This window comes from Variovorax sp. GW821-FHT09A10 (genome assembly GCF_059418385.1).
The window spans coordinates 442,233-495,833 of record NZ_JBWKPT010000004.1 but is presented as its reverse complement, the minus strand read 5'-3'; the positions used below and the strand labels follow the sequence as shown (position 1 = coordinate 495,833).

The 53,601-nt window shown below is 69.7% G+C and carries 56 protein-coding genes (2 of these 56 running past the window's edge); 22 read left to right on the top strand and 34 right to left on the bottom strand.

The features are described 5' to 3' along the window. Together AC07Q9_RS19015 and AC07Q9_RS19010 are read left to right on the top strand one after the other, a co-directional pair. Positions 1–425, top strand: the 3' portion of a protein-coding gene (locus tag AC07Q9_RS19015) for a GntR family transcriptional regulator (RefSeq protein ID WP_260685246.1). It extends 271 nt beyond the left edge of the window; the window shows 425 of its 696 coding nt (coding positions 272–696); its start codon lies beyond the left edge, outside the window; it ends in the stop codon at positions 423–425. Positions 426–512: 87 nt separating this feature from the next. After that, positions 513–1,142 carry a LysE family translocator gene (locus AC07Q9_RS19010; protein WP_495311280.1) on the top strand — a complete coding sequence of 210 codons (630 nt, stop codon included), beginning with the start codon at positions 513–515 and terminating at the stop codon, positions 1,140–1,142. A gap of 18 nt (positions 1,143–1,160) precedes the next feature. Here the strand turns inward: AC07Q9_RS19010 and AC07Q9_RS19005 are convergent, their stop codons facing one another. The 4 genes from AC07Q9_RS19005 to AC07Q9_RS18990 are packed head-to-tail and all read right to left on the bottom strand — an operon-like array spanning position 1,161 to position 6,321. Continuing rightward, positions 1,161–2,603, bottom strand: coding sequence for an L-serine ammonia-lyase (locus AC07Q9_RS19005; protein WP_495311279.1), 1,443 nt, complete (start codon positions 2,601–2,603; stop codon positions 1,161–1,163). Beyond that, a complete protein-coding gene (locus tag AC07Q9_RS19000) occupies positions 2,576–3,556 on the bottom strand; it encodes an ABC transporter substrate-binding protein (RefSeq protein ID WP_495311277.1) in 981 nt (326 codons plus the stop codon). Before AC07Q9_RS19000 ends, AC07Q9_RS19005 begins: the two co-directional genes overlap by 28 nt. A gap of 32 nt (positions 3,557–3,588) precedes the next feature. Then, complete coding sequence (locus tag AC07Q9_RS18995; protein WP_062477436.1) at positions 3,589–5,235, bottom strand: ABC transporter permease; 1,647 nt, start codon at positions 5,233–5,235, stop codon at positions 3,589–3,591. A gap of 15 nt (positions 5,236–5,250) precedes the next feature. Continuing rightward, positions 5,251–6,321: an ABC transporter ATP-binding protein gene (locus AC07Q9_RS18990; RefSeq protein WP_493195097.1), complete on the bottom strand. Its 1,071-nt coding sequence runs from the start codon at positions 6,319–6,321 to the stop codon at positions 5,251–5,253. A gap of 198 nt (positions 6,322–6,519) precedes the next feature. Between AC07Q9_RS18990 and AC07Q9_RS18985 the strand changes: the two genes are divergently transcribed. Continuing rightward, the gene (locus AC07Q9_RS18985) at positions 6,520–7,428 is read left to right on the top strand and encodes a LysR substrate-binding domain-containing protein (protein ID WP_354348088.1); all 909 of its coding nucleotides are present in this window, start codon (positions 6,520–6,522) and stop codon (positions 7,426–7,428) included. Continuing rightward, positions 7,425–8,111, top strand: a complete 687-nt coding sequence (gene serB / locus AC07Q9_RS18980) for a phosphoserine phosphatase SerB (protein WP_495311273.1) — start codon at positions 7,425–7,427, stop codon at positions 8,109–8,111. The genes AC07Q9_RS18985 and serB overlap by 4 nt, the downstream gene beginning before the upstream one ends. Here serB and recG read toward each other — a convergent pair. The 3 genes from recG to AC07Q9_RS18965 are packed head-to-tail and all read right to left on the bottom strand — an operon-like array spanning position 8,101 to position 12,385. Further along, positions 8,101–10,209: an ATP-dependent DNA helicase RecG gene (recG, locus tag AC07Q9_RS18975; RefSeq protein ID WP_495311268.1), complete on the bottom strand. Its 2,109-nt coding sequence runs from the start codon at positions 10,207–10,209 to the stop codon at positions 8,101–8,103. The two genes, serB and recG, sit on opposite strands and share 11 nt — an antisense overlap. Before the next feature lie 11 nt (positions 10,210–10,220). Then, entirely contained in the window at positions 10,221–11,711 is a 1,491-nt protein-coding gene (locus AC07Q9_RS18970) for a TIGR01777 family oxidoreductase (protein WP_495311266.1), read from the bottom strand. After that, positions 11,708–12,385, bottom strand: a complete 678-nt coding sequence (locus AC07Q9_RS18965) for a DUF4166 domain-containing protein (RefSeq protein WP_492698328.1) — start codon at positions 12,383–12,385, stop codon at positions 11,708–11,710. The genes AC07Q9_RS18970 and AC07Q9_RS18965 overlap by 4 nt, the downstream gene beginning before the upstream one ends. A 126-nt stretch (positions 12,386–12,511) precedes the next feature. Here AC07Q9_RS18965 and queA point away from each other — a divergent pair, with 126 nt between their 5' ends. Then, on the top strand, positions 12,512–13,555 hold the full coding sequence (gene queA / locus AC07Q9_RS18960) for a tRNA preQ1(34) S-adenosylmethionine ribosyltransferase-isomerase QueA (RefSeq protein WP_495311263.1): 1,044 nt from the start codon (positions 12,512–12,514) through the stop codon (positions 13,553–13,555). Positions 13,556–13,563: 8 nt separating this feature from the next. After that, positions 13,564–14,736 carry a tRNA guanosine(34) transglycosylase Tgt gene (tgt, locus tag AC07Q9_RS18955; protein ID WP_495272730.1) on the top strand — a complete coding sequence of 391 codons (1,173 nt, stop codon included), beginning with the start codon at positions 13,564–13,566 and terminating at the stop codon, positions 14,734–14,736. On the opposite strand, the gene AC07Q9_RS18950 is transcribed toward tgt, so the two are convergent. Continuing rightward, a complete protein-coding gene (locus AC07Q9_RS18950) occupies positions 14,733–15,113 on the bottom strand; it encodes a hypothetical protein (protein WP_495311261.1) in 381 nt (126 codons plus the stop codon). The genes tgt and AC07Q9_RS18950 overlap by 4 nt on opposite strands. A gap of 135 nt (positions 15,114–15,248) precedes the next feature. On the opposite strand from AC07Q9_RS18950, the gene AC07Q9_RS18945 reads away from it, so the two are divergent. Then, on the top strand, positions 15,249–16,031 hold the full coding sequence (locus tag AC07Q9_RS18945) for an SDR family NAD(P)-dependent oxidoreductase (RefSeq protein ID WP_495311259.1): 783 nt from the start codon (positions 15,249–15,251) through the stop codon (positions 16,029–16,031). A 71-nt stretch (positions 16,032–16,102) separates the two neighbouring features. Here the strand turns inward: AC07Q9_RS18945 and AC07Q9_RS18940 are convergent, their stop codons facing one another. The 6 genes from AC07Q9_RS18940 to AC07Q9_RS18915 all read right to left on the bottom strand — a co-directional run bounded on the left by AC07Q9_RS18940 (position 16,103) and on the right by AC07Q9_RS18915 (position 22,047). Continuing rightward, entirely contained in the window at positions 16,103–16,480 is a 378-nt protein-coding gene (locus tag AC07Q9_RS18940) for a DUF3597 domain-containing protein (RefSeq protein ID WP_070063202.1), read from the bottom strand. Between the two features lie 91 nt (positions 16,481–16,571). Next, the gene (locus AC07Q9_RS18935; RefSeq protein WP_369645583.1) at positions 16,572–17,681 is read right to left on the bottom strand and encodes a serine endopeptidase; all 1,110 of its coding nucleotides are present in this window, start codon (positions 17,679–17,681) and stop codon (positions 16,572–16,574) included. Positions 17,682–17,716: 35 nt separating this feature from the next. Next, a complete protein-coding gene (locus AC07Q9_RS18930; RefSeq protein ID WP_495311257.1) occupies positions 17,717–18,517 on the bottom strand; it encodes a DUF2145 domain-containing protein in 801 nt (266 codons plus the stop codon). Continuing rightward, the gene (locus tag AC07Q9_RS18925) at positions 18,514–18,960 is read right to left on the bottom strand and encodes a hypothetical protein (protein ID WP_495269922.1); all 447 of its coding nucleotides are present in this window, start codon (positions 18,958–18,960) and stop codon (positions 18,514–18,516) included. Before AC07Q9_RS18925 ends, AC07Q9_RS18930 begins: the two co-directional genes overlap by 4 nt. Before the next feature lie 210 nt (positions 18,961–19,170). Then, positions 19,171–21,126, bottom strand: coding sequence for an MFS transporter (locus tag AC07Q9_RS18920; protein WP_495311255.1), 1,956 nt, complete (start codon positions 21,124–21,126; stop codon positions 19,171–19,173). A 63-nt stretch (positions 21,127–21,189) separates the two neighbouring features. Next, positions 21,190–22,047 carry a hypothetical protein gene (locus tag AC07Q9_RS18915; RefSeq protein WP_492682271.1) on the bottom strand — a complete coding sequence of 286 codons (858 nt, stop codon included), beginning with the start codon at positions 22,045–22,047 and terminating at the stop codon, positions 21,190–21,192. Between the two features lie 140 nt (positions 22,048–22,187). Between AC07Q9_RS18915 and AC07Q9_RS18910 the strand changes: the two genes are divergently transcribed. Then, entirely contained in the window at positions 22,188–22,922 is a 735-nt protein-coding gene (locus AC07Q9_RS18910; RefSeq protein ID WP_099793925.1) for a helix-turn-helix domain-containing protein, read from the top strand. Here AC07Q9_RS18910 and pyrF read toward each other — a convergent pair. From pyrF to AC07Q9_RS18880, 6 genes are read right to left on the bottom strand one after another with little or no spacing between them, the layout of a single operon-like run. Continuing rightward, on the bottom strand, positions 22,919–23,743 hold the full coding sequence (gene pyrF / locus AC07Q9_RS18905) for an orotidine-5'-phosphate decarboxylase (protein WP_062477481.1): 825 nt from the start codon (positions 23,741–23,743) through the stop codon (positions 22,919–22,921). The two genes, AC07Q9_RS18910 and pyrF, sit on opposite strands and share 4 nt — an antisense overlap. Before the next feature lie 33 nt (positions 23,744–23,776). Then, positions 23,777–24,613 (bottom strand): uracil-DNA glycosylase family protein, encoded by an 837-nt coding sequence (locus AC07Q9_RS18900; protein ID WP_495311253.1) that lies wholly within the window; start codon positions 24,611–24,613, stop codon positions 23,777–23,779. Further along, the gene (rimI, locus tag AC07Q9_RS18895; protein WP_062483095.1) at positions 24,610–25,152 is read right to left on the bottom strand and encodes a ribosomal protein S18-alanine N-acetyltransferase; all 543 of its coding nucleotides are present in this window, start codon (positions 25,150–25,152) and stop codon (positions 24,610–24,612) included. The genes AC07Q9_RS18900 and rimI overlap by 4 nt, the downstream gene beginning before the upstream one ends. Further along, positions 25,149–25,862: a tRNA (adenosine(37)-N6)-threonylcarbamoyltransferase complex dimerization subunit type 1 TsaB gene (tsaB, locus tag AC07Q9_RS18890; RefSeq protein WP_495311251.1), complete on the bottom strand. Its 714-nt coding sequence runs from the start codon at positions 25,860–25,862 to the stop codon at positions 25,149–25,151. Before tsaB ends, rimI begins: the two co-directional genes overlap by 4 nt. Beyond that, the gene (locus AC07Q9_RS18885) at positions 25,855–26,877 is read right to left on the bottom strand and encodes a DMT family transporter (RefSeq protein WP_495311250.1); all 1,023 of its coding nucleotides are present in this window, start codon (positions 26,875–26,877) and stop codon (positions 25,855–25,857) included. The genes tsaB and AC07Q9_RS18885 overlap by 8 nt, the downstream gene beginning before the upstream one ends. Positions 26,878–26,924: 47 nt before the next feature. Further along, a complete protein-coding gene (locus AC07Q9_RS18880; protein WP_495311249.1) occupies positions 26,925–27,692 on the bottom strand; it encodes a DeoR/GlpR family DNA-binding transcription regulator in 768 nt (255 codons plus the stop codon). A gap of 78 nt (positions 27,693–27,770) precedes the next feature. Here AC07Q9_RS18880 and AC07Q9_RS18875 point away from each other — a divergent pair, with 78 nt between their 5' ends. From AC07Q9_RS18875 to AC07Q9_RS18865, 3 genes are all read left to right on the top strand, one after another. Then, positions 27,771–28,358 carry a GDP-mannose pyrophosphatase gene (locus AC07Q9_RS18875; protein WP_495311248.1) on the top strand — a complete coding sequence of 196 codons (588 nt, stop codon included), beginning with the start codon at positions 27,771–27,773 and terminating at the stop codon, positions 28,356–28,358. Between the two features lie 7 nt (positions 28,359–28,365). After that, positions 28,366–29,790, top strand: a complete 1,425-nt coding sequence (gene dacB, locus AC07Q9_RS18870; RefSeq protein ID WP_492682259.1) for a D-alanyl-D-alanine carboxypeptidase/D-alanyl-D-alanine endopeptidase — start codon at positions 28,366–28,368, stop codon at positions 29,788–29,790. A gap of 133 nt (positions 29,791–29,923) precedes the next feature. Continuing rightward, the gene (locus tag AC07Q9_RS18865; RefSeq protein WP_495311423.1) at positions 29,924–31,522 is read left to right on the top strand and encodes an alpha/beta hydrolase family protein; all 1,599 of its coding nucleotides are present in this window, start codon (positions 29,924–29,926) and stop codon (positions 31,520–31,522) included. A gap of 25 nt (positions 31,523–31,547) precedes the next feature. On the opposite strand, the gene AC07Q9_RS18860 is transcribed toward AC07Q9_RS18865, so the two are convergent. The 3 genes from AC07Q9_RS18860 to purE are packed head-to-tail and all read right to left on the bottom strand — an operon-like array spanning position 31,548 to position 34,278. Continuing rightward, positions 31,548–32,549 (bottom strand): L-threonylcarbamoyladenylate synthase, encoded by a 1,002-nt coding sequence (locus tag AC07Q9_RS18860; protein WP_495311247.1) that lies wholly within the window; start codon positions 32,547–32,549, stop codon positions 31,548–31,550. Next, positions 32,546–33,736: a 5-(carboxyamino)imidazole ribonucleotide synthase gene (locus tag AC07Q9_RS18855; RefSeq protein ID WP_495311246.1), complete on the bottom strand. Its 1,191-nt coding sequence runs from the start codon at positions 33,734–33,736 to the stop codon at positions 32,546–32,548. Before AC07Q9_RS18855 ends, AC07Q9_RS18860 begins: the two co-directional genes overlap by 4 nt. Next, positions 33,733–34,278: a 5-(carboxyamino)imidazole ribonucleotide mutase gene (gene purE, locus AC07Q9_RS18850; RefSeq protein WP_493195069.1), complete on the bottom strand. Its 546-nt coding sequence runs from the start codon at positions 34,276–34,278 to the stop codon at positions 33,733–33,735. The genes AC07Q9_RS18855 and purE overlap by 4 nt, the downstream gene beginning before the upstream one ends. Positions 34,279–34,314: 36 nt before the next feature. On the opposite strand from purE, the gene AC07Q9_RS18845 reads away from it, so the two are divergent. The 4 genes from AC07Q9_RS18845 to AC07Q9_RS18830 all read left to right on the top strand — a co-directional run bounded on the left by AC07Q9_RS18845 (position 34,315) and on the right by AC07Q9_RS18830 (position 37,564). Next, a complete protein-coding gene (locus AC07Q9_RS18845; RefSeq protein ID WP_489062810.1) occupies positions 34,315–35,235 on the top strand; it encodes a tetratricopeptide repeat protein in 921 nt (306 codons plus the stop codon). A gap of 132 nt (positions 35,236–35,367) precedes the next feature. Further along, positions 35,368–35,676, top strand: coding sequence for a helix-turn-helix domain-containing protein (locus AC07Q9_RS18840; RefSeq protein WP_495272719.1), 309 nt, complete (start codon positions 35,368–35,370; stop codon positions 35,674–35,676). A 49-nt stretch (positions 35,677–35,725) separates the two neighbouring features. After that, positions 35,726–37,015, top strand: a complete 1,290-nt coding sequence (locus AC07Q9_RS18835) for a type II toxin-antitoxin system HipA family toxin (RefSeq protein ID WP_495311421.1) — start codon at positions 35,726–35,728, stop codon at positions 37,013–37,015. Positions 37,016–37,117: 102 nt separating this feature from the next. Beyond that, a complete protein-coding gene (locus AC07Q9_RS18830; protein WP_495311245.1) occupies positions 37,118–37,564 on the top strand; it encodes an META domain-containing protein in 447 nt (148 codons plus the stop codon). A gap of 15 nt (positions 37,565–37,579) precedes the next feature. Here AC07Q9_RS18830 and AC07Q9_RS18825 read toward each other — a convergent pair whose 3' ends face one another. From AC07Q9_RS18825 to AC07Q9_RS18815, 3 genes are all read right to left on the bottom strand, one after another. Further along, positions 37,580–38,488 (bottom strand): phosphoribosylaminoimidazolesuccinocarboxamide synthase, encoded by a 909-nt coding sequence (locus tag AC07Q9_RS18825; RefSeq protein WP_495311244.1) that lies wholly within the window; start codon positions 38,486–38,488, stop codon positions 37,580–37,582. 100 nt (positions 38,489–38,588) lie between these two features. After that, positions 38,589–39,653, bottom strand: coding sequence for a class II fructose-bisphosphate aldolase (fba, locus tag AC07Q9_RS18820; protein ID WP_099793953.1), 1,065 nt, complete (start codon positions 39,651–39,653; stop codon positions 38,589–38,591). A gap of 154 nt (positions 39,654–39,807) precedes the next feature. Continuing rightward, a complete protein-coding gene (locus AC07Q9_RS18815) occupies positions 39,808–40,293 on the bottom strand; it encodes an Lrp/AsnC family transcriptional regulator (RefSeq protein ID WP_099793957.1) in 486 nt (161 codons plus the stop codon). A gap of 145 nt (positions 40,294–40,438) precedes the next feature. On the opposite strand from AC07Q9_RS18815, the gene AC07Q9_RS18810 reads away from it, so the two are divergent. Next, the gene (locus tag AC07Q9_RS18810) at positions 40,439–41,455 is read left to right on the top strand and encodes a 1-aminocyclopropane-1-carboxylate deaminase (RefSeq protein ID WP_495311243.1); all 1,017 of its coding nucleotides are present in this window, start codon (positions 40,439–40,441) and stop codon (positions 41,453–41,455) included. 64 nt (positions 41,456–41,519) lie between these two features. On the opposite strand, the gene pyk is transcribed toward AC07Q9_RS18810, so the two are convergent. The 3 genes from pyk to AC07Q9_RS18795 all read right to left on the bottom strand — a co-directional run bounded on the left by pyk (position 41,520) and on the right by AC07Q9_RS18795 (position 45,268). Continuing rightward, entirely contained in the window at positions 41,520–42,968 is a 1,449-nt protein-coding gene (gene pyk / locus AC07Q9_RS18805) for a pyruvate kinase (protein WP_487847605.1), read from the bottom strand. Between the two features lie 105 nt (positions 42,969–43,073). After that, positions 43,074–44,267: a phosphoglycerate kinase gene (locus tag AC07Q9_RS18800; RefSeq protein ID WP_369645594.1), complete on the bottom strand. Its 1,194-nt coding sequence runs from the start codon at positions 44,265–44,267 to the stop codon at positions 43,074–43,076. Positions 44,268–44,359: 92 nt separating this feature from the next. After that, positions 44,360–45,268: a LysR family transcriptional regulator gene (locus AC07Q9_RS18795; RefSeq protein ID WP_495311242.1), complete on the bottom strand. Its 909-nt coding sequence runs from the start codon at positions 45,266–45,268 to the stop codon at positions 44,360–44,362. 90 nt (positions 45,269–45,358) lie between these two features. Here AC07Q9_RS18795 and AC07Q9_RS18790 point away from each other — a divergent pair, with 90 nt between their 5' ends. From AC07Q9_RS18790 to AC07Q9_RS18765, 6 genes are read left to right on the top strand one after another with little or no spacing between them, the layout of a single operon-like run. Next, a complete protein-coding gene (locus AC07Q9_RS18790) occupies positions 45,359–45,913 on the top strand; it encodes a VOC family protein (RefSeq protein ID WP_139700734.1) in 555 nt (184 codons plus the stop codon). Next, a complete protein-coding gene (locus AC07Q9_RS18785; protein ID WP_495311241.1) occupies positions 45,906–47,027 on the top strand; it encodes an alpha/beta hydrolase in 1,122 nt (373 codons plus the stop codon). Before AC07Q9_RS18790 ends, AC07Q9_RS18785 begins: the two co-directional genes overlap by 8 nt. Before the next feature lie 7 nt (positions 47,028–47,034). After that, positions 47,035–48,690, top strand: coding sequence for an FAD-dependent oxidoreductase (locus AC07Q9_RS18780; RefSeq protein ID WP_495311240.1), 1,656 nt, complete (start codon positions 47,035–47,037; stop codon positions 48,688–48,690). Further along, on the top strand, positions 48,687–48,905 hold the full coding sequence (locus AC07Q9_RS18775; RefSeq protein ID WP_307582163.1) for a DUF2783 domain-containing protein: 219 nt from the start codon (positions 48,687–48,689) through the stop codon (positions 48,903–48,905). The genes AC07Q9_RS18780 and AC07Q9_RS18775 overlap by 4 nt, the downstream gene beginning before the upstream one ends. Further along, on the top strand, positions 48,902–49,867 hold the full coding sequence (locus tag AC07Q9_RS18770; RefSeq protein WP_495311238.1) for an MBL fold metallo-hydrolase: 966 nt from the start codon (positions 48,902–48,904) through the stop codon (positions 49,865–49,867). Before AC07Q9_RS18775 ends, AC07Q9_RS18770 begins: the two co-directional genes overlap by 4 nt. A 39-nt stretch (positions 49,868–49,906) precedes the next feature. After that, the gene (locus AC07Q9_RS18765) at positions 49,907–50,881 is read left to right on the top strand and encodes a Bug family tripartite tricarboxylate transporter substrate binding protein (protein WP_495272712.1); all 975 of its coding nucleotides are present in this window, start codon (positions 49,907–49,909) and stop codon (positions 50,879–50,881) included. A gap of 10 nt (positions 50,882–50,891) precedes the next feature. On the opposite strand, the gene AC07Q9_RS18760 is transcribed toward AC07Q9_RS18765, so the two are convergent. The 5 genes in view from AC07Q9_RS18760 to def are tightly spaced (each overlapping or abutting the next) and all read right to left on the bottom strand, a layout consistent with a single transcriptional unit that may run on beyond the window. Then, entirely contained in the window at positions 50,892–51,233 is a 342-nt protein-coding gene (locus AC07Q9_RS18760; RefSeq protein WP_495311237.1) for an AzlD domain-containing protein, read from the bottom strand. Beyond that, positions 51,230–51,970, bottom strand: coding sequence for an AzlC family ABC transporter permease (locus AC07Q9_RS18755; RefSeq protein WP_062478259.1), 741 nt, complete (start codon positions 51,968–51,970; stop codon positions 51,230–51,232). Before AC07Q9_RS18755 ends, AC07Q9_RS18760 begins: the two co-directional genes overlap by 4 nt. After that, on the bottom strand, positions 51,970–52,926 hold the full coding sequence (fmt, locus tag AC07Q9_RS18750; RefSeq protein WP_495311232.1) for a methionyl-tRNA formyltransferase: 957 nt from the start codon (positions 52,924–52,926) through the stop codon (positions 51,970–51,972). Before fmt ends, AC07Q9_RS18755 begins: the two co-directional genes overlap by 1 nt. After that, on the bottom strand, positions 52,923–53,423 hold the full coding sequence (locus AC07Q9_RS18745) for a hypothetical protein (RefSeq protein WP_489060736.1): 501 nt from the start codon (positions 53,421–53,423) through the stop codon (positions 52,923–52,925). Before AC07Q9_RS18745 ends, fmt begins: the two co-directional genes overlap by 4 nt. Beyond that, a protein-coding gene (gene def, locus AC07Q9_RS18740; RefSeq protein ID WP_495311229.1) for a peptide deformylase crosses the window boundary here: on the bottom strand, positions 53,420–53,601 show its 3' portion. It continues 340 nt past the right edge of the window; 182 of the gene's 522 nt are visible here — the last part of the coding sequence; its start codon lies beyond the right edge, outside the window — the gene reads right to left on this strand; its stop codon occupies positions 53,420–53,422. The genes AC07Q9_RS18745 and def overlap by 4 nt, the downstream gene beginning before the upstream one ends.

The following is a 53,601-nucleotide window of genomic DNA, read 5'->3' as shown; positions in this document are numbered from 1 at the left end:
TCGACATCTACCGCGTGCGCCGGCTCATCGAATGCCAGGCGCTGGCGCAGGCCTACCCGCGCCACCCCGCCAAGAAGCACATGCGCGAGGCGGTCGAGATGGCGCTGAAGTGCCGCGACGCCGGCGACTGGCTCGGCGTGGGCACGGCCAACATGGAGTTCCACAAGGGCATCGTCGAGCTGGCCGACAGCGAGCGGCTCAACGTGCTGTTCGCCCACATCCTGGTCGAGCTGCGGCTGGCCTTCGGGCTGCTGAAAGACCCGGAGTTCCTGCACGCGCCCTACGTGGACATGAACACGAAGCTGCTCGAGCTCATCGAGGCCGGCAAGTTCGCCGAGGGCTCGGCGGCGCTGAACGACTACCTGATCCACTCCGAGCGCATCGTGCTGGCCGTCTACGCGCGGCAGATGACGGACGTGGAATAGGCCGCTCGCGGCTTCGCATCGGTGCACCTGCGCGGGGCAAGGTGCTGAAATAATGACCACCCCGCCACACCCACCGCCGGATGCGCCATGACCCTGTCCGCCTACCTGCTGTTCCTGCCCGCCTGCTTCGCCATCAACATGGCGTTCGGCCCCAACAACCTGCTGTCGGTCACCAACGGCGCCAAGCACGGCGTGTCTCCCGCAGTGATCGCGGCGAGCGGCCGGCTCGTGGCCTTCGCGGTCATGATCGCCATCGCGGGCCTGGGCATGGGCGCGGTGCTGGTGGCGTCGGAGCTGGCCTTCGACGTCATCAAGTACATCGGCGCCGCGTACCTGGTGTGGATCGGCATCCGGCTGCTGCGCGCGCCGGTACCGACTGCGCAGATGCAGGCGCACGAGGTTGCGCCGCCGTCGATGCGCGCGCTGGTGCGCCAGGAGTTCACGGTGGCGGCCGGCAACCCGAAAGCCATCCTGGTGTTCACCGCCTTCTTCCCGCAGTTCGTGGTGCCCGGCGCGTACGCCTCCAGCTACGTGCTGCTGGGCGTGACCTTCCTGGTGTTCGAGCTGGTCGCGATCGCGCTCTATGCACTGCTCGGCGCGCGCATGCGCCGGCTGGCCAACGGCAGCCGCGCGATGCGCTGGTTCAACCGCGTGAGCGGCAGCATGATGGTCGGCTTCGGGCTGATCCTCGCGTTCACGCGCCGGCCGGCGGGCTGAGCCGCGACCGCGCGGCGGTCAGCACTCGACGATGTTCACGGCGAGGCCGCCGCGCGAGGTTTCCTTGTACTTGGTCTTCATGTCCGCGCCGGTCTGCATCATGGTCTGGATGACCTTGTCCAGCGACACGAAGTGCGAGCCGTCGCCGCGCAGGGCCATGCGCGCCGCATTGATGGCCTTCACCGCGCCCATCGCGTTGCGCTCGATGCACGGGATCTGAACCAGCCCGCTGACCGGGTCGCAGGTCATGCCCAGGTTGTGCTCCATGCCGATCTCGGCGGCGTTCTCGACCTGGCCGGGCGTGCCGCCCATCACCGCGGCGAGCGCGCCCGCCGCCATCGAGCAGGCCACGCCGACCTCGCCCTGGCAGCCGACCTCGGCGCCCGAGAGCGAGCCGTTCTTCTTGTAGAGGATGCCGATGGCCGCCGCGGTGAGCAAAAACTCGACCACCGCCTCGTCGCCCGCGCCGGGAAAGAAGCGCTGGTGGTAATGCAGCACCGCCGGGATCACGCCCGCCGCGCCGTTGGTGGGCGCGGTGACCACGCGCCCGCCGGCCGCGTTCTCTTCGTTGACGGCCATGGCGTACAGGTTGACCCAGTCCATCGCCGCGAGCGGGTCGGGCGCGGCCTGCGCCGTGCCATTGCCCTGCAGCTGCCCAAACAGGTCGGCCGCGCGCCGCCGCACCTGCATGCGCCCGGGCAAGGTGCCGGTGCTTGCGCAGCCGCGGCGCACGGCGCCGGCCATCGCGTCCCACACCTGCAGCAATTCCGATCGCACCTCGGCCTGCGGTCGCCATTGCGTTTCGTTGGCCATCATCAGCGCGGCGATCGACAGGCCCTGCGCCCGGCATTGCGCGAGCAGTTCCACGCCGGTGTCGAAGGCGAAGGGCAAGGCGGCCGGCGCGGGGCGCTGCACGCCGGCTTCGTTGCGCACGCTCTCGCCTTGCGCGTCGACGACGAAGCCGCCGCCCACTGAAAAGTAGTCGGCCTCGGCCAGGGTCTGCCCCTGTGCATCCAGCGCGATGAAGCGCAGGCCGTTCGGGTGCCCGGGCAGGCTCTTGCGCAGGAAGAGCAGATGCGCCTTCTCGTCGAACGCCACGGCGTGCGTGCCGAGCAGGTGCAGCCGCCGCTCGCGCCGGATGGCCGCGATGGCGGGCTCGATGGTGTCGGGATCGATCCGATCCGGCCGGTAGCCTGCGAGCCCGAGCAGCACGGCGCGGTCGGTGCCGTGGCCGCGGCCGGTGGCGCTCAGCGAGCCGTACAGCTGCGTCACCAGCGCGGCCACCTGCGGCAGCAGGCCTTGAGATTGCAGCAGGCAGGCGAACTGCCGCGCCGCGATCATCGGCCCGACCGTGTGCGAGCTCGAGGGGCCGATGCCGATCTTGAACAGATCGAAGGCGCTGACCGGCGTCGAAGGCGCCTTCGCCGGGCCCGTCACCGCGCCTTCACCGCCAGGTTCCACAGCGCCACGAGCTGTTCGTACTCCGCCGAGGCCGCTTCCTGGTCGAGCGGGAAGACCTTGATGGCGCTCAGGTCGGGCAGCGAGGTGAGCTTGGACACCGCGATGTCGCTGCGCACCGGACGGCGGAAGTTCTTCACCAGCAGCTCCTGCTGCGTCTCCTTGCTCAGCAGGCCGTTGTAGAGCGCAACGGCGGCGTCCATGTTCTTCGCACCCTTCAAGATGAACATGCCTTCGGGCGCCAGGTAGCTGCCCTCGGTCGGGTACACCAGCTTGATCTCCTTCTGGCCGCCCGCCACGTACTCCTGCGCCGCGTACTCGATGGTCAGGCCCACCGGGTACTCGCCGGCGGCCACGCCCTTGTAGGTGCTGCCCGACGACGCGGTGACGACCGCGTTGGCCGCCAGCTTGCCCAGGCCGTCGCGGCCGAACTGCTTGAGCAGGCCGTACACCAGCATGTAGGCGGTGGCGCTCTTGCTCGGGTCGGTGATGGCGAACTTGCCCTTCCACTCGGGGCGCATCAGGTCCGACCAGGTCTTGGGCGCGGGCATGCCCTTGAGCTGGCGCTCGTTGACCATCATCACCATCACGTGCACGTTGGTGCCGACCCACAGGTCGTTCGGGCCGCGAAAGGCCGCGGGCACGGCCGCGAGGTCGGGCGACTTGTAGGGCGCCATCTGGTCCTTGTAGGCGCCCAGCGTGCCGAAGCCGCCGCTCCACAGCACGTCGCCGCGCGGGTTCTTGGCTTCGGCCTGGATGCGCTTCATCAGCGTGCCGGTGCCGCCCGTGACCTGCTGCACCGTGAGCCCGGGCGTCTTCTTCTTGACCACGGCCAGCGCGGTCTCGACGGTCTCGGTGTTGTTGGACGAATAGAGCACCACCGTCTGCGCACCCGCGACGCCCGCCGTGAAGGCCAGGGTCGCGAACGCGCATTTCGCCAGGGACTTGAAGGACATGAAAACCTCGCAGGTTGAAGTGAATGGGTGGGTCATTTGCTGGAGAACAGGTTGATGCGGAACACCTTGATCGCCACCACGATGGGCAACAGGATCACGCTGACCAGCGCCGCGCCGTAGGCCGAGGCCAGGCCCAGGCGCCCGCCGTCGACCTGGCGGAAGATGGCGATCGGCATGGTCTCCAGGCCGCCCGTGTAGACCACGATGGAGGCCGACAGCTCCGAGATCGTGGTCACCCACATCAGGATGGCGGCCGAGATGATCGAGGCCTTCATGGCCGGCAGCAGCACCTTGAAGAAGGTCTTCAGCGGCGACACGCCCAGGCTGATCGAGGCCTCTTCGATGGAGTCCGAGATGTTGAACAGCGTCGACGACGCATTGCGCACCGCGAAGGGCAGGCGGCGCACCGTGTAGCACAGCACCATGATCCCCGAGGTGCCCGCCAGCACCAGCCAGCCGGTGTTGAAGGTCTGCACCAGCGCAATGCCCAGCACCGTGCCCGAGATGGTCAGCGGCAGCACCACGATGTAGTCCAGCAGCTGCGTGAAGGGGTTGCGCTTCTTGATCGTCAGGTAGCTCACGAGCACGGCAAAAGCCACGCCCACCACCGTCGCCATCGACGCGAACTTCAGCGAGTTGATGATCGGCTCGGGCGCACCGCGCAGCGCACGCTCCAGGCTGGACAGCGACCACTGGCCCCAGCGCATCACGGGCCCGCTGGTCTCGGTGAAAGCGCCCACGAAGACGATGAGCAGCGGCAGCATCGACAGCACGATGATCACGCCCACGCTGAGCGTGTAGAACACCGCCGCGCCCGAGCGCACGCGCACCACGGCGGGCGCGCGGCCCTGCGTCATCGTGTAGATCTTGCGTTCGACCACGCGCTTCTGGAAGAACAGCACGATGGCCACGATGCCGATGGACACCACCGACATCGCGCTTTGCAGCGTGGGGCTGCCGCCCATCTCGCCGACGAAGGCGTTGTACGTCATGACCGACAGCAGCGGCACGCTGCTGCCCAGCACCACCGACAGCGCGAAGTTGCCCACCACCAGCGTGAACACCACCAGCGCATTGACCAGCACCGCAGGCAGGATCACCGGCACCAGCACGCGCAGCTTGGTCACCAGCGGCGAGGTGCCCAGGCTCAGGCCGGCCTCTTCGAGCTGGCCGTCGAAGCCGCGCAGCGCGGCCAGCACGCCCAGGTAGATGTAGGTGTAGTAGACCAGCGTCATGGAGAACACCATGCCGGTCCAGCCGTAGAAGGTCGGCAGCGTGATGCCCGCGCCCGCGAGCAGGTTGGTCACCAGTCCGTTGTTGCCCAGCAGCAGCAGCCACGACTGGCCGACGATGATCTCGGGGATCACGATGGTCATGATCGGCAGCACCGCCACCAGGTTCTTCAGCGGGAAGTCGTAGCGCGCCACCATGTACGCGAAGGGCACGCCCACGGCCACGGTGCAGGCCGTGACCGACACGCCGAGCACCAGCGTGTTGCGGAACGCGAGCAGGTATTCGCTGTCCTGCAGCAAGGTGATGAAGCCGGACAGCGAGAACGCGCCCGACTCGTCGCGCACGCTGTTCACGAACAGCGTGCCCAGCGGGTAGAACACGAAGAACAGCAGCAGCACGAGGCTGAGCAGGGTCAGGAAACCCCAGGGCCACCAGTTGATTTTCATGGCGTGCGTGTCCGTTCAGGCGGCGACGACGCGGCTGTCGGCCGGCACCAGCACCTGCACCGCATCGCCGGCCTGGAAGTCGGCCACCATGTTGCCGGCGTGCAGCTCGACGCGGATCTCCGACTGGTCGTGCAGCCGGATGCGGTAGGCGGTCTTGAAGCCCAGGTACTGGCGGCGCAGCACCTCGCCCGCGATGGCGTTGGGCACGTGGGGCGCGGGCGCCATCAGCGACAGCGCCTCGGGCCGCGCGATGAGGATGCCCTGCGCGCCCAGCGCGGCGCCGCCCTGCATGCCGTCGAGCTGCTGGCCGCACAGCTGGTAGCGCACGTGCGACGCGGCCCCGCCGGCGGACTCGGCCGGCACCGGGATCACGTTGGCCGAGCCGATGAAGTCCGCCACGTAGGCGTTCACCGGCGTGCCGTACAGCTCTTCGGGCGTGCCCAGCTGCGCGATGCTGCCGCGGTCCATGATGGCGATGCGGTCGGACATGGCCAGCGCCTCTTCCTGGTCGTGCGTGACGAACACGGTGGTGATGCCGGCTTCGCGCACGAGGTCCAGGATCACGTCGCGCATCTGCAGGCGCATCTTGGCGTCGAGGTTGGACAGCGGCTCGTCCATCAGCAGCACGCGCGGGCGGATCACCAGCGCGCGCGCCAGCGCCACGCGCTGGCGCTGGCCGCCGCTCATCTGCGCGGGGTAGCGGTCGGCCAGTGCGAGCAGGCTCACCTTGTCCAGCGCCTCGTTGACGCGCCGGGCGATCTCGGCCTTGGGCACCTTGCGCGCGCGCAGGCCGTAGGCCACGTTGTCGAAGGCCGTCTTGTCGGGGAACAGCGCGTAGTCCTGGAACACCATGCCGATGTCGCGGTGGTGGGTGGACACGCGCGTCACGTCGTCCTTGTCGAACAGGATGCGCCCGCCGTCGGGCTCGTTGAAGCCCGCGATGCAGCGCAGCAGGGTCGTCTTGCCGCAGCCGCTGGGGCCCAGCAGGGTGTAGAAGGCGCCATCGGGCACATGCAGCGACAGGTTCTGCAGCACCGTCTGGTTGGCGAACTGCTTCACGACGTTGTCGATGGTGATGGAAGCCATGTCTCTTGTTCAGGGTGGAAGGAAGCGCGATGCTAGGTGCGCCCCCTGCGTGCCACCAGCCGTATTTTTTAAGGCGGCCGGTTAGTTTTTCTGCAGGCTTCCCGGTCTACGATGCGCGCCGGCCTCCAACCCCGGGCGGCACGCAACCGAACACGAAAAGAACATGAGGAAGACAAGCCCGCTCGCCAAGGTACGCATGTGGTGACCCGACGCCTCCCCCCTTTGAAGGCGCTGCGCGCCTTCGAAGCGGCGGCGCGCCATGCCAACTTCACCGCGGCCGCCGACGAACTCAGCATCACGCACAGCGCCGTCAGCCAGCAGATCCGCCTGCTGGAGGACTACCTGGGCCAGCCGCTGTTCGCGCGCGAGGCCCGCGGCGCGACGCTGCTGCCGCATGCGCGCGACTACTTCGCCGAGGTGCAGGCCAGCCTGGACCGCATCGCCAGCGCCACGGCCGCGCTGAAGTCGCCCCACCAGCGCGCCAGCCTGCGCGTGTGCACCACGCCTTCGCTGGCGATGAAGTGGCTCATCCCGCGGCTGGCCGGCTTCCAGGCCCTGGCGCCGCAGACCGACGTGCAGCTGTCGACCCTGGGCCGGCAGTTCTTCGACCAGGCCGAGGCCGGCAGCGACGTGCTGATCCGCCGCATTCCCATGCAGCGCCCCGACCACACCTGCGTGCGCTGCCTGGACGACCACCTCGTGGCCGTGGCGTCGCCGCGCTTCATCGAACGCCACCGCATCGCCAGCATGGCCGACTGCCTGGGCCACCCGCTGCTGCAGGCCGCCGGCGAGCTGGAGAACTGGCCGCGCTGGTTCGAGCTGGCCGGCGTGCGCGTGCCGCCCCAGCTGCCGGGCCCCGTGTTCGACCATCAGTTTCTTTGCATGCAGGCCGCCATGAACGACCTGGGGCTCGCGCTGGCGCCCTGGTGCCTGCTCGAGGAAGACATCCGCGCCGACCGGCTGCGCCTGGTGTTTCCCGAGCCGCGCCTGCCGGCCTCGGGCGTCTACGCGCTGTACCGCACCGAAGGGCCGGTGGCCGCGCTGGCACGGCAGTTCGTCGACTGGCTCGGCACGCAGCACTGGAACGCGGGAAGCCCCACCCCATGACCACCACGCTCACTCTTCCTTCCCTGCGGCTGTCGGACTTCAAGCTGATCGCCTTCGACATGGACTCGACGCTGATCGACATCGAGACGGTCGACGAGATCGCCGACATCGCGGGCTGCGGCCCCGAGGTCGCGGCGATCACCGAGGCCACGATGCGCGGCGAGATCACCGACTACAAGGACAGCCTGCGCCGGCGCGTGGCCCTGCTGCGCGGCGTGCCGCTGTCGGCGCTGCAGGCCGTGTACGACCAGCGCCTGCACCTGAACCCCGGCGCCGAGACGCTGATCGCCGCGTGCAAGCAGGCCGGCCTGCGCGTGGTGCTGCTGAGCGGCGGCTTCACCTTCTTCACCGACCGGCTGCGCGATCGATTGAAGCTGGACGACACGCGCTCCAACGTGCTGGAGATCGAAGACGGCCGGCTCACCGGGCGCATGCTGCCCCAGCCCTGGGGCGACATCTGCGACGGCGAGGCCAAGAAGGACAAGCTGCTCGAATGCTGCCGCGCGATGGGCATATCGCCGGCCCGGGCCATCGCCGTGGGCGACGGCGCGAACGACCTGCCGATGATGCGCGTGGCCGGGCTGTCGGTGGCCTACCACGCCAAGCCCCTGGTGCGCGAGGCCGCCATGCTGGCGATCGACGAGGGCAGGCTCGACCGGCTGCTCGATCTGCTCAGGCCTTGAGGTACTCGGCCTTGGTGCCGAGCCAGCGGTCGATGTGGCGCTGCGCCAGCTCGGGGTGCTTCTGCAGCATCACCGGCGCGAGCTCGCGCGCCCAGTCGAGCAGCAGCGTGTCGGTCGCGAGGTCGGCAAAACGCAGCAGCGGCGCGCCCGACTGGCGCGCGCCCAGGAACTCGCCGGGCCCGCGAATCTCGAGGTCGCGCCGCGCGATCTCGAAGCCGTCGCCGGTCTCGGCCATGGCCTTGAGCCGCGCACGCGCCGCCTCGCCCACGCGGCCGCTGTCGCCCGGCGCATAGAGCAGCACGCAGGCCGAGGCCGCCGCGCCGCGCCCCACGCGCCCGCGCAGCTGGTGCAGCTGCGAGAGGCCGAAGCGCTCGGCATGCTCGATCACCATCAGCGAGGCGTTGGGCACGTCCACGCCCACCTCGATCACCGTGGTGCTCACCAGCACCTGGATTTCGTTGGCGGTGAAGGCGGCCATCACCGCCTGCTTCTCGGCCGTGGGCATGCGTGAATGCAGCAGGCCGACCTGGATGTGCTCGCCCAACGTGCCGGCGAGTTCGTCGCGCGTCTCGGTGGCGTTGCGCAGGTCGACCGCCTCGCTCTCCTCGATCAGCGGGCAGACCCAGTAGACCTGCCGGCCCTGCGAAATCTGCGCCTGGATGCGGTCGATGACTTCGTCGCGCCGGTGGTCGGCCACCAGCTTGGTGACGATGGGCGTGCGACCCGGCGGCAGCTCGTCGAGCGTGGAGACGTCGAGGTCGGCGTAGTAGCTCATCGCGAGCGTGCGCGGGATGGGCGTGGCGCTCATCATCAGCAGGTGCGGTTCGAGGTCGCCGCCAGCCTTGCCGCGCAATGCAAGACGCTGCGCGACGCCGAAGCGGTGCTGCTCGTCGATGATGGCCAGAGCGAGCTTCTTGAAGCGCACCTTCTCCGAGATGACCGCATGCGTGCCGATGACCAGCGCCGCCTCGCCGCTTTCGACGGCAGCCGACATCTCGTCGCGCTCCTTCTTCTTCTGGCTGCCCGTGAGCCAGGCCACGCGCAGGCCGCGCTCGGCCAGCAGCGGATCGAGCCAGCCGACCAGCTTGCCGAAGTGCTGGGCCGCGAGGATTTCGGTGGGCGCCATCAGCGCGCACTGGAAACCCGCGTCGATGCAGCGCGCCGCGGCCAGCGCCGCGACCACGGTCTTGCCCGAGCCCACGTCGCCCTGCAGCAGGCGATGCATCGGGATCTGGCGGTGCAGGTCGGCCGTGATCTCCTCGCCCACGCGCTGCTGCGCGCCGGTGAGGCCGAAGGGCAGCACGGCGAGCAACTGCGCATGCAGTGAGCTCGCCGCCGCGTCGGTGGCCGCAGGCAGCACCGGCGCACGCTGCGCCGCGCGCTCCAGCCGCGCCTGCAGCTGCGAGAGCTGCTGCGCCAGCAGTTCCTCGGCCTTGATGCGCTGCCACGCCGGGTGGCTGTGGTCTTCGAGCGCGGCGATCGACACGTCGGGCGTCGGGTAGTGCAGGAAGCTCAGCGCGCTGCGCAGGTCCCACGCGCCGCGCAGGCCGATCTGCACCGGAATCGTCTCGTCGAGCAGCGCGCGCGCCAGGCCCGAGCGCACCTCGCGCCGCAGCACCGGCTGTGCGAGCCCGGCCACGGTCGAGTACACGGGCGTGAGCGCATTGGGCAGCGCGGTGCCCGCCGCCTTGACGGTCGGGTGCATGATCTGCCGCCCCACGAAACCGCCGCGCATCTCGCCGCGCACGCGCACCTTGGCGCCCACCGCCAGTTGCTTCTGCTGCGACGGATAGAAGTTGAAGAAGCGCAGCTGGCAGGTGTCGGAGCCGTCGTCGATGGTGGCGATGAGCTGGCGGCGCGGGCGATACACCACCTCGCATTCGGTGACCACGCCCTCGACCTGCGCCATGTCGCCGTCGCGCGTGTCGGCCAGGCGCACGATGCGGGTCTCGTCCTCGTAGCGCATCGGCAGGTAGAGCGCGAAGTCGATGTCGCGCACGAGGCCGAGCTTGCGCAGCGCGCGCTGCACGAGGCTCAGGCCGGTGCCGGGCGGTGACGCCGGCGCGGCGGGGGGAGTCGGATCTTTCTTGGCGGGCACGGACAAGGCTTCTAGCGTGGACGGCAAAGGTCCGTCAAGGCGCTGCGGGCATCGGGGAACATGAACTGGAAGCCGGTGCGCAGCAGCTGCGCCGGCACCACGCGCTGGCCTTCGAGCAGCAGGTCGGCCTGCTCGCCGAGCAGCAGTTTCACGGGCGCGGCGGGCGTGGGCATCCAGCAGGGGCGGTGCAGCACGCCGGCGGCGACGCGGGTGAAGGCCTCCTGACTCAGCGCACCCGGTGCGGTGACGTTGAAGGCCTGCGCGTCGACAGGGTCGGTGGCAGGCTCGGTCACGGTCCACACATGCGCGATGGCGCGGATCAGGTCGTGCACATGCACCCACGACAGCCACTGCCGCCCGCTGCCCAGGCGCCCGCCCATGCCCAGTTGCACCGGCATCAGCAGCTGCGGCAGCGACCCCTGGTGGCCCAGCACGAAACCGAAGCGCAGGCAGGCCACGCGAACGCCGTGCGCCACGGCCGCGTGCGCGGCGCGCTCCCAGCGCTGGCACAGCGTCGACATGAAGATGTCCTGCGGCGGCGCGTCTTCGGCGAGTTCGGTGGCGTCGCCCTGCGGCTGCACGCCGTAGTAGCCGATGGCCGAGCCCGAGAGCAGCAGCCACGGCTTGCGCGGGCGCGTGGCGATCCAGGCGACGAGCTGCTGCGTCAGGCCTTCGCGGCTTTGCAGCAGCTGCCGCTGGCGCCGCGCGCTCCAGCGCTGGCCGAGGATGCGCGCGCCCGCGAGGTTGACGACCACGTCGATGGCGTCCGCGGCGGGAATCTGGTCGAGCGCTTGCACGCAGCGCACCGCGCCGCCGAAGCCCCAGGCGGCGCCGCGCGCGTCGCGCGTCCACACCGTCACCGCATGGCCGTCGGCCAGCAGGTGGCGCACGAGGATCTGGCCGATGAAGCCGGTGCCGCCCGTCACCAGCACCTGCTGCGGTGTCGTGCCGAAGCGCACCGGGGCTTCGACGGCGCGCACCTGCGCCTGCTTCTGCTGCTTGAACAGGGCGCGCGCCGCAAAGCCGTCGCGCAGCCCCGAGATACCGACACCCACGCCGCACAACGCCAGGAAGGCGCTGAGCCAGCCGTGCGGCTGCCACACCATCGCCGTCGGTTGGCCTGCCCAGCCGACCGCGCTCATCGCCAGCAACGCGATGAACGCGCCGGCGTTGATGGCCAGCACCGTGTGCGTCACGCGCTCGGTGGGCGGCAGCAGCCGGCTGCCGTCTTCGACCACGAAGTCCCACAGCGTGAGCACGATCTCGACGCCGAACACCACGAGCAGCAGCCACGCCCACGCGCCATGCCAGGCCCATGCCGACAGGCCGAGGAACAGCGCGCAGTAGATCGACGAGCGCGTGGCGTGGATCGCCAGCTCGCGCCCTGCCGTGCCGCGGCGCGGCAGCGCCTCGGTGCCTTCGTGGTGGTAGAGCGTGTCGAAGGCGCCCAGCGCGCCTTGCGCCGCCATGAGCTGCAGGGCCAGCAGGTGCGTGTCGATCATGCGGACACCGCCTGCGGCTCCGGCACTTCCTCGAACACGCCGACCTGCGTGAAGGTGGTGCCCATGAGGCAGTGGCGGATCTCGATGCGGATGTTGAAGCGCTCGGGCGTCTCGTTGTGGTGCCAGAGAAAAGTCTTGCCCGGCGTGAACAGGCCCGGCAGTGGAATGCGCCAGCCGAACACCTCCCAGAAATAGCCGTCGCTCTGGAAATGCAGGCTGCCGCTGGGCTCCACGCTCAGCACCAGCTTCATGCCCAGCCCCATGCCCACGTACTCCAGCACCTCGCCGCGCTCGCTCTCGCGCATGAAGCTGGTGAACTGGATCGGTGGGCGCCCGTGCAGGCGGTAGATGCGCTGCTTGTAGATGGCCGGGTCGTCGGGCCGGGCGTAGACCTGGATCTCGACCGGGAAGTGGCTGTCGCTGTAGGGGATCAGCGCGCCCTGGATCATCGGCTGCGTGAGGTGCCCCAGCAGCTTGCCGAAGCGCGAGCAGCGCAGCTCGCTGAGCGCGCCCAGGTAGTGCAGCGCCTTGCCCGGCAGGGGGTTCTTGTCGAAGCGCCGGCGGATGTCGGGGTGCAGGCCCATCCAGGCGCCGCCCAGGATCTTCTTGAAGAGCTCGCCTTCGGAAGGAGGGGCTGGGGACGGCGTGACGCGCGCAACGGAAGAATCGACCATGCGTCGATTCTGCCTCGGCAACCCCCAGCGGCGCCCGTGATTCCGGGCCATGGGACAATCGCCGCTCTCCGCCTTTTTCTCTTTCCCATGCCTCCTTGGCACGGGCCCGTCCGGCCCTCAAGCACCATGCGCGCCTTCACGCTTTCCGATTTCGATTTCGATCTTCCGCCCGAGCTGGTGGCACAACACCCGGCCACCGAACGCACCGCCTCCCGTCTGCTCGACGGCACAGGCAACGCCCCGGCCGACCGCATCTTCAAGGACCTGCCCTCGCTGCTGCGCGCGGGCGACCTCCTGGTCTTCAACGACACGCGCGTGGTCAAGGCGCGCCTGTTCGGCGAGAAGCCGACCGGCGGCAAGCTCGAACTGCTGGTCGAGCGCGTGCTGCAGGGCCACGAGGTCGTGGCGCACATGAAGGTCAGCAAGAAGCCGCCCGTGGGCACCACGCTCGAGATGGTCGGCGGCTTCCGCGCCACGCTGCTGGGCCGCTGGCCCGAGGAAGACGGCGCGCTGTTCCGCTTCGGCTTCGAGAGCGACGCGGGCGAAGACCCGTACGCGCTGATGCAGCGCTGCGGCCACGTGCCGCTGCCGCCCTACATCACGCACACCGACTCGGCCGACGACGAGAGCCGCTACCAGACCGTGTTCGCGCGCGTGCCCGGCGCGGTGGCCGCGCCCACGGCCGCATTGCACTTCGACGAAGGCCTGCTGGCCGAGCTCGAAGCGCGCGGCGTGCAGCGCGCCAACGTCACGCTGCACGTGGGCGCCGGCACCTTCCAGCCGGTGAAGACCGAGAACATCGCCGAGCACACGATGCACGCCGAGCGCTACGAAGTGCCCGAGGCCACGCAGCGCGCCATTGCCGAATGCAAGGCACGCGGCGGGCGCGTGGTCGCGGTGGGCACGACCACCGTGCGCACGCTCGAGTCGTGGGCAAAAAGCGGCGAGGCCACGGGCGACACGCGCATCTTCATCACGCCGGGCTTCGCCTTCGAACACGTCGACGTGCTGGTGACCAACTTCCATTTGCCCAAGAGCACGCTGATGATGCTGGTCTCGGCCTTCGCGGGCTACGAGCGCGTGATGGCGCTGTATGCCCACGCCATCGCCAACGGCTACCGCTTCTTCAGCTACGGCGATGCCATGCTGCTCGCACGCACCCAGGACTGAACGACATCATGCTGAACTTCGAACTCCTCAAGACCGACCCCGACAGCCACGCGCGCCGCGCGACGCTCACGCTCAACCACGGCAAGGTCCAGACGCCGATCTTCATGCCCGTGGGCACGTACGGCACCGTCAAGGGCGTGATGCCGCGCAGCCTCGAGGAGATGGGCGCGCAGATCATCCTGGGCAACACCTTCCACCTGTGGATGCGCCCGGGGCTGGACGTGATGGCGAGCTTCGGCGGGCTGCACCAGTTCGAGAAATGGGACAAGCCCATCCTCACCGACTCGGGCGGCTTCCAGGTGTGGTCGCTGGGCGCGATGCGCAAGATCAGCGAAGAGGGCGTGAAGTTCGCGTCGCCCGTCAACGGCGACAAGCTGTTCCTCACGCCCGAGGTCTCGATGCAGATCCAGACCATCCTGAACAGCGACATCGTGATGCAGTTCGACGAGTGCACGCCCTACGACACCAAGGGCCACATCACGACCGAGGCCGAGGCGCGCGTCTCGATGGAACTGAGCCTGCGCTGGGCCAAGCGCTGCCAGAGCGAATTCGCGCGGCTCGAGAACCCCAACGCGCTGTTCGGCATCGTGCAGGGCGGCATGTTCGAGAACCTGCGCGAAGAGTCGCTGGCGGCGCTGGTCGACATGGACTTCCCCGGCTACGCCATCGGCGGCGTGAGCGTCGGCGAGCCCAAGGAAGAGATGCTGCACATCATGGGCCACACGCCGCACCGGCTGCCGGCGAACAAGCCGCGCTACCTGATGGGCGTGGGCACGCCCGAGGACCTGGTGCAGGGCGTGGCCGACGGCGTGGACATGTTCGACTGCGTGATGCCCACGCGCAATGCGCGCAACGGCACGATGTTCACGCGCTTCGGCGACCTGAAGATGCGCAACGCGCGCCACAAGAGCGACCCACAGCCGGTCGACCCGAGCTGCACCTGCCATGCCTGCGCGGGCACCTCGGGCGTGAGCTGGAACGACGGCGGGCGCGAAGGCTTCAGCCGCGCCTACCTGCATCACCTGGACCGCTGCGGCGAAATGCTCGGCCCGATGCTGTGCACGATCCACAACCTGCACTACTACCTGAACCTGATGACGGAGATCCGCGCGGCGCTCGACGCGGGCACGTTCACGGAATTCCGCGCGCAGTTCAAGGCCGACCGCGCACGCGGCGTCTAGGACTTCGCGGCGCCCGGGGGCTGGATGGCCAGCGGCGTCGCGTAGGGTTCGATGCGCAGCAGCTCGTTCTTGAAAATCACGACCTGCTTGAGCGGCGCCTGCACCAGGGCCCCGCTCGCGTCCTTGTGCGAGGCGTACTGCCAGAGCGTGAGCTGACCCTTCTCGGCCAGCATGGCGGCCAGCCGCTGCACGGGCGGCGCCGTGCCGGCGCCCAGCTGGGCCGCCTCGATGCCCACCACGATGTCGTCGCGCGGCGAGACCACCTTGAAGAGCAGCACGGGCGCCGATGCCTGCGCCTGTGCGCGGACGTGCCGCGCCGCGAAGGCGGCCGGAAGGAGCGCGAGGCAGAGGACGAAGCGGCGGTTGAAGGAGCTCATGGGCCGAAGCGTATGCCTGCCACGGCGCCCTGCCCACAGGCCGGAAGCCATACGCCGGGTGGAGGCCCGGCCGGCACCAGGGACGCCGTCATCCGGTACGCTTGCCCTGTCCTCACTGCGGTTGTCCTCACCCTCATGACCAACGCCTCCCCACCCACGGCCTATACCGCCCGCTACCCCTCGCTGGCCGGCCGCACCGTGTTCATCTCGGGCGGCGCCAGCGGCATCGGCGAATCGCTGGTGCGGGCCTTTCATGCCCAAGGCGCGAAGGTCGGCTTCTGCGACCTCGACACCGCCGCCGGCAGCGCGCTCACCGCGCAGCTGCAGGGCGCGCACCCCGCGCTGTTCGTGCCCTGCGACGTGACCGACACGGCCGCGCTCGCCGCCGCCATCGACGCGGTGCGCCAGCGCTTCGGGCCGGTGTCGGTGCTGCTGAACAACGCGGCCAACGACCGCCGCCACGAGATGGCCGACGTGACCAGCGACGACTTCGACCGCCTCGTGGCCGTCAACATCAAGCACCAGTTCTTTGCCGCGCAGGCCGTGGCCGACGACATGCGCGCGCTGGGCGGCGGCTCGATCGTCAACTTCGGCTCGATCAGCTGGCTCATGAAGGGCCGCGGCTACCCGGTCTACCAGGCCTGCAAGGCGGGCGTGACCGGCCTCACGCGCTCGCTGGCGCGCGACCTGGGCAAGCAGAACATCCGGGTCAACACGATCATGCCGGGCTGGGTGATGACCGAGCGGCAGATCAAGCTGTGGGTGAAGCCCGAATCGGGCGCGGAGATCGATGCGGCGCAGTGCCTGCCGGGCCGCGTGATGGCGGAAGACATCGCCGCGATGGCGCTGTTCCTCGCGGCCGACGACTCGCGCATGTGCACCGCGCAGGACTACGTGGTGGACGCAGGCTGGACCTGAAGCGCATCAACCGTCGCCCCAAAGAAAAAGCCCGGCATGCCGGGCTTTTTGCTGCGTGGGTGGCGGGACGATCAGTCGCGCAGTTCGGCCGGCAGCGTGCCGCCATTGGCGGCGATGCGGCTCATCACCTGCTTGTGCAGGCCGATGTTCCATTCGGCCGAACCCGGTTCGCCGTTGCTGTAGAGGATTTCGCTGGCCAGTTCCTTGCGCGCGGCGAGGCTGCTGTCCAGGCCCAGCAACTTGAGCAGGTCGACGATCGAGGTGCGCCAGTTCAGGCCGGCGGCACCCGGCATTGCGTCCAGGACGGCGGGCACGTCGCCCAGCGGGATCGCGGGCGGCGGTGCGGCAACGGCCGGTGCGCCGGGTGCAGCCGCCGGCGGTGCGGCGACGACTTCAGCGGCGTTGGCCGACGGGAAAATCTTGGAAAAAATCTTGCCGAAAATGCTCATGGGTGTGCTCCGTCAATGTGAATGGGAAAACCCGCGGCACGGCGTTGCGTGACGCAGCCCGGGGTTGTAGCACGACCGTGCGGCGCTTTCGCTACGTGGCCGGCTGAACCGGTGCGCCCGGCGTGACCGATTGCGCAGTGCCGGTCACAGGTGTATGCGGCGCCTGCGCAGCGGCCGAGGTACCGCAGGCATGGCAGAACTTGGAGAACGCGCTCTTGCGCGTGCTGCAGTGGCCGCAGTGGTCGAACAGGCCGATGCCGCAGTGCGGGCAGAAGTCGATCTCGTTGTTCTTCAGGTCGACCGGCCGCTCGCAGCCGGGGCACACGCTCTTGGCCAGGCGGGCCAGTGCGGTGTCGTAGCTCAGCTCTTCGCGGCGCACCTGGTCGGGCTGCTGCTCGGCGAGCTTCTGGCGCGCCAGGTAGCGGTTGAGCGCCACGATGGCATAGCGCCCCACCAGCACGGTGAGCACGATGCCCACCACGTAGCGCACGTAGCCGCCGTAGCTCGGCAGGTAGGGCACCAGCTCGACGAAGAAGGCAAACAGCGCAAAGAAGATGAAGCCCCACACGAAGGGCCAGTAGGTGCTCTTGCGCTTCTTCACGAACAGCCAGCCGGCCACCAGCAGCAGCGGCAGGGTCAGCGCGAGCCGGTAGCCGAACACGCGCAGTTCGACGCGGCGGTACTCGGCGTCCAGGCGCTGCTGCGCGTCGTGCTCCAGCACGCCCAATGCCGCGCGCGCACGCTGCTCGGCCTGGCGCGCGTCGAGCGCGATCTGGCGCTGGGCGTCGGCCTTGCGCTGCGCCGCGTCTTCCTTCTGCTTGAAGGCGTCGAGCGCCTTGGTGCGCGCGATGAGCTCGGTGTCCTGGTCGGGCTGCGCGGTGGCGCGGCGCGTGGCGATCCAGTTGCCGAAGGTCTCGCGCGCGTTGGCGCTGGCCTGCTGCGCGGTGTTGAGCTGCAGCTGCGCCTGGTCGAGGTCGCGCGCGGCCTGCAGCTCGGCGGCCTCCGAGGCCTTGATGGTGGCGCGCAGCGGCTCGGCCGCGGGCTTGTCGATGAAGTCGTCGAGCACGCGCACGCGCTCGACCTGCGGCAGGTCGCCCACGATCGTGCTGCCCAGCCCGATCAGGAAGCTGGCGAACACGAATGCCACCAGCCAGAGGCCGCGGCGGAACCACTTCTCGGACAGGCGCAGGGATTTGCTCATGGTCGTTCCTTCTTTCTTTCTTTTCTTCGTTTCGCTCAGAGCTTGAGTGTGACTGGCGCCGCACCCAGCCCCGCGCGTGGCAGCCAGGTGAACACCGAGTCGACGGTCACGGTCTCGATGCGGTCCGAAAACCGCTTCTCGTTCGGATGATCGTCGAACGCGATGTTGGCCGAGCCCACGCGCCCGCCCAGGCGGGTCAGCGGGCCGAGGGTCAGCGTGGTGGGCTCGTAGCCCTTGAACTGCAGCCAGGCCTGCGCCTGCGCGCGGGTGCCGATGGTGGCGGGCTCCATCGCGGCGGCCAGGGTTTCGAGGGCCCACTGGTTCGACTGCTGGTACTTCTGGCCCCAGGCGTAGCTCACGATGCTGTAGGGCGCCACGTTCAGGCGCACGAGGCGCGCATCGGGCTCGCGCAGCGCGGCCATCAGCTGGGCCTGCACCGCGGGCGTGGGCACGGACCAGGCGGCCTCGTAGCGCCACAGGTCGTCGAGGAAGAACTCGCCCAGCCCCTGCCGGTAGACCGCGGCCACCGCGGTGCCGCAGTGGTTGAGCTTGTGCACCACGCGCCACGGGCCCTCGTCGGTCTTGTAGGCGATGCCCAGGTGCGAATAGCGCAGGCCGTACTTGCTCAGGTCCTGTCCGGCGCGCGCCAGGATGACCACGCGCGCGCCGCTCGCATCGAGCTGCTGCGAGGTGCGCTCGGCCAGCTGCATGCCCTTGACGATCAGCGCCGGCGTCGGCCTGACCTGTTCGCACGAGCGGCCGGCGTTCGCCTGCACGGGCAGCACCGCTGCGACGGCGAACGCCAGCAGCAGCGCGGGGCGCAGGGCGGGTTTCACGACAGTCTTTCGTTGTGGAGCAGTGCGCGGCCGACCGCGTTGGGCACGAAGGCCAGCACCTCACCGGCGGCCGAGAGCACGACGCCCGTGCCGATCACGCTCACGACCACGGCCGTGCCGGCGACCACCGACACGCCGCGGGTGGCGCGCCCCATCACCTTGACGCTGGCGCGGGCGCCGTCCGAGGCGCGTTCGAGCAGGTAGACGGTGCCGTCGACCGAGGCCTCGACCGCGATCACGGTGAGCACCGAGCCGCCCACCGACAGCGCCGCGGGCACGGCGACCACCGCGGTGGCCGACGCACCGACGACCGACGCGGCACCGACGACCGAGGCCACGGGCAGCAGCGACAGCGCGGCCGAGGCCTCGCTCTGCGCCCGTGCGGGCAGCGGCGTCGCGACACCCGCGAACGCGGCGCAGGCGGCGAAGGCCAGGGCGGCCATCGACCGCGCCAGGGCAGTCCTGCGCGAAGCCGGCAGGCCACGCTGGAGGATCGAAACGGTGGAGGATGAGAGGGGTTGCATGAAGGCCTCGCGGCGCAGTGAAGGTGAGCGAATGATGGTTCGCCTTCACGCCCGGAGGCTCGAATACTTCGACCAGTTGCGATCCTGGTGCCCCGCAGTATCCCGAAGAGATACTTTGGGGCGCGCGCCTCAGGAGGCCAGCAGGCCGGCCACGCGCTGGCGCAGCGTCTCGGGCTGCACCTCCTGCGGCGCCACGGGGTGGCCCACGCGCAGGCCCACGCGGCTGAAGAAGCCGCGGCGGAAGGGCTTGGCCATGGCCACGCGCTCACCACCACGCAGCTCGATGCGGCTGAAATACGAGCCCCAGAGGTTGGTCAGCGCCATCGGGACCACGGGCGGCTCGATGCCTTCGGCGCGCGCCCCCTCGAGGATCTTCATCACGCCGCCCTTGAAGGGCTGCAGCTCGCCGTCGCGCGTGATCGCACCTTCGGGGAAGATGCCCAGCAGGTCGCCCTCGCGCAGCACGCCGATGGCCTTGGCAAAGGCCGCCTCGTACGCGGCCGGGTCTTCCTTCTGCGGCGCGATCGGAATGGCCTTGGCCAGCTTGAACAGCCAGCCGAGCACCGGCACCTTGAAGATGCGGTGGTCCATGATGAAGCGGATGGGGCGCGGGCTCGCGGCCATCAGCAGCACCGCGTCGATGAAGCTCACGTGGTTGCACACCAGCACGGCGGCGCCCTCGGTAGGGATGTGCTGGTCGCCCTGGATGTCGAAGCGGTAGACGAAGCGCGACAGCACCCAGGCCACGAAGCGCAGCAGGTACTCGGGCACCAGCATGAAGATGTAGAACGCCACCACCGCGTTGGCAATGCCGGTGAACAAAAAGATCTGCGGAATGGTGAAGCCCGCGCCCAGCAGCGCGCCCGCGAGCACCGAGCTGCCGATCATGAAGAGCGCGTTGAGGATGTTGTTCGCCGCGATGATCCGCGCGCGGTGCGTGGGCTGGCTGCGCAGCTGGATCAGTGCGTACATCGGCACGCTGTACAGGCCCGCGAAGAGCGACAGCAGCGCGAGGTCGGCCATCACGCGCCAGTGCGCGGCCTGGTGCACGAAAGCGCCCAGGCCCATGCCGGCCGAAGGCGGCAAGGCGCGCGAGGCAAAGTACAGGTCGATGGCGAACACGCTCATGCCGATGGCGCCCAACGGCACGAGGCCGATTTCCACCTGCCGGCGGCTCAGCGTCTCGCACAGCAGCGAGCCCACGCCGATGCCCACCGAGAACACCACCAGCAGCAGCGAGGCCACCTGCTCGTCGCCGTGCAGCACTTCCTTTGCGAAGCTCGGAAACTGGCTCAGGAACACCGCGCCGAAGAACCACATCCACGAGATGCCCAGCAGCGAGCGGAACACCACGATGTTCTCGCGCGCCAGCATCAGGTTGCGCCAGGTTTCGCTGAAGGGGTTCCAGTTGATCGACAGGCCCGGGTCGGTGGCCGGCGCGGGCGGAATGGCCTGCGCCACGCCGCGCCCCACCAGCGCCAGCAGCAGGCAGGCCACGGCCACCGTGGTGTGGCCGATCTGCGGCATCGCCACCAGCAGCCCGCCCGCCACCTGGCCCAGCAGGATGGCGACGAAGGTGCCCATCTCGACCATGCCGTTGCCGCCCGTGAGCTCGCGCGAGTCGAGCACCTGCGGCAGGTAGGCGAACTTGACCGGCCCGAACAGCGTGGAGTGCAGCCCCATGAGGAACACGCAGCCCAGCAACACCACCGCGTCGGCGCGCACGAAGCCCCAGGCGGCGATCACCATGATCACGATCTCGAGGTTCTTGACGAAGCGGATCATCTTCGTCTTGTCGAACTTGTCGGTCAGCTGCCCGGCCGTGGCCGAGAACAGCAGGAACGGCAGGATGAACAGCGCACCGATCACCAGCCCCGCCATGGCCGGTGGCATCCAGCTCAGCTGCAGCTGGTAGGTCACCATGACGGTGAAGGCGAACTTGAAGAGGTTGTCGTTCGCGGCCCCCGCGAACTGGGTCCAGAAGAAGGGGGCAAACCGCCGCTGCCCGAGCAGCGCGAACTGGTTGGCGTGGGCGTTGGCCTCATGAACCACGGGCGCGGGCGCGGCGGCGGCGGGGGTTGTCATGCGATGCAATCTCCTCTTTGTCTTCTACCGCTGCGCCACCGGCGTTCCGGTGGTCAGGCCGCGTCACACCGCAATCGCGGCAGGGTCGGGATTGTGCCGCAGCAGCGTCGCGCGCCAGCCCTTTTCGAGGCGGTACAGCGCCATCAGCACGGGCAGGCCGGCCATCGACGCCACCAGGTGCTTCAGGGTGTGGCCCGACACGAGGTGGCCGGTGGCTTCGTAGATGGCGTGGTCGCCCAGTTCGAAGGCCTTGGCCAGCACATAGAACGCGATCACCCAGCCCAGCTTGAGCCCGACGGCACCGCGCATCGGCCGGGTCAGCGCCAGCGTGAGCACCAGCCCCATGCCGCCGAACTGCACCAGCGCCCAGGGCAGCACGTTGCCGGTTTCCTGGCAGACCTCGGCCGCCAGCAGGCCGGCCGTGAGCACGAACCAGGCGGCCGGCCAGCCGGCGCGCTGGCTGACGCGCTCGCAGACGGCGATGCCGATCAGGCCCGCGAAGGCCACGGCCATGCCGGCGCGGTCGGCGGCGAGGCGGGGCGCGTCGGGCATCAGGTGATAGAAGGCCGAGCCGGCGGCGGTGGCGATCAGGCCGGCGAAGAACAGCCAGGCGCAGTCCAGCGTGTTGTCGGGCGGGTCGTTGGCGGGCGGCGCCAGCGGGAACCCGGCCAGCGCCTCCTGGTGCGAGCGGTCGATGCGGTTGAGCCGGTACAGCCCCAGGCAGCCGATCGCCAGGAACGGCAGGTTGCTCAGCACGTCCATCGCGTTGGGCAGGTGGAACAGCGGCCGGTTGTCGGCGAACACGGACGCGATCGCCACGTCGGCGGCCGGCAGCGCCGGGCCGAAGAAGGCGACGAGCAGGAGCAGCGCGAAGGTGAACAACAGTCCGCGTTCGCGGCGTGTCAGAGTGGGCAAAAGCATGGCGTTCCTCGGTGGGGGTGGTGGCTGGCGGGTGGAATTTAGTTGCCAGCCCTCCCCCAGGCATCGAGAATCGATACGAGGCACTATTTCACTCCCTTCGGTATCCTTTTCCAATACCTTCAACCCGCACTGCCCCTTACATGAGTACCACCGTCGACCTGGTCCAGGCCCTCAAGAACGAACTCAAAAGCGCCCGCATGACGTATGCCGACCTGGCCCGGTCGCTGGACATGGCGGAGTCCAGCGTCAAGCGCATGCTGGCCAAGAGCGACATGCCGCTGTCGCGCGTCGACGCGATCTGCCGCGCCCTGAAAATCGATTTCGCCGAGTTGGCGCGGCGCGTGGCCGACGCCCAGCCGCTGCTGAAGGAACTGACCCACGAGCAGGAGAAAGCCGTGGTCAAGGACAAGAAGCTGCTGCTGGTGGCGATCAGCGTGCTGAGCCAGTGGACGCTGGAGCAGATCGTGGCGTCGTACCGGATCACCGAGCCCGAGTGCATCGGCTGCCTGGCGCAGCTGGACCGCATCGGCATCATCGAGCTGCGCCCGCTCAACCGGTACCGCCTGAAGCTCGCCAAGACCTTCCGCTGGCGCCCGCACGGCCCGGTGATGGAGTTCTTCCGCGAAAACGTGGTGCTCGACTACTACAAGGGCGGCTTCGACGGCCCGGCCGAAGGCCTGCTGCTGGTGCACGGCTCGATCAGCCGGTCGCTGGCACCGGCCTTCCTGGAGCGCTTGCAGCGCGTGGCGCAAGACTTTGCGCAGCAGCACCAGACCGACCAGAAGCTGTCGGCCAAGGACCGCGAGGGCTACACCCTGCTGCTGGGCATGCGCAATTGGGAGTTCGAGGCGTTCACCCGCCTGCGCAGAAACTAAGGCTTGGCAGCTTCCAATGCGTCGCGCGTGGTGCGTGCGGCGTTCTTCGCCGCGTCGGCGAAGTCTTCGCCCGACGAGGCGTAGATGATCGCCCGCGACGAGTTCACGATGATCGGCGCGTCGGCACGCCAGCCGGCGCGCACGGTGGCGACCGCGTCGCCGCCCTGGGCACCAACGCCCGGGATCAGCAGCGGCACCGTCGGCGCGAGTTCGCGCACGCGTTCGATCTCGGCCGGGTAGGTCGCGCCCACCACGAGGCCGAGCTGGCCGTTGAGGTTCCACGGGCCTTGCGCCAGGCGGGCGACGTGCTCGTACAGGAAGGGCTGGCCCTCGACGCTGGCCAGCCGCTGGCCCTGCAGGTCGGAGCCGCCGGGGTTGCTGGTGCGGCACAGCAGGAAGGCGCCCTTGCCTTCGTATTGGAGATACGGCGCGACCGAGTCGAAGCCCATGAAGGGCGACAGGGTCACGGCGTCGGCACCGTAGCGCTCGAAGGCTTCGAGCGCGTACTGCTCGGCGGTGGAGCCGATGTCGCCGCGCTTGGCGTCCAGGATGGTGGGCACATGGGGCGCGTTGCGGCGCATGTGCTCCATCAGGCGTTCGAGCTGGTCTTCGGCGCGGTGGGCCGCGAAGTAGGCGATCTGGGGCTTGAAGGCGATGACCAGGTCGGCCGTCGCGTCGACGATGCGCGCGCAGAAGTCATAGATGCGGCTGGCGTCGCCCTTGTACGCCCCCGGGAATTTGGCGGGCTCCGGGTCGAGGCCCACGCAGAGCAGCGAGCCGTTGGTTTGCTGTGCAGCGGCCAGCTTGTCGAGGAAAGTCATGAGGCCCGATTTTACGGACCCCGCCCGCCGACCTCAGGCCGAAGGGGTGGCCTGCTCGGCGGCCAGGCACAGGTCGGCCCAGGCGCGGGCCTTGTCGGCCGGGTTGCGCAGCAGGTAGGCGGGGTGGTACGTGGCCACCACCGGCACGCCATTGGCCGACGCCAGCGGCACGGCGCGACCGCGCAGCTTGCCCAGCGGATCGCGGCTTTGCATCAGGCTCTGCGCGGCCAGCGGGCCCATGGCCAGCACGACGCTGGGCGCCAGCGCCGCCGCGTGGGCGTCGAAGGCGGCGTCGATCGGCTGCGGGCTGCCGGGCTGACCGGCGGCCACGCCGCGGTGCGTGCGCATCAGGTGCACGGGCGTGCGCCCGTCGTGCAACTTCAACGCGCGCAGCATGTTGTCGAGCAGGCGGCCGGCGTCGCCCGCGAAGGGCTCGCCGTGGCGGCCATCGGCCTCGGGCGGCATGTCGGCCACGACCAGCCAGCCGCCCTGCACCGGCGCCGTGGCCTCGGCCTTGTCGGCGTACAGGCGGCAGGGTGCTTCGACCAGCACGGCGGCGCCTTGCGCCACGGGCGGTGCCGCAACGGGACGCGGCGCCGGAGCGGCCACGGGGCGGGCGACGGGTGCCGGGCGTGGCGAGGGTGACGGCGGGGGCGCCTCGTACGACTGGTCGCGATCGTCGAGCTCCAGCGGCGGACCTTCGGGCATGTCGGGCATGCCGGAATCAGCGGCCACGGGAGCCTCCGGCTCGGCGTCGACTTCGATCTCGGGTTCCGGCGGCACGGGCCACCAGACCTTCACGCCCATCTCGTCGAGCATGGCGCGCTGACGCGCGTCCAGGCGCAGGGTGTGGACCGCGGTGTCCGTCATCGCAAAGCTCCCCAGGCGGAGCCTGTTTCGTTGAGGCGCATGCTCATGACGACCGCGTCTTCACGCTTGCCGTCGAACGCCGGGTAGTAGCCCTTGCGCACGCCGACGCTGCGAAAGCCTTGCCGCAGGTAGATGTCGAGCGCGCGCCGGTTGCTTTCGCGCACCTCGAGCCACAGCCACAGCGCGCCCTCGCCACGCGACCAGCCGGCCAGCGCTTCGAGCATGAGCGGCGCCCAGCCCTGGCGCTGGAAGGCCGGCGCCACGGTGATGTTGAGCAGGTGCACCTCGTCTACGCCCTTCATGGCGACGAAGTAGCCGATCAGCGTTTCGCCCAGGCTGGTGCAGGGCGACTCGACACCCGGCGCCACGCCGGGCGCCAGCAGGCACTGGCAGTGGTAGCCCACGGCCATCGAATCGGTGAAGTTGGCGCGCGTCCAGGGGTGCGTGTACGCCGTCTGCTCGACCGCGCACACGGCATCGATCCGCTCGACGGTGAGCGGTTCAAGACGGGCTTCGACGGACTGGAGGACAGCGCTCATGCGGGGTTCGGCGGAACGGCAGCGGCAGCAGCCTTGATGGCGGCGCGTTCCTCGGTGGTTTGCGCCACTTTATCGCGAACATAGAGCGGCCAGGCCTGCGCGGCGGGCACGGTGCGCCCGGCCGCGAGCAGCGCGGGCGCCAGCCGCAGCATGGCGGCGGCCGTGGGCAGCACTTCATGGCGGGCCGTGGCGCTCGCCAGGCGCGGGCCGTAGGCGGTGAAGGCATTGCCGGCGAGCGCCCAGCCGGCCGGCACCTCGAGCGCCTCGGGGGCGAGCAGCAGCGGCTCGGGGTCGCCGCCGAACGGGCCGGCGGCGGCGAAGTCGTAGTGCGCGGCGTAGAGCTGGTCCATGCGCGCATCGAGCACGGCCACCACGCGCTGCGCGCCGAAGGCATGGCGCGCCTCGTCGGCCACGGCCAGCAGGGTGTCGACCGGCAGCAGCGGCACCTTGGCGCCGAAGGCCAGGCCCTGCGCCACCGAGCAGGCGGTGCGCAGGCCGGTGAAGGAGCCCGGGCCGCGCCCGAAGACGATGGCGTCGAGCTCGGCCAGCGCGAGCCCCGCGTCGGCGAGCAGTTCGCGAATCAACGGCAGCAGCGTGCTCGACGCCTGCGCGCCGCCCACGCCGCTGTGCGCCAGCACGCGGTCGCCGTGGCGCACCGCGACCGACAGGTGCTCGGTGCTCGTGTCGAAGGCCAGCAGCTTGTCAGACATTCGGACGCCCCATTCCCGCCGGGCACGGCGTCGGGCAGACCGGTGCCACGCGCACGGCCGCGGCCTTGCGCACGCCGAACAGGATGCCGGCCGTCACCAGCGCGAGGCCGGCAACCAGGCTCCAGTGCATCGGCTCGCCCAGCCACAGCACCGCGCCGAAGGCCGACAGGCCCGGCACCAGCGCCGTGATCATGGTGGTGCGCACGGGGCCGAAGTGCTGGATCATCTTGGTGAAGGTGATGCCGGAGATCACCACCGAGCCGACGCCCTGGAAGGCCATCTGGAACGCGACCTCGCCCCACGGCGCGCTGCCGATGTGGCTCACAACCGCGCCCGAAGCCACCAGCAAGGTGTAGACCGGCACGTAGGTCATCAAGGCGAACACGGTGATGGCAATGGTCGCGCGCACGGCGTCCAGGCCGTGGCGGCGCGCCACCACGCTGTAGCAGGCCCAGCAGAAGGCGGCGCCCATGAATAGCAGGTCGCCCTTCCAGACCTCGCCGCCCTCGAAGGCGTGCAGCAGGCTGCGCCCGCCGACCACGAGGTCGCCCGCGACGATCATCGCCAGGCCGATCGCGCGCGTGGGCGTGATGCGGTCGCGCAGCACCAGCGCGGCCAGCAGCGTGGTCCACAGCGGCAGGCTGCCGGGCATCAGCACGGCCGCATGGCCGGCCGGTGCGAAGAAGAAGCCGCTGTAGGCGATGAGGGCGTAGGCCACGCCGCCGAAGATGCCGGCGGTGGCGGTCACGCGCAGCGACAGCGGCGACAACCCGAAGAACGAGGACACCGCGCCGCGGTGCTTGGTCGCCAGCCACGCACCCCAGGGCACCAGCACCAGGCTGGCGCCGCAGACGCGCGCAAAGGCCAGGTCGAAGGGCGTGAGCGAGCGCGCGGCCGAGGCGCGCGCGATGAGGATGAAGGCGGTCCAGACCACGACGGTGACCACGGCCGCGCCGATGCCGAGCATGCGGGGAGACAGGAGGGGCGGGGAGGTCTGCGGGGGCGCGGCGGGCATCCCGCCATTATCGAGGGCAGGCCCCGGCCGCGCAGGGGCGGGGCGAATCAGCCGGCCTCGTCGGCGCGCAGGATCGCCAGCCCCGCCGCGCGCAGCGGCGCCAGCGCCTGCTCGGGGGCCTGCGGCGCCACCAGCAGCTGCGTCGCGTCCGCCAGCGGACTGACCACCCACGCCGACGCAGCCCCGAGCTTTTCGGACGAAGCCAGCACGACGGTCTCGGCCGCCGCGGCCATCAGCGCGCGCTTGATCTCGGCCTCTTCCGCGTCGCCCGTGGTCAGGCCCGCCTCGGCGTGCACGCCGGTGGCGCCCATGAAATACGTGTCGGCATGGATGCGCGAAATGGCCGCCATGGCCGCCGCGCCGACCGCCACCATCGAATGCCTGAAGAGCCGCCCGCCGATCAGCACCACCTCGATGCCGGCGTGCGCCGCCAGCTCGACCGCCACCGACGGGCTGTGCGTGACCACCGTGGCCTGCAGCGCGAGCGGCAGGTGGCGCGCCAGCTGCACGGCCGTGGTGCCGCCGTCGATGAACACCACCTGCCCCGGTTTCACGAGGCGCGCGGCGGCGCGGCCGATGGCCATTTTTTCGTCGGGCGCGAGCTGCTGGCGCCCGCTGAAATCGGCCTCGGCCGCCGCGACCGGCAGCGCGCCGCCGTGCACGCGCTGCAGCAGCCCTTCGGCCGCGAGCTCGCGCAGGTCGCGGCGGATGGTGTCTTCGGACAGGGCCAGCTCTTCGCTGAGCGCCTTGGCGACGACCTGGCCGTCGCGCCGCAGGACCGAGAGGATGTGTTGCTTGCGCGGTCGGGTGAGCATGGGCCGATGGTAACGGACTTGCACGCTATTGCACGAATCTTCTTGATATTGCACGAACTCGGTTCTATGCTCGCCGCCATGACCATTCACGACCGCGTCCGGGTGCACGAAGTCACCCTCCTGTCCGACAACTGGTACACGCTGCGCACCACCGCCTTCGACTGGCGGCGCAACGACGGCGAGTGGCAGCGCATGCACCGCGAGACCTACGACCGCGGCAACGGCGCCACGCTGCTGCCCTACCACCTGGGCCAGCGCACGGTGCTGCTCACGCGGCAGTTCCGCTACCCGGCTTTCGTCAACGGCCACGACGACCTGCTGATCGAGGCCGCCGCGGGCCTGCTGGACAACGCCGCGCCCGAGGAACGCATCCGCGCCGAGGTGGAAGAAGAGCTGGGCTACCGGCTCGGCACCGTGCAAAAGGTGTTCGAGAGCTTCATGAGCCCGGGCTCGGTAACCGAGAAGCTGCACTTCTTCGTCGCGCCCTACGAGGCCTCGATGCGCGTCGACGCGGGCGGCGGGCTGGCGGAGGAGGGCGAGGACATCGAGGTGCTCGAACTGGGCATCGACGAGGCGCTGGCCATGGTGGCCGACGGCCGCATCGCCGACGCCAAGACGATCATGCTGCTGTACCACGCGAAGCTGCACGTGTTCCCGCCGGGATAATCCGCGGATGCCTTTTGCCTCCCGCCGTGCGCAGACCTTCGCGCTGACCCTCGCCCTGCTGGCCCCGGCCGGCGCCCTCGCCCAGCAAGCCCTTCCGCCCCAGGTCGATGCCGCCCTCGCGCGCGCCAAGGTGTCGCGCGAGGCCGTGACCCTGCTCGTGGCCGATGCCGACGCCGGCCGCGCGCCGCGCCTGGCCTGGCGCTCGCAGGTGCCGGTGAACCCGGCCTCGATCATGAAGCTGGTGACCACCTACGCGGCGCTCGACCTGCTCGGCCCGGCCTACAGCTGGAACACGCCGGTCTACGTCGAGGGTTCGGTGGCCAACGGCGTGCTCAACGGCAACCTCTACATCAAGGGCCAGGGCGACCCAAAGCTGGTGCTGGAGCGCGTGTGGCTGCTGCTGCGCCATGTGCAGGGCCTGGGCATCACCACCGTGAGCGGCGACATCGTGATCGACCGCAGCGCCTTCGAGACCACGGTCGAGAACGACCCGGCCGCCTTCGACGGCGAGCCGCTGCGCCCCTACAACGCCTCGCCCGATGCGCTGCTGGTGAACTTCAAGTCGGTCAACATGACCTTCGCGCCCGACCGCGCGGGCCAGTTCGCGCGCGTGAGCTACGAGCCCCCGCTGGCCAGCGTGGCGATGCCGCCCACGGTGCCGCTGGCGCCCGGCGAATGCGGCGACTGGCGCGGCGCGCTCAAGCCCGACTTCAGCGACGTGAACCGCATCCGCTTCAACGGCGGCTTTCCCACGGGCTGCGGCGAGAAGAGCTGGGCCGTGGCCTACGCCGACCCGCGCACCTACAGCCTGCGCGCCATCGGCGGCATGTGGGCCGAGATGGGCGGGCGCGTGGGCGGCCAGATGCGCGAGGGCCGCGTGCCCGCGGGCCTGAAGCCGGCCTTCGACTTCGAGTCGCCGCCGCTGGCCGAGGTGGTGCGCGACATCAACAAGTACAGCAACAACGTGATGGCGCAGCAGGTGTTCCTCACGCTGGGCCTCACGCAGAAGCAGCGCGGCACCTTCGAGGCCTCGCGCAGCGCGCTGGGCCAGTGGTGGCGCGAGCGCATCGGCACCGGCGAGGCCTCGCCGGTGTTCGAGAACGGCTCGGGCCTGTCGCGCGACGAGCGCATCAGCGCCGCCGCGCTCGGCAAGATGCTGCAGGTGGCGTGGCGCTCGCCCGTGATGCCCGAGCTGGTGGCCTCGCTGCCCGCGATGGGCGTGGACGGCACGCTGAAGCGGCGCACGCTGCGCTCGGGCGGCGCGGCGCACCTGAAGACCGGCACGCTGCGCGACGCCTCGGGCGTGGCCGGCTACGTGCACGGCGCGAGCGGCCGGCGCTACGTGCTGGTGGCCATCGCCAATGGCGAGAACGCCGGCGCCGCGCGCGCCGCCTTCGACGCGCTGATCGACTGGACCGCGCAGGACCAGTGATTCGGACGGGGCCCGAGCCGCCCCGCTACTGAATAGGTTCTGCTCGCAAACGCTGCTTGCGCGCGGCCATGGCGCTGCCCAGAATCGGACGCTCGTTCGTTTTCGATACAACTCCAGGAGACGCGTCTTGACCTTGCAGCACCCACGGCATTCACAGCCCTCGTCCTTCCCGGCCCGCCGGGTCACCGCCACGGCGACGCTCGCCGGCGCCACGTTGCTGCTCGCCGCCTGCGGCGGGGGCGGCGGTGGTGGGGGCGGCATCGGCTTTCCGCCGCCGGGCGGCGGCAGCGACACCGGGCGCGGCACGGTCGTCACCAGCCCGCCCGAGCAGGGCACCAAGCTCACGGCCGACCAGTTCAGGGCCAGCCTGCAGGCCTCCGACCAGGGCAAGGCGCTGCTGCAGGTCACCGGCGCGCCCAAGTGCGGCGTCGACATGCGCTACCTCGAGTACCGCACCGTCGGCGGCAAGAACGAAGCCACCAACGCCACCGCCGCGATCATGGTGCCCTCGGGTTCCGACGTCGCCTGCAGCGGCGCGCGCCCGGTGGTGCTGTACGCGCACGGCACCACGCCGGCGCGCAACTACAACCTCGCCAAGTGGACCGACACCACCCAGCCGGCCGCCGGCGAAGGGCTGATGGTGGCCGCCATGTTCGCGGCGCAGGGCTACATCGTGGTGGCGCCCAACTACGCGGGCTACGACAAGTCGACGCTGCCCTACCACCCCTACCTCAACGGCGACCAGCAGGGCAAGGACATGGTCGATGCGCTCACCGCGGCGCGCAAGACCTTCTCGGACATCGGCGCGAACGACGCCGGTTCGCTGTTCATCACCGGCTATTCGCAGGGCGGCTACGTGGCGATGGCCGCGCACCGCGAGATGCAGGCCACCGGCAAGACCGTGACGGCCTCGGCCCCGCTGGCCGCGCCCTCGGCCATCAGCCTCTTGACCGACTACACCTACCTGGGCTGGCCCGCACTGGGCTCGACCCTGTTCGTGCCGCTGCTGTCGACCAGCTGGCAACAGCAGTTCGGCAATGTCTACACCAGCACCAGCGACGTCTACGAAGCGCAGTACGCCACCGGCATCGACACCCTGCTGCCCACCCTCTCGCCGGGCACGCTGTTCTCCAGCGGCAAGCTGCCGCAGCTGGCGCTGTTCCCGGCCGACGGCAAGCCGGGCCCGGTGAGCCCCGAGCTGTCGATCTTCTACGGCGCCAACAACCTCATCAAGCAGAGCTTCCTCACGCAGGCGGCCACCGACATCCAGTCGAACCCCTGCCCCGGCAACGCGCTGCCGGCCACGGCCGCGTCGCTGAGTTCGGCCTCGCCGCTGGACTGCAAGCCGTCCACGGGCTTCCGCAAGGCAGCCATCGCCAACGACCTGCGCAACTGGGTGCCGACCAAGCCGATGCTGCTGTGCAGCGGCGCGAACGACCCGACCGTGAACTTCCTGAGCACGCGCGCCACCGCGGGCTACTTCCGCGCCAAGGGCATGCCCGCCGCCGCGCTCGCGGTGGTCGACCTGGAAGACCGCGGCACCACCGACAGCTACTCGGCGGCACGCGCCGGCTTCGCGCAGGCCAAGGACCTGCTGACGCAGAGCACGCCGGGCAGCGCCGCCGACAAGGCACGCGCCGTGACGGCCGCGTACCACGGCACGCTGGCGCCGCCGTTCTGCCTGGCGGCAGCGCGCGGGTTCTTCCAGGGTGTGTTGGCGGCCGGGGGCTAAACCCCCGTGGCCTGAGAGGCGTTGATCAGGCCGCTGCAGCGCGCTGCAAGCGGTCCTTGACGCCTTCCCACTCGGGCGTGTCGGGCGGCGTCTCGACCCAGATCAGCTTCACGCCCTGAGCGTCGAATTCGCGCAGCACCGCGAACAGCTGCTGCGCGGTGGCGGCGGCGTCGTCGGGCATGCGCCGCAGCAGCACGCGCTGCGAGCGGCTGCGCACGCTGCTGCGCGTCCACACGGCGATGTGCGCGGCGTTGGCGCCGAGCACATCGAGGCCGGTCTGGATCGCCTTGGCGTCCATGAGCCGCACCTTGGCGTCGGGCGCGTAGTGCGCCTCCAGCGTGCCCGAGGCGCGCGGGTCGGGCGTGTCGAGCACCTCGCGGTCGCGCAGCGGCTCGCCGACGGCGGCTTCGATCTGGTCGCGCGTGATGAGGCCCGGGCGCAGCAGCACGGGCGCGCCCCGGCTGCAGTCGACGATGGTCGATTCGATGCCCACCTCGCAGGCACCGCCGTCGATCACCAGCAGCGCGTCGCCGAACTCGTCGTGCACGTGCTGCGCCGTGGTCGGGCTGACGCGGCCGAAGCGGTTGGCGCTGGGCCCCGCCAGGCCGGGCACGCCCTGCTCGGCGCAGGCTTCGAGCAGCGCCTGCGCCACCGGATGCGCGGGGCAGCGCAGGCCGATGGTGTCCTGCCCGCCGGCCGCCGCCGTGCCCACGCCGGGCTGGCGCGTGACGATCAGCGTGAGCGGGCCGGGCCAGAAGGCCTGCACGAGTTTCTGCGCAAAAGGCGGCAGCGGCTGGGCGAAGCGCGACAGCGCCTGCGCGCCCTTGGCGCCCGCCGCCACGTGGACGATCAGCGGATGGTCGGCCGGCCGGCCCTTGGCCGCGAAGATGCCGGCGACGGCGGTGTCGCTGCTGGCGTCGGCGCCCAGGCCGTAGACGGTCTCGGTCGGGAAGGCGACCAGCCCGCCCGCGCGCAGCACGCGCGCGGCCTCGGCGATGGCGTCGGGAGCGTGGCCGTCGAGGATCATGCGAGCGCCGGCAGGCCCAGCAGCAGCGCGGCCTGCGAGGCATTGGCGCGCACGCTCTCGAGCGTGGCGCCGGTGAGGGTCAGGTGGCCCATCTTGCGGCCGCGGCGCGGCGCCAGCTTGCCGTACAGGTGCAGATGGACGCCGGGCACGGCAAGCACTTCGCTCCAGCGCGGCGACACCGGCTTGCCGTCGGCCGCGCCGTCCGGGAACCACAGGTCGCCCAACAGGTTGAGCATGACGGCGGGGCTGTGCTGGCGCGGCGCGGTCAGCGGCAGGCCGGCGAGGGTGCGCACCTGCAGCTCGAACTGCGACACGTCGCAGGCTTCCATGGTGTAGTGGCCGCTGTTGTGCGGGCGCGGCGCCATTTCGTTCACCACCAGCGAACCGTCGGCCAGCGCGAAGAACTCGACGCACAGCACGCCCACGTAATCGAGGCCGCTGGCGATGCTCTTGGCGGAATTGACCGCGCCCTGCGCCACGGTCTTGGGCATGTTCTGCGGGTGCACCTCGGTCACGGCGAGGATGCCGTCGCGGTGCAGGTTGCGCTGCGGCGGGAAATGCACGATCTGGCCGTCACGGCCGCGCGCCAGGATCACCGAGCACTCGAACTCGAGCGCCAGCATCTTCTCGAGCACGCAGGGCACGCAGCCGGCGGCCTGCCAGGCCTCGACCAGCTCGGCGCGCGTCTTCACGCGCTGCTGGCCCTTGCCGTCGTAGCCCAGGCGGGCGGTCTTGAGGATGCCGGGCAGCAGTTGGTCGTCGACGGCGGCCAGTTGCTCCGCGGTCTCGATGACGGCATAGGGCGCGCAGGGCACGCCGCAGCGCGTGAAGTGCGCCTTCTCGGCGATGCGGTCCTGCGCGATGGCGATGGCCGAGGCGGCGGGCGACACCGGCCGCGCCACCGCCAGGTGCTCCAGCGAGGGCGCGGGCACGTTCTCGAACTCGGTCGTCACCGCGTCGGCCAGGCCGGCGAGGCGGGCGAGGCCGTCGACATCGGCGTAGTCGGTGTGGATGTGGTGGTGGCTCACGCGGCCGGCGGGGCTGTCGGCGTCGGGGTCGAGCACCGCGGTGAAGTAGCCCATGCGCTGGGCCGCGTGCGCGAACATGCGCCCGAGCTGGCCGCCACCGAGCACGCCGAGCGTGGCGCCCGGGAGGATGGGCAGGTCACCCGAATGGCCGGTGCTCACAGTGCACCCCCGCCTTGCGGCGAGAAGGGCGACACCGGCGCGCCCGCTTCGGGCGGCGGCAGCACCATGGCCTCCGCCGCGGCGGTCTGGGCCGTACGGAAGGCGTCGAGTTGGGCGCGCAGCGCCGGGTTGTTCACCGCCAGCATCGCCACGGCGAACAGCGCCGCATTGGCCGCGCCAGCCGTGCCGATGGCAAAGGTGGCCACGGGCACGCCCTTGGGCATCTGCACGATGCTGTAGAGGGAATCGACGCCCTGCAGGTGGCGGCTGGCCACCGGCACGCCGAGCACCGGCACCGTGGTTTTGGAGGCCAGCATGCCCGGCAGGTGGGCCGCGCCGCCCGCTCCCGCGATGATCGCGGTGAGCCCGCGCCCGGCGGCGCTTTCGGCGTACGCGAACAGCGCATCGGGCATCCGGTGGGCCGAGACCACCTTCGCTTCGTGGCTGATTCCGAATTGCTGGAGAATCTCGACCGCGTGGCGCATCGTCTCCCAATCGGAGTTCGAGCCCATCACTACACCGACCTGAATGGTTTCGTTCATGGTTTCAATTTTACGTTTCACCCCCAGCTGTTCCCGATGATCGACATCACTCTCGAAAATTTCCAGGCCGAGCTGATCGAAGGCTCGGTCGCCACGCCGGTGCTGCTGGACATCTGGGCCGAATGGTGCGGCCCCTGCAAACAGCTCGGTCCGGTGCTCGAAAAGCTCGAAACCGAGTACGCCGGCCGCTTCACGCTGGCCAAGCTGGACGCCGACAAGGTGCCGCAGATTTCCTCGCAGCTGTCCGAGATGTTCGGCGTGCGCAGCATCCCGTTCTGCGTGATGTTCAAGGACGGCCAGCCGGTGGACGGCTTCGTGGGCGCCATTCCCGCCGAGAAGATCCGCGAATTCCTCGACAAGCACGTGCCGGGCGCCGACGAGGCCGAAGCCGCTTCGGAAGGCGCCGCCGCGCAGGAAGCGCTGGCCGAGGGCGACACCCTGGGCGCACTCGAAAAGCTGCAGCACGCCGTGGCCACCGACCCGGCCAACGATGACGCCCGCTTCGACTACATCAAGCTGCTGTTGCAGGAAGGCCGCATCGACGACGCCAAGGTCGCCTTTGCGCCGGTGATCGCCAAGACCACGCTGGTGCGCCGCTTCGATTCGCTGCAGCGCTGGATGGACGCCATCGATTTCGCAGCACCCGTTACAGGCTCCGCGCCGACTTTGGGCGATTTCGACGACAAGATCGCCGTCAACAAGCGCGACTTCGACGCCCGCTTCAACCGCGCCCGCCTGCTGATGGCCGCCCAGCGCTGGACCGACGCGATGGACGAACTGCTCGACATCCTCATGCGCGACAAGAGCTGGAGCGAAGACCTCGCGCGCAAGACCTACATCGCGATCCTCGACGTGATCGAGCCGCCGAAGGTGAAGGTGGCCGACGGGCAGATTCCGCCGGACGATCCGGTGGTCGCCACTTATCGCCGCCGCCTCAGTAGCGTGGTGTTGAGCTGAACGGCTGAACGACGCATTGCGCCTTTCAGTGCGCAATTGAACAAAAAAGCGACCTGTGGGTCGCTTTTTTATTGCCGCCACCGCCCCATATAGATAGCATTGCTACTCAATTTCCGATAAAAGCGCATCGCAATGCTCCAACTGACCGAAGAACTCGAAAAAGCCCGCAAGGCCGGCGGCCTGAGCCAGGAGGCGCTGGCCACGCGCGCCGGGCTGTCGCGCATGACGGTGCAGCGCATCGAAAGCGGGCAGATCGATCCGCGCCTGTCGACGCTGCTCGAAATGGCGCGCGTGCTGGGGCTCGAGCTGATGCCCGTGCCCGCCAGCCTGCGCCCGCAGCTCGAAGACTTCGTGCGCTCGGGCGGGCGCCTGCTCGGCCAGCCGGCGGGCGTGGGCGCGCCGCCGTCCATCGCCCAGAGCCTGGCCGACGAAGACCGGTGAGGCGGTGAGCACACGCGCCGCCTTCAACACCGGCATCCGCTACCTGCGGATGCACCTGCACCTGCCCGGTGGCGGGCGGCGCGCCATCGGGTATCTCTCGCAGTACGGCGACATCCTGCGCGTGTCCTTCGATGAGGCCTACATCGCCGACGCGGGCCGGCCCACGCTGTCGCTGGCCTACCGCGGCGCGGACGAGGCGGCCACGCGCGCCATCCTCGCCTCGGCGCGCGACGCCCGCGTCTCGCGCAGCGACGGCCGCTGGCCCAGCTACTTCCAGAACCTGCTGCCCGAGGGCCACAACCGCGAGCGCCTGGCGCAGCAGCGCGGCTGCGCGGCCGACGACGAGTTCGAGCTGCTGGCCGCCGCCGGCCACGACCTCATGGGCGCGCTCGAGGTCGAGCCGGTGCCCACGTCCGAGGGCATTCCCGACACCGTGCGCCACTGGCACACGGCGCTGGGGCTCGACGTGCTCGAACCGGGCTTCGTCGAGATGCCGGTGGAAGACGCCGCCGCCATCCCCGGCGTGGTGACCAAGTTCTCGGCGGTGCAGGACGGGCGCCGCTACGTGGTCAAGCGCCACGGCGCGGCGGGCTCGTTCATCCTCAAGCTGCCGAGCACGCGCCACCCCGACCTGGTCGCCAACGAATACACCGGCTACCGCCTGTGCGGCGCGCTCGGCCTCGACTGCGCGCAGGCCCATGTGATCGACCGCGCCGACGCCGACCTGCCCGAGCAGGTGCCCTTCGCGCAGATCCTGGCGGTGCGCCGCTTCGACCGCACGCCCGAGGGCGGGCGCATCCACATGGAAGAGTTCGCGCAGGTGCTGCAGTACGAGCCGCGCCAGAAGTACGGCCGGGGGCTGGCCACCGACTGGCCCGCCATGCTGCGCGTGCTCGACCGCCTGTCGCCCAACCCGGTGGCCGACGTGCGCGAGTGCATGCGCCGCCTGGTCGCCTTCATCCTGCTGGGCAACAGCGACGCGCACCTGAAGAACTGGGCGCTGCGCTACCCCGACGGCGTGGCGCCGGTGCTCGCGCCGCTGTACGACCCGGTCTGCGTGGCCGCCTTCTTCGAGTACGTGCCGGCGCGCGACTACGGCGTCAACCGCGCCATCGACGCCACGCTGCGCGCTTTCGACGGGGCGGCGCTGGAGGCGTTGCTGCGCGCGGCCGGGCTGCTGCGGCCGGCGCGCTTGATGGCCATCGCGCGCGACACGGTGCGCCAGGCCCAGGCCGAGTGGCCCGCGCTGCTGGCCCAGGACGGCACGCCGGCCAGCGTGCGCCGCTGCGTCGAGGCGCGCCTCGCGGGCGGCGTGGCCCTGGCCGCCCTCGGGGCCTGAAGAAGCCCGGATGCGCCATCGGGCCTGTCTTCGCACCGGCCACGGCGTCGCATACGATGGCGCCGGTTTTAACTTGTTGCAGATTGAAAAGGAAAATTGGCCATGCGTTCCTTCGCCCGCCGTACCGCGCTCCCCGCCATTGCCTCGGCCGCGCTGCTGCTGACCGCCCTGACCGGTTGCGGCAGCGGCATCAGCCTCGACGAGCCGATCGAAGGGCCGGTGTGGCGCCTGGTGCAGCTGGGCGACGAGCCCATCGCGCCCGGCGGCGATGCGCAGCTGCAATTCGACCGCAACAGCGGACGGGTCAGTGGTTCGGGCGGCTGCAACCGCGTCACGGGGTCGTTCACGCGCGCGGGCGTGTCGCTCAAGCTCGGCCAGATGGCCGCGACCCGCATGGCCTGCGCCGACCCAGTGCGCGGCGCCAACGAGGCGCAGTTCCTGTCGGCGCTGCAGAACACGACCAGCTACCGGCTGGCGCCGGGGCGGCTCGCGCTGCTCGATGGCAGCGGCCGCACCGTGGCGCTGCTCAGCAGCGGCACGACGCGTTAAAGACGAAAAACCAGATCAGCCGTGGGTGAGACGGTCCAGCGCCTCGCGGTACTTGGCGGCCGTCTTCTCGATGACTTCGGCCGGCAGGCGCGGCGCCGGGGGCGTCTTGTCCCAGGGCTTGCCGTTGATCTTGGTGGCTTCGAGCCAGTCGCGCACGAACTGCTTGTCGTAGCTCGGCGGGTTGGTGCCGGCGGCCAGCGCGGCCTCGTAGCCCTCGACCGGCCAGTAGCGCGAGCTGTCGGGCGTGAGCACCTCGTCCATCAGCACCAGCGTGTCGTTCTCGTCCAGGCCGAACTCGAACTTGGTATCGGCAATGATCATGCCCTTGGTGAGCGCGATCTGGGCCGCCGCCTCGTAGATGGCAATGCTGACTTCGCGGATCTGTTGGGCCAGCTTGGGGCCGACGATCTCGACCACGCGCTCGTAGCTGATGTTCTCGTCGTGCTCGCCGGCCGCGGCCTTGGCGGCGGGCGTGAAGATCGGGCGCGGCAGCTTGCTCGCGTTGGTCAGGCCCTCGGGCAGCGGCACGCCGCAGACGGCGCGGTTGTCCTGGTATTCCTTCCAGCCGCTGCCGGCCAGGTAGCCGCGCACCACGGCCTCGACCGGGATCGGACGCAGGCGCTTGACCAGCATCGAGCGGCCCGTGACCTGCGCCACCTCGTCGGGCTGCACCACGCTTTCGGGCGCCTCGCCCGTCAGGTGGTTGGGGCACAGCGCGCCCAGGCGGTCGAACCACCACAGCGCCATCTTCGTGAGGATCTCGCCCTTGCCGGGGATGGGCTCGCCCATGATCACGTCGAAGGCGCTGAGCCGGTCGCTCGCGACCATCAGGATGCGGTCTTCGCCGACGGCGTAGTTGTCGCGCACCTTGCCGCGCGCAAGCAGGGGCAGGCTCTGGATGGAAGAGGTGTGAACGGTGGTCATGGACGGATGCTCGGCTGGGAAACGGTGACGGGAAAAGCGGATTGTGCGCGCAGAAAAAAGCCACCGCGAGCGGTGGCCTGCGGCGCGCAGTCTGTCTTCGTTAGATGACTTGCTGCGCCAGGTCGCCCTTGGCGTACTTGGCAGCGACGACCTGCAGCGTGTCGCCCTTGATCTTGGCGCCCTGGCCTTCGCAGCCGAACTCGATGTAGCGCTGCTTGCAGATCTGCTTGGCGGCTTCGCGCGCGGGCTTGAGCCACTCGCGGGCATCGAACTTCTCGGGGTTCTCGGCCAGGAACTTGCGCACGGCGCCGGTCATCGCCAGGCGGATGTCGGTGTCGATGTTGATCTTGCGCACGCCGTACTTGATGGCTTCCTGGATTTCCTCGACGGGCACGCCGTAGGTTTCCTTCATGTTGCCGCCGTATTTGCGGATGATTTCCAGCAGGTCTTGCGGCACCGACGACGAGCCGTGCATCACCAGGTGGGTGTTGGGCAGGCGGGCGTGGATTTCCTTCACGCGCTGGATCGACAGGATGTCGCCCGTGGGCTTGCGCGTGAACTTGTAGGCGCCGTGGCTGGTGCCGATGGCGATGGCCAGCGCGTCGAGTTGCGTGGCCTTCACGAACTGGGCGGCTTCTTCGGGGTCGGTGAGCAGCGACGCGTGGTCGAGCACGCCTTCGGCGCCGATGCCGTCTTCTTCACCGGCCAGGCCGGTTTCGAGCGAGCCCAGGCAACCCAGCTCGCCTTCGACGGTGACGCCGACCTTGTGGGCCAGTTCGACCACCTTGCGGGTCACGTCGACGTTGTAGTCGAACGAAGCGGGCGTCTTGCCGTCTTCGTGCAGCGAGCCGTCCATCATCACGGACGAGAAGCCCAGGTCGATCGCGCCCTGGCAGATGGCCGGGCTCTGGCCGTGGTCCTGGTGCATCACCAGCGGGATGTTCGGGTACTGCTCGATGGCGGCCTGGATCAGGTGCTTGATGAAGGCTTCACCCGCGTACTTGCGGGCGCCGGCGCTGGCCTGCAGGATGACGGGCGCGCCGGTTTCCTTGGCGGCCTCCATGACGGCCTGGACCTGTTCGAGGTTGTTGACGTTGAAGGCCGGAATGCCGTAGCCGTTGGCGGCGGCGTGGTCCAGCAGTTCGCGCATCGAGACGAGTGCCATGGGAAATACCTCGTGGGAATAGAAAAAGACGGGAAAAAGAGAAGGCGGAAAGTCGGGAGAAAACTACCCCGATTCTACCGAGCCCCCTTGTGGGACAGGGCCGACGCCACCCCGGGCGCCACGGGTACTGGCGCGCAGCTCTTTTTCAACTTTTTCAGATCGGCAACTGCGTGGTCGACAGCACCTGCTTGAGCACCACGAAAGTCCGGATCTGCCGCACGCCCGGCAGGTACAGCAGCTGCTCGGCATGCAGGCGGTTGAAGCTGTCGTTGTCGCGGGTGCGCACGAGCATGAAGTAGTCGAATTCGCCCGTGACGACGTGGCATTCGAGGCAGCCCGACACCTTCTGCGCCGCCTTCTCGAAATCGGCGAAGGAGTCGGGCGTGGAGCGGTCGAGCACCACGCCGATCATCACGAGCATGCCGACCTCGAGCGCGTCGGGGTCGAGCAGGGCGACCACGCCCTTGATGAGCCCGCCGGCCTTGAGCCGCTCGACCCGGCGCAGGCAGGCCGGCGCGCTGAGGTTCACCTTGGCGGCCAGCGCCACGTTCGACACCGAGGCGTCGCGCTGCAGGGCGCGCAGGATGGCGCGGTCGGTGCGATCGAGCTCGGTCGGGGCACGCAACTTTGTTGTGCTCATGGCTTCCTTCTCGGATGAAAAGCTTTCTTCTCGGCGATCCTGCCTTCTTTTGAACGCCAAATCCAGCGAACTTCGCAAGCACATTGCAAACGCTTCTTCCTACGATCGACAGCTTCACCCCCTCACCGCTTTTGGAGCTGCGTCGATGAACCTGAAGAAATTCCCCCGCCACGCCCTGACCTTCGGCCCCACGCCGATCCAGCCGCTGAAGCGCCTGAGCGCCCACCTGGGCGGCAAGGTCGATCTCTACGCCAAGCGCGAGGACTGCAACAGCGGCCTGGCCTTCGGCGGCAACAAGACGCGCAAGCTGGAGTACCTGATTCCCGAGGCGCTCGAAGGCGGCTACGACACGCTGGTGTCCATCGGCGGCATCCAGTCGAACCAGACGCGCCAGGTCGCGGCCGTGGCCGCGCACCTGGGCCTGAAGTGCGTACTGGTGCAGGAGAACTGGGTCAACTACTCCGACGCGGTGTACGACCGGGTCGGCAACATCGAGATGTCGCGCATCCTCGGCGCCGACGTGCGGCTGGACGCGGCGGGCTTCGACATCGGCATCCGCCAGAGCTGGGAACAGGCGATGGCCGACGTGCGCGCGGCCGGCGGCAAGCCCTTCCCGATCCCGGCGGGCTGCTCCGAGCACCCGCGCGGCGGCCTGGGCTTCGTGGGCTTTGCCGAGGAAGTGCGCCAGCAGGAGGCCGAGCTCGGGTTCAAGTTCGACTACGTCGTGGTCTGCTCGGTCACGGGCAGCACGCAGGCCGGCATGGTGGTGGGCTTCGCGGCCGACGGGCGGGCCGACCGCGTGATCGGCATCGACGCCTCGGCCAAGCCGCAGCAGACCTACGAGCAGATCCTGCGCATCGCCAAAAACACGGCCGAGCTGGTCGAGCTGGGCCGCGACATCACCGAGAAAGACGTGGTGCTCGACCGCCGCTTCGGCGGGCCCGAGTACGGGCTGCCGAACGAGGGCACGCTGGAGGCGATCCGGTTGAGCGCGCGCTTCGACGGCATGCTGACCGACCCGGTGTACGAGGGCAAGTCGATGCACGGGATGATCGAGAAGGTGCGGCTGGGCGAATTCCCGGCCGGCTCGAAGGTGCTCTATGCCCACCTGGGCGGGGTGCCCGCGCTGAACGCCTACAGCTTCCTGTTCCGCAACGGCTGAACCAGACGGCGCAATGAAAAAGGCCGGCATGCGCCGGCCTTTGTCTTGTTGCGAACGAACTCGCTCAGCGCGCTCTGCAGATCTTCAGCATGTTGGTGCCGCCCGGCGCACCCATCGGCTCGCCGCAGGTGATCGCGTACACGTCACCGCTTTGCACGATGCCGCGCTTCTTCAGATGGGCTTCCGCCTGTTCGAGCGCGGTGTCGCGGTCGGTCTGCGAGTCCATCAGCAGCGGGCGCACGTTGCGGTACAGCGCCAGCTTGCGCTGCGTGGACAGGCGCGAGGTCAGCGCGTACATGGGGATGTGCGCGCGGTGGCGGCTCATCCACAGGATGGTGGAGCCCGACTCGGTCAGCGCCACGATGGCCTTGGCGCCCAGGTGGTGCGCCGTGAACAGCGCGCCCATGGCGATCGACTGGTCGATGCGGCTGTAGGTCTTGCCGCTGAAGTCGGCATCGAGCGTCTTGTCTTCGGCCGCTTCGGCGGCTTCGCAGATGCGGCTCATTTCCTGGACAGTCTCGAGCGGGTAGCGGCCCGAGGCGGTTTCGGCCGACAGCATCACGGCATCGGTGCCGTCGAGCACGGCGTTGGCCACGTCGCTCACCTCGGCGCGGGTGGGCACGGGGTTGGTGATCATCGACTCCATCATCTGGGTCGCGGTGATGACCACCTTGTCCATGTCGCGCGCCATGCGGATCATCTTTTTCTGCAGCGCCGGCACGGCGGCGTTGCCCACTTCCACGGCCAGGTCGCCGCGGGCGACCATGATGCCGTCGCTGGCGCGCAGGATTTCTTCCAGCTTCGGAATGGCCTCGGCGCGCTCGATCTTGGCGATCATGCCGGGCTTGTGGCCGTACTCGGCGGCCGCGACGTTGCACAGCTGGCGCGCCATTTCCATGTCGGTGGCGTTCTTGGGGAAGCTCACGGCCACGTAGTCGGCCTGGAAGCTCATCGCGGTCTTGATGTCTTCCATGTCCTTGGCCGTCAACGCGGGCGCCGTGAGGCCGCCGCCCTGCTTGTTGATGCCCTTGTTGTTCGACAGCTCGCCGCCCAGCTTGACGGTGGTGTGCACCGCTTCGCCCTTGACGCCGTCGACCGTGAGCACGATCAGGCCGTCGTTCAGCAGCAGCTTGTCGCCGGGCTTCACGTCGCGCGGCAGGTCCTTGTAGTCGAGGCCGACGGCGTCGACGTCGCCCAGCTCGGTGCGCGAGGCGTCGAGCACGAACTTGGCGCCCGGCTCCAGCCAGATCTTGCCCTGCGCGAACTTGCCGACGCGGATCTTCGGGCCCTGCAGGTCGGCCATGATGGCCACTTCGCGGCCGGCCTTGCGGGCCGCCTCACGCACCATGGTGGCGCGGTCGATGTGGTCCTGCGCCGTGCCGTGGCTGAAGTTCAGCCGCACCACGCTGACCTTGGCCAGGATCATCTGTTCCAGCAATTCCGGCGTGCTGGAGGCGGGGCCGAGGGTGGCGACGATCTTGGTGGCGTGGCGGGGGATGCGGTCCGAGCTCATGAAGGGGGTCTCCGTTTTGTATTCGCTACTGTATACACTTTGTGTGTCGAACGGAAGTCAGTCGCCACGGGGGATTTCCCTCCCGTGGCCGGACCGCCGCCGGAATCAGCCTGCCGCGCGCTTGGCCAGGATCTCGAAGGCCGGCAGGGTCTTGCCCTCCAGCACCTCGAGGAAGGCACCGCCGCCGGTCGAGATGTAACCGACCTGCTTTTCGATGCCGTACTTGGCGATGGCCGCCAGGGTGTCGCCGCCGCCGGCGATCGAGAAGGCGCTGCTTTCGGCAATGGCTTGCGCGATGGCCTTCGTGCCGCCCGCGAAGGCGTCGAACTCGAACACGCCCACGGGGCCGTTCCAGACGATGGTGCCGGCTTCGCGCAGCTGCGCGGCCAGGATGGCGGCCGTCTTCGGGCCGATGTCCAGGATCAGGTCGTCCTCGGCCACGTCGGTGGCGGCCTTGACGGTGGCGGGCGCGTCGGCCGCGAAGGTCTTGGCCGTGACCACATCGACCGGGATCGGCACGTCGGCGCCGCGCGCGCGCATGGCGTCGATGACGGCCTTGGCCTGGTCAAGCAGGTCGGGCTCGGCCAGCGACTTGCCGATCGACAGGCCCGCGGCCAGCATGAAGGTGTTGGCGATGCCGCCGCCGACGATCAACTGGTCGACGTTGGCCGACAGGCTCTTGAGGATGGTGAGCTTGGTGCTGACCTTCGAGCCCGCCACGATGGCGACCAGCGGGCGCTTGGGCTGGGCCAGCGCCTTGCTGATGGCGTCCATTTCGGCCGCCAGCAGCGGGCCGGCCGCGGCCACCTTGGCGAACTGCGCGATGCCGTAGGTGGTGGCTTCGGCGCGGTGGGCGGTGCCGAAGGCGTCGTTCACGTAGATGTCGGTGAGCGCGGCCAGCTTGCGGGCCAGCGCTTCGTCGTTCTTCTTCTCGCCCTTGTTGACGCGGCAGTTCTCCAGCAGCACGACCTGGCCGGGTTTGACGTCGACGCCGTCGACCCAATTGGCCACCAGCGGCACTTCACGGCCGAGCAGCTCGCCCAGGCGCTGGGCCACGGGGGCCAGCGAGTCTTCAGGCTTGAACTCGCCTTCGGTCGGGCGGCCCAGGTGCGAGGTGACCATCACGGCCGCGCCGGCGTCGAGCGCCAGCTGGATGCAGGGCACCGAGGCGCGGATGCGCGTGTCTTCGGTGATGCGGCCGGCATCGTCTTGCGGCACGTTGAGGTCGGCACGGATGAAGACGCGCTGGCCGGCGGCCTTGCCTTGCGCACAGAGGTCGGTGAATCGAATGACGTTCATGGGTCTGAGGATGGTGAAAGACGGGACTGCCCGCATTGTAGTTTTCGCCCTCTGGCGCCCCTGCGCGTCTCTTGCGGGGCGCCGATGCTTTTTCAGGCCTTCGGCTGCGCGGTCGCGAACTGCGCCAGGATGCCGACGAAGCTCGCCGCCGCGGGCGACAGCGAGCGCCGCGCCGCGCTGTACACGCAGACCTCGCGGTGGAAGTCGGGCGACTCGAGCCGCACCATCTGCAGCCCGTGCGCGCGCACCAGCGACGCCGAGTAGGTCGGGCACACGGTCAGCCCCAGGCCCGAGGCCACCATGCCCAGCGCGGTGGTCATGTACGACACCTCCTGCGTGCCCGGCCGCATCAGGAAGGCGCGCTCCTCGGCCCCCAGCTCGGGCAGCACGCGCTGGCGGAAGTCGCGCGTGGGCGCGATGAAGGTGTAGGGCCCCAGCTCGTGCCAGCGCACCTTGCGGCGCTTGGCAAAGGCGTGGCCGGGCGGGCAGATCAGCCAGTGGCGGTCGCGGAACAGCGTGCGGCGCTCGATAGCGGCGGCGTCCACCGCCACGTCCTGGCCCACGGCCAGCTCGACGTCGCCGGCCGCCACGCCCAGCAGCAGGTGCTCGGGCAACGTGTCGGCCAGGCGCACGTCCACGTCGGGGTACGCCTCGCGGTAGGCGGCGATCACGCGCGGCATCAGCGTGCAGGCCATGAGCTGCGGCGCTGCGAGCCGCAACAGCCCTTTCTTCTTGTCACGCAGGTCGGTCACGCCCGCGACCGCGCTCGTGAGGTCGCCGAGCAGCCGGTGCACCGACGGCAGGAACTCGCGCCCCGCCTCCGACAGCTGCACGCGCCGCGTGTTGCGGTCGAGCAGCTGCACGCCCATCTCGCGCTCGAGTTCGCGCACCAGCACGCTGAGCGCCGACTGCGTGAGGTGCAGCTGCCCGGCGGCGGTGGTGAAGCTGCCGGTTTCGGCCACGGCGGCGAAGGCGCGCAGCTGGCGCAGGGTGAGGTTCATATATATGGTTATTTCATCAATCGATGAATTAATTTCGATTGCATCATAAGACGCGGCATTGCCCAATCGCGGCCTCAACGGAGACACGACATGCCGACGACCGCCACCCCCACGGCGCCCCCACCCATTCGCGGGCTGCACCACTTCGCCTGGCGCTGCCGCGACAGCGAGGAAACCCGCCACTTCTACGAAGACCTGCTGGGCCTGCCGCTGGCCCACGTCATCAAGAACGACCACGTCCCGAGCACGGGCGAGTACTGCCCCTACGTGCACATCTTTTTCCAGATGCGCGACGGCGCGTACATCGCCTTCTTCGACCTGGGCGACGACACCGCCGCGCTGCCCTCGCCCAACACGCCTTCGTGGGTGAACCACATCGCGCTGCGCGTCGACTCGGTGGCCGACCTGCTGGCCGCCAAGGCGCGGCTCGAAGGCGCGGGCGTCGAGGTGCTGGGCGTGACCGACCACCACATCATCGAGTCGATCTACTTCTTCGACCCCAACGGCATCCGCGTGGAACTCACCACGCCGACCGTGCCGCAAACCGAGATGGACGCGCACGCGCGCCATGCCCACGCCGACCTCGACGCGTGGACCGCGCGCAAGGCGGCGCTTCGCGCAGCGAAAGGCGCGTCGCATGTCTGAGTTGCAACTCGCCGTCATCGACGTGAAGCCCGGCGCGGCCATGGACAGCCAGTCGGGCCTGCAGCTGCTGCGCCCGCGCATCTACGGCGCCTTCCGCGCGCCGCCGGGGCCGAAAAAGATCGCGGCCATCGTGATGCACCCGACCAGCAACTTCATGGGCCACTACCTCATCGGCCCGCTGGCCGAGCGCGGCATCTGCTGCATGGGCCTGAACTCGCGCTTCGTCGGCAACGACACGGTGCTGCTGATGGAGCGTGCGATTCAAGACCTGGGCGCCGGCGTGCAGTACCTGCGCGCGGCCGGCTACGAGAAGGTGTTCCTGGTCGGCAACTCGGGCGGCGCGGCGCTCTCGGCCTTCTACCAGGCGCAGGCCGAGCAGCTCACGGCCACGCACCTGCCCGACGGCGACCCGACCCACCTGCACGCCAGCGACCTGCCGCCCGTGGACGGCCTCGCGCTGTGCGCCGCGCACCTGGGCCGCACGCGGCTCATGCGCGATTGGATCGACCCCTCGGTCACCGACGAGCACGACCCGCTCTCGGTCGACCCCGATCTCGACATGTACGACCCGCGCCACCGCGTGCCCTACGAGGCCGACTTTCTCGCGCGCTTCAGCGCGGCGCAGAAGGCGCGGCTGGACCGCATCGAGCAGTGGTGCCTCGGTCGCCTCGCGCTGCTGCGCGGCACACCCGGCGCGCCGCGCGACCAGACCTTCGTCGTCTACCGCACGCACGCCGATCCGCGCTGCGTCGACCTGTCGCTCGATGCCAATGCGCGCCTGCCCGGCAGCGTGTGGGGCAATGCGCGGCAGGTGAACTATTCGGCCAACGCGATGGGCCGCACCACCTCGCTCACCGCGTTCCTCTCGCAGTGGTCGTCGCGCTCGCAGGCCGACGGGCCCACCAACCTCGCGCGCACCACGGTGCCCAAGCTGCTGCTGACCTACACCGGCGACCAGTCGACCTTTCCGAGCACGCGCGACGCCTGGATGGCCGCGGGCGGCGCGCGCATCCGCAACGTCGACATCGTCGGCGGCAACCACTACCTGGCGGGCCAGCCCGAGCTGATCCCGCAGGCCGCCGATGCCATCGCCGAGTTCGCGCACGCGCTGTAGAAGAGCCATGGAAAACTTTGCATTCGCACCGGCCTACGAGTTGCCGGTCTGGCCCTTCACGCCGCCGCCCGAACTCGGCAGCGCGCAGGTGGTGCGCCACCCGGTCGTGATCGTCGGCGCCGGCCCCTCGGGCCTCACGCTGGCCTGCGACCTCGCGCAACGCGGCGTGCGCGCCGTGCTGCTCGACGAGGACGACACCGTGGGCGTGCGCGGCGCTTCGTCGCGCGGCATCTGCTACGCGCAGAAGAGCCTGGAGATCTTCGAGCGCCTGGGCATCTGCGAACGCATCGCGGCCAAGGGTGTCACCTGGTCGTTCGGGCGCACCTTCTCGGGCAACGAGGAGGTCTACAACTTCAACCTGCAGGCCACCAGCGTCTCGACGCAGCCGCCCTTCATCAACCTGCAGCAGTTCTACATCGAGTGGTTCCTGGTCGATCGCATCCTCGAACTCGGTGTGACCGACCTGCGCTGGAAGAGCCGCGTGACGCGCGTCGAGCCGCTGGCCGACGGCGTGCGCATCGACATAGAGACGCCCGCCGGCAGCTACACGATCGAGGCCGACCACCTGATCGACGCCACGGGCGCGAACAGCCCGATCCGCACGCAGCTCGGCGTGGCATCGCATGCCTCGCGCAGCACCGACCGCTGGTGCATCAGCGACGTGCGCTTTGAAAAACCGCTGCCCACCGAACGCTGGACCTGGGTCGACGCACCCTTCAACGAAGGCCGCGGCGTGTGGCAGCACCTGATGGCCGACGGCGTGTGGCGCATCGACTACCAGATGCCCGAGGACTGCGACCCGGCCGAGATCAGCCGCCCCGAGGTGGCCGGTGCGCGGCTGCGCGAACAGCTCGGGCCCGACGTGGCGTTCGAGTTCGTGTGGATCGGCCCGTACGGCTACCGCGACCACCTGCTCGAGCGCTTCCGCCACGGCCGCGTGTGCTTCATCGGCGATGCCGCGCACGTGGTGAGCCCCTTCGGCGCGCGCGGCGGCAACACCGGCATCCAGGACGCGGCCAACCTCGGCTGGAAGCTCGCGCTGGTCGTGCAAGGGCAGGCCGACGACGCGCTGCTCGACAGCTACGACGCCGAGCGCCGCCCGGCCGCGCAAGAGAACCTGACGGTCACGAGCCGCTCCGCGCGCTTCCTCGCGCCGCGCTCGCCGGCCGAGCACACGCTGCGCCGCGCCGTGGTGACACTGGCCAAGCGCCACACCTTCGCACGCGCGCTGGTCAACACGGGCCGCATGTCGGTCGCCAACGACTACCCCGCCGCGCCGCTGTTGCCCGAGGGCGCGCGCACGGTGCAGAACCTGCCGCTGCATTGGGCCGACGGGCGCCAGACCACGCTGATGCAGCTGCTGGCCGAGGGCACGCAGTGCCTGGGCCTGTGGTTCGCGCCGACGCGCGCGCAGGCGCAAGCTGCGATCGATGCCACGGCCGGATTGCCGCTGCGCCTGCTGGCCGTGGGCGGCGACAGCGGCCTGCCGACCTTGCAGGCCGACGAAACGCTGGCGCGCCACCTCGGCATCGATCCCAGCGCGGGTGGCTTCGTGCTCGTACGCCCCGATGCCTACCGCGCTGCGCTCCTTGCGCAGGCCACGCCCGACACGGTCACCGCCGCCGTCCGCACGGCGCTCGCACTCCCTGCTTCGTCCCCATGATCACCGAGCCCCGCATCCCCGACCCCGACGGCTTCTACGCCGCCCTGCTGGCCGCGCACGAAGGCCGCACCGAGGCGCAAAGCGCCGACCTCAACGCCCGCCTCGTGCTGCTGCTGGCCAACCAGTGCGCCGACCAGGCCGTGCTGCTCGCGTGCATCGACGCGGCAGCCGAGGCCGAAGAAGACATCCCCACGACCACGACAACACCGCCATGACCGCCACCGTCTCTTTCGCTTCCGCCTCCGACACCCGCGAGCAGAAGCCCCGGCTGCAGGAACTCGCCCCGGGCGCCTACGGCTACATCAGCGACTTCGATCCCAACTGCGGCTTCGTCGTCGGCGACGAGCAGGTGGTGCTGATCGACACCCGCCCCACGCCGCGCATGGCGCGCGACTTCCTCGCGGCGATCCGCAGCGTCACCGACAAGCCGATCCGCACCATCGTGCTCACCCACTACCACGCGGTGCGCGTGATGGGCGCGAGCGCCTTCGACGAGGTGCAGGAGATCGTCGCCAGCAACGGCACGCTCGACTGGATCCGCACGCGCGGCCAGGCCGATTTCGAATCGGAAGTCGGCCGCTTTCCGCGCCTGTTCGCGGGCGTGGAAGAGATTCCGGGCCTGACCTTCCCGACCACGACCTTCGAGCGCGAGATGACGCTGCCACTAGGCGGTGGCCGCGAGTTGCGGCTCATGGCGCTGGGCCGCGGCCATTCGAGCGGCGACACCGTGGCGTGGCTGCCCGACAGCGGCGTGCTGTTTGCAGGCGACGTGGTCGAGAACCACTGCGGCGTGTACGCGGGCGACGCCTACATCGGCGACTGGGCCGGCACGCTCGACGCGGTGCGTGCGCTCAAGCCGCGCGTGCTGGTGCCCGGGCGCGGCGCGGTGCTGCAGGGTGAAGCCGCCTGCGCCGAGGCGATCGGGCTCACGAAGGACTTTCTCTCGACGCTGCTCGACAGCGTGCGCGCGGGCATCGCCGCGGGCGAGACGCTCAAGGGCTGCTTCGCGCGCGCCGAAGCGGCCATGACGCCGCGCTTCGGCGGCTGGCCGGTGTTCCAGCACGTGCTGCCTTTCGACGTCTCGCGCGCGTACGACGAGCTGCGCGGCATCGAGCACCCAGTCGTGTGGACCGCCGAGCGCGACCGCGAGCTCTGGCAGGTCCTGCGTGGCACCTGAGCCGCCCCCTTTTTCAACAAAGCAACGGAGACAAAAACGATGAAACGCCTTCTTCCCCTGCTGGCCGCGACCCTCGCACTCGCCGCCGCACCCTTCGCATCGGCGCAACCGGCGGCCTACCCCAGCCAGCCCGTGAAATGGATCGTGCCCTACGTGGCCGGCGGCGGCACCGACAACCTCGCGCGCTCGCTGGCCGAGGCCATGCAGCCGTCGCTCGGCCAGCCGCTGATCATCGACAACCGCCCCGGCGCGTCGACCAACATCGGCGTGTCGGTGATGATGCAGGCCAAGCCCGACGGCTACACGATCATGCAGGCCGAGAACGCGGCGCTGCTGTTCAACGAGCACATGTTCGCCAAGCTTCCCTACAAGCCGGCGACCGACTTCACCTACATCGGCACCATCGGGCGCTTCCCGGTGGCGCTGGTCGTGCATCCCGACTTTCCCGCGAAGAACGTGGCCGAGTTCGTGCGCTACGTGAAGGCCAACCCCGACAAGGTGAGCTACGCCTCGCCCGGCAACGGCTCGCCGCACCACATGGCGATGGAGCTGTTCAAGCAGAAGGCGGGCCTCACGATCACGCACGTGCCGTACAAGGGCGCCGCGCCCGCCATGACCGACGTGATGGGCGGCCAGGTGCCGACGATGATGCTCGACCTGGCCTCGGGCCTGCCGATCATCAAGTCGGGCAAGGTGCGCGTGCTGGCCATCGCGCTGCCGCAGCGCGCCAGTGCGTTGCCCGAGGTGCCGACCTTCGTCGAAGCGGGCTTCAGCGACGTCAACGCCTACGCCTTCCACGGCCTGATCGGCCCGGCCGGCATGCCGCCCGAGGCCGTGGCGCGCATCAACACCGAGCTGCACAAGGCGATGAAGGCACCGAAGGTGGTGAAGCTGTTTGCGGAGTTCGGTTTCGAGGCGCTGCCCGGCACGCCGCAGGACTTCTACAAGCTCTCGCGCGCGGAGAGCGAGCGCTGGGGCAACATCATCAAGACCGCCGGCGTGAAGCTCGACTAGTCTGAGTCGATCACCAGCCCAGGCCGAGGTGCAGGGGCAGGTACACCGCCATGCCGGCCAGCATCGTGCCGAGCACGCCGCGCCGCCAGAAGTAATAAGCACCGCCGACGACCGCCGCATAGAGGCGGGCGTCGTGCAGCGTGGTGATCAGGTGGCCCTGCGTCATCACGATCTCGGGCGCGATCACGCCGGCCAGCGCGGCGGCCGGCGCGTAGTGCAGCGCGCGGTGCGCCCACTCGGGCAGGCCCCAGGGCCGGTCGAGGATGAAGAAGAAGCAGCGCGTGAGCACGGTGACGCCAGCCAAGCCGGCGATCACGGCCAGGGTCCACCAGTCAGTGCCGCCGGTGCTCATTTGTCGTCCTCCGCGTCGGGGTCGAGCCCGAACTGCTTTTCGAGCCAGAAGCACAGCAGCACCGCCACGCCGATCGCGACCACGATGTTGAGCTTGAGCGGCAGCGCATAGGCCGCGACCGCCGTGGCGCCCGCGATGAGCGCGGCCAGCACGCGCAGCCGCGTCGTCGCCATCGAGCAGACGATGGCTACCAGGCTCAGCACGCCGGCAAAGCCCAGGCCCCAGGTCTGCGGAATGAGGTTGGCCAGCGCGATGCCCAGCAGGCTCATGCCCATCCACGCGCACCAGGTCACGAAGTAGTTGCCGGTGAGGTAGGCCTCTTGCGCCAGCCGTTCGGCGGGCGTGGTCGGCGGGGCCGTGTACTGCTTGGTGAAGAGCGCGTAGCTCAGGTCGGCCGTCAGGTAGCCGTGCAGCAGGCGGCGCCAGCGCGGCATGTGCATGAGGTAGGGCCGCAGGTGCAGGCTGAACACCACGAAGCGCAGGTTGACGCAGAAGCCCGTCGCCAAAATCACCCAGGCCGGCGCGCCCGCGGCCAGCAGCGGGATGGCGGCCAGCTGCGAGCTGCCGGCGTAGACGAACAGGGTCATCGCCACGGCCTCGAGCACGCTCATGTCCGACTTGACCATGGCCACGCCGGTCATCAGGCCCCAGGCGCCGATGCCGAGCGCGGCCGAGGCCATGTCGCGCATGCCGGCGCGGAACTCGGGCTGGCGGCGCAGCGTGGGCGAGAGGAACATCAGCCGAAGACCTGGCCGGTCTTCAGGTCGAAGCCGCGCAGGAAATCGGCCGCGGGCAGGCGCTTGCCGCCCGGGCGTTGCAGTTCGGTGAGCACCACGGTCGCATCCGATGCCGCCACGGCGACGCCGGTGGCGTCGGCCGAGACGACGGTGCCGGGCGCGGCGCCCGTATTGCCGGGCACCACGTGCGCGGCCCAGAGCTTGACGGTCTCGCCGCCGAGCGGGCTGTTGGCGCCGGGGAAGGGATCGAAGGCCAGCACGCGGCGCACGATGGCGGCGGCGGGCTGCGTCCAGTCGATCAGCGCTTCGTGCTTCTCGACCTTGTGGGCGTAGGTGATGCCTTCGGTGGGCTGCGGCGTGCGAACCAGCTGGCCGATCTGCGCCAGCGCCTCGACCACCATGCGGCCACCGAGCGCGGCGAGCCGGTCGTGCAGGCGGGCGGTGTTCTCGCCGGGCGCGATGTCGAGCGCCTCGCGCAGCAGCATGTCGCCGGTGTCCAGGCCCGCGTCCATCTGCATGATGGTGATGCCGGTCTGCGCGTCGCCGGCCTCGATGGCGCGGTGGATCGGCGCGGCGCCGCGCCAGCGCGGCAGCAGGCTGGCGTGGATGTTGAGGCAGCCGTGCACCGGCAGGTCGAGCACCCACTGCGGCAGGATCAGCCCGTAAGCCGCGACCACCATCACGTCGGGCTGCCACGCCAGCAGCGTGTCGCGCGCGGCCGTGGCCTCGTCGGGGTACTTGCCGTCCAGCCGCAGGCTGCGCGGCTGCGCCACGGGCCAGTGGTTGGCCACGGCGCACTGCTTGACGGGCGAAGCCTGCAGCTTCATGCCGCGGCCGGCGGGCCGGTCGGGCTGGCTCATCACGCCGACGATGTCATGGCCGGCAGCGGCGATGGCCTCCAGGGCGACGCGCGCGAACTCGGGCGTGCCCGCAAAAACGACTTTCAACGCGCTCAATCCCGGTTCCGTTCGAATTCGAGGTCATCCCCCGTGTGATACCGGCGCACCACGCCGGTGGGGTCGATGTAGATATAGAGCATGCGGCGCTCGTTGACGGCCTTGTAGCGCCAGGTCCAGACGGCGCCGTCGAAGGAGCTGACGCGGCTGATTTCGTAGGGCTTGCCGTAGAAGGCCAGCACCTCGTTCTGGCGCCAGCGGTCGACCTGGATGTCGTGGCCGAAGCGCGCCTCGGTGAGCACCTGGGTCACCGAGACGACCTTGCCGGACGCGTCGAGGTCGATGTCGACCACTTCGAAGCCCGCCGGCATGCGCGAGTACTGCAGCCGCTCGCCACCGCCGTTGAGCGGGTAGCGGCCCGTGGGCGCGCCCAGGCGCTGCAGGGTCTCGGCGGCGGAGGTGCCGGGCTGGATGCGCGTGGGTTCGCTGACGCAACCCGCCAGGAACAACAGTCCGGCGGCGGCCAGCGAGGACCACGCAGCCCGGCGGCAGTTCATGCCCGCGCTTCTTTCATCTCCTCGCGCTGTTGCTTGAGGAGCTTGCTCTTGATGCGGTTGCGCTTGAGCGGCGACAGGTATTCGACGAACACCTTGCCCAGGAGGTGGTCGAGCTCGTGCTGGATGCACACAGCCAGCAGGCCGTCGGCCTCGAGGGTGTGGCTGTTGCCGTCGGCGT

Excerpts from the sequence above, each read along its gene's own strand:
- tsaB (WP_495311251.1), bottom strand. The coding sequence starts at position 25,862 with ATGTCTGACAAGCTGCTGGCCTTCGACACGAGCACCGAGCACCTGTCG.
- AC07Q9_RS18760 (WP_495311237.1), bottom strand. The coding sequence starts at position 51,233 with ATGAGCACCGGCGGCACTGACTGGTGGACCCTGGCCGTGATCGCCGGC.
- AC07Q9_RS18780 (WP_495311240.1), top strand. The coding sequence starts at position 47,035 with ATGGAAAACTTTGCATTCGCACCGGCCTACGAGTTGCCGGTCTGGCCC.
- AC07Q9_RS18815 (WP_099793957.1), bottom strand. The coding sequence starts at position 40,293 with ATGAGCACAACAAAGTTGCGTGCCCCGACCGAGCTCGATCGCACCGAC.
- AC07Q9_RS18835 (WP_495311421.1), top strand. The coding sequence starts at position 35,726 with ATGCACCTGCACCTGCCCGGTGGCGGGCGGCGCGCCATCGGGTATCTC.
- tgt (WP_495272730.1), top strand. The coding sequence starts at position 13,564 with ATGCTGAACTTCGAACTCCTCAAGACCGACCCCGACAGCCACGCGCGC.
- AC07Q9_RS18925 (WP_495269922.1), bottom strand. The coding sequence starts at position 18,960 with ATGGCCGCCCTGGCCTTCGCCGCCTGCGCCGCGTTCGCGGGTGTCGCG.
- AC07Q9_RS18825 (WP_495311244.1), bottom strand. The coding sequence starts at position 38,488 with ATGACCACCGTTCACACCTCTTCCATCCAGAGCCTGCCCCTGCTTGCG.
- pyrF (WP_062477481.1), bottom strand. The coding sequence starts at position 23,743 with ATGACTTTCCTCGACAAGCTGGCCGCTGCACAGCAAACCAACGGCTCG.
- AC07Q9_RS18945 (WP_495311259.1), top strand. The coding sequence starts at position 15,249 with ATGACCAACGCCTCCCCACCCACGGCCTATACCGCCCGCTACCCCTCG.
- AC07Q9_RS18795 (WP_495311242.1), bottom strand. The coding sequence starts at position 45,268 with ATGAACCTCACCCTGCGCCAGCTGCGCGCCTTCGCCGCCGTGGCCGAA.
- AC07Q9_RS18770 (WP_495311238.1), top strand. The coding sequence starts at position 48,902 with ATGACCGCCACCGTCTCTTTCGCTTCCGCCTCCGACACCCGCGAGCAG.
- AC07Q9_RS18920 (WP_495311255.1), bottom strand. The coding sequence starts at position 21,126 with ATGACAACCCCCGCCGCCGCCGCGCCCGCGCCCGTGGTTCATGAGGCC.
- AC07Q9_RS18935 (WP_369645583.1), bottom strand. The coding sequence starts at position 17,681 with ATGAGCAAATCCCTGCGCCTGTCCGAGAAGTGGTTCCGCCGCGGCCTC.
- AC07Q9_RS18745 (WP_489060736.1), bottom strand. The coding sequence starts at position 53,423 with ATGAACTGCCGCCGGGCTGCGTGGTCCTCGCTGGCCGCCGCCGGACTG.
- AC07Q9_RS18790 (WP_139700734.1), top strand. The coding sequence starts at position 45,359 with ATGCCGACGACCGCCACCCCCACGGCGCCCCCACCCATTCGCGGGCTG.
- AC07Q9_RS18970 (WP_495311266.1), bottom strand. The coding sequence starts at position 11,711 with ATGATCGACACGCACCTGCTGGCCCTGCAGCTCATGGCGGCGCAAGGC.
- AC07Q9_RS18910 (WP_099793925.1), top strand. The coding sequence starts at position 22,188 with ATGAGTACCACCGTCGACCTGGTCCAGGCCCTCAAGAACGAACTCAAA.
- serB (WP_495311273.1), top strand. The coding sequence starts at position 7,425 with ATGACCACCACGCTCACTCTTCCTTCCCTGCGGCTGTCGGACTTCAAG.
- AC07Q9_RS18885 (WP_495311250.1), bottom strand. The coding sequence starts at position 26,877 with ATGCCCGCCGCGCCCCCGCAGACCTCCCCGCCCCTCCTGTCTCCCCGC.
- AC07Q9_RS18965 (WP_492698328.1), bottom strand. The coding sequence starts at position 12,385 with ATGGTCGATTCTTCCGTTGCGCGCGTCACGCCGTCCCCAGCCCCTCCT.
- AC07Q9_RS18940 (WP_070063202.1), bottom strand. The coding sequence starts at position 16,480 with ATGAGCATTTTCGGCAAGATTTTTTCCAAGATTTTCCCGTCGGCCAAC.
- AC07Q9_RS18810 (WP_495311243.1), top strand. The coding sequence starts at position 40,439 with ATGAACCTGAAGAAATTCCCCCGCCACGCCCTGACCTTCGGCCCCACG.
- AC07Q9_RS18995 (WP_062477436.1), bottom strand. The coding sequence starts at position 5,235 with ATGAAAATCAACTGGTGGCCCTGGGGTTTCCTGACCCTGCTCAGCCTC.
- AC07Q9_RS18765 (WP_495272712.1), top strand. The coding sequence starts at position 49,907 with ATGAAACGCCTTCTTCCCCTGCTGGCCGCGACCCTCGCACTCGCCGCC.
- AC07Q9_RS18840 (WP_495272719.1), top strand. The coding sequence starts at position 35,368 with ATGCTCCAACTGACCGAAGAACTCGAAAAAGCCCGCAAGGCCGGCGGC.
- AC07Q9_RS19000 (WP_495311277.1), bottom strand. The coding sequence starts at position 3,556 with ATGTCCTTCAAGTCCCTGGCGAAATGCGCGTTCGCGACCCTGGCCTTC.
- AC07Q9_RS18845 (WP_489062810.1), top strand. The coding sequence starts at position 34,315 with ATGATCGACATCACTCTCGAAAATTTCCAGGCCGAGCTGATCGAAGGC.
- AC07Q9_RS18800 (WP_369645594.1), bottom strand. The coding sequence starts at position 44,267 with ATGAACGTCATTCGATTCACCGACCTCTGTGCGCAAGGCAAGGCCGCC.
- AC07Q9_RS18990 (WP_493195097.1), bottom strand. The coding sequence starts at position 6,321 with ATGGCTTCCATCACCATCGACAACGTCGTGAAGCAGTTCGCCAACCAG.
- purE (WP_493195069.1), bottom strand. The coding sequence starts at position 34,278 with ATGAACGAAACCATTCAGGTCGGTGTAGTGATGGGCTCGAACTCCGAT.
- AC07Q9_RS18785 (WP_495311241.1), top strand. The coding sequence starts at position 45,906 with ATGTCTGAGTTGCAACTCGCCGTCATCGACGTGAAGCCCGGCGCGGCC.
- AC07Q9_RS18755 (WP_062478259.1), bottom strand. The coding sequence starts at position 51,970 with ATGTTCCTCTCGCCCACGCTGCGCCGCCAGCCCGAGTTCCGCGCCGGC.
- dacB (WP_492682259.1), top strand. The coding sequence starts at position 28,366 with ATGCCTTTTGCCTCCCGCCGTGCGCAGACCTTCGCGCTGACCCTCGCC.
- fba (WP_099793953.1), bottom strand. The coding sequence starts at position 39,653 with ATGGCACTCGTCTCGATGCGCGAACTGCTGGACCACGCCGCCGCCAAC.
- AC07Q9_RS18830 (WP_495311245.1), top strand. The coding sequence starts at position 37,118 with ATGCGTTCCTTCGCCCGCCGTACCGCGCTCCCCGCCATTGCCTCGGCC.
- AC07Q9_RS18915 (WP_492682271.1), bottom strand. The coding sequence starts at position 22,047 with ATGCTTTTGCCCACTCTGACACGCCGCGAACGCGGACTGTTGTTCACC.
- AC07Q9_RS18875 (WP_495311248.1), top strand. The coding sequence starts at position 27,771 with ATGACCATTCACGACCGCGTCCGGGTGCACGAAGTCACCCTCCTGTCC.
- rimI (WP_062483095.1), bottom strand. The coding sequence starts at position 25,152 with ATGAGCGCTGTCCTCCAGTCCGTCGAAGCCCGTCTTGAACCGCTCACC.
- AC07Q9_RS18860 (WP_495311247.1), bottom strand. The coding sequence starts at position 32,549 with ATGATCCTCGACGGCCACGCTCCCGACGCCATCGCCGAGGCCGCGCGC.
- AC07Q9_RS18775 (WP_307582163.1), top strand. The coding sequence starts at position 48,687 with ATGATCACCGAGCCCCGCATCCCCGACCCCGACGGCTTCTACGCCGCC.
- AC07Q9_RS18900 (WP_495311253.1), bottom strand. The coding sequence starts at position 24,613 with ATGACGGACACCGCGGTCCACACCCTGCGCCTGGACGCGCGTCAGCGC.
- AC07Q9_RS18880 (WP_495311249.1), bottom strand. The coding sequence starts at position 27,692 with ATGCTCACCCGACCGCGCAAGCAACACATCCTCTCGGTCCTGCGGCGC.
- pyk (WP_487847605.1), bottom strand. The coding sequence starts at position 42,968 with ATGAGCTCGGACCGCATCCCCCGCCACGCCACCAAGATCGTCGCCACC.
- queA (WP_495311263.1), top strand. The coding sequence starts at position 12,512 with ATGCGCGCCTTCACGCTTTCCGATTTCGATTTCGATCTTCCGCCCGAG.
- AC07Q9_RS19010 (WP_495311280.1), top strand. The coding sequence starts at position 513 with ATGACCCTGTCCGCCTACCTGCTGTTCCTGCCCGCCTGCTTCGCCATC.
- AC07Q9_RS18950 (WP_495311261.1), bottom strand. The coding sequence starts at position 15,113 with ATGAGCTCCTTCAACCGCCGCTTCGTCCTCTGCCTCGCGCTCCTTCCG.